Annotated in this window: 53 protein-coding genes, 4 tRNA genes and 1 pseudogene (2 of these 58 cut by a window edge); 48 read left to right on the top strand and 10 right to left on the bottom strand. The window is 35.1% G+C overall.

What is annotated here, in order from left to right:
- The 36 genes from tamL to A8B35_RS04800 form a co-directional block, all read left to right on the top strand.
- On the top strand, window positions 1-1,779 hold the 3' portion of the coding sequence (gene tamL, locus A8B35_RS04625) for a translocation and assembly module lipoprotein TamL (protein ID WP_083634315.1). It extends 534 nt beyond the left edge of the window; only the last 1,779 of its 2,313 coding nucleotides appear in the window; its start codon lies off the left edge, out of view; the stop codon is at window positions 1,777-1,779.
- A 255-nt stretch (window positions 1,780-2,034) separates the two neighbouring features.
- Window positions 2,035-3,111, top strand: coding sequence for a class II fructose-bisphosphate aldolase (fbaA, locus tag A8B35_RS04630; protein ID WP_075602216.1), 1,077 nt, complete (start codon window positions 2,035-2,037; stop codon window positions 3,109-3,111).
- A gap of 97 nt (window positions 3,112-3,208) precedes the next feature.
- On the top strand, window positions 3,209-4,525 hold the full coding sequence (locus A8B35_RS04635) for a sodium-dependent transporter (RefSeq protein ID WP_075602217.1): 1,317 nt from the start codon (window positions 3,209-3,211) through the stop codon (window positions 4,523-4,525).
- A gap of 173 nt (window positions 4,526-4,698) precedes the next feature.
- A complete protein-coding gene (locus A8B35_RS04640; RefSeq protein WP_075602218.1) occupies window positions 4,699-5,541 on the top strand; it encodes a helix-hairpin-helix domain-containing protein in 843 nt (280 codons plus the stop codon).
- Window positions 5,542-5,745: 204 nt separating this feature from the next.
- The gene (gene rpsU, locus A8B35_RS04645; protein WP_075602219.1) at window positions 5,746-5,937 is read left to right on the top strand and encodes a 30S ribosomal protein S21; all 192 of its coding nucleotides are present in this window, start codon (window positions 5,746-5,748) and stop codon (window positions 5,935-5,937) included.
- 71 nt (window positions 5,938-6,008) lie between these two features.
- Window positions 6,009-6,893, top strand: coding sequence for a tyrosine-type recombinase/integrase (locus A8B35_RS04650; protein WP_075602220.1), 885 nt, complete (start codon window positions 6,009-6,011; stop codon window positions 6,891-6,893).
- An 18-nt stretch (window positions 6,894-6,911) separates the two neighbouring features.
- The gene (gene hpf / locus A8B35_RS04655) at window positions 6,912-7,211 is read left to right on the top strand and encodes a ribosome hibernation-promoting factor, HPF/YfiA family (protein ID WP_075602221.1); all 300 of its coding nucleotides are present in this window, start codon (window positions 6,912-6,914) and stop codon (window positions 7,209-7,211) included.
- Between the two features lie 169 nt (window positions 7,212-7,380).
- Window positions 7,381-7,463: transfer RNA gene (locus A8B35_RS04660), tRNA-Tyr, on the top strand.
- An 84-nt stretch (window positions 7,464-7,547) separates the two neighbouring features.
- Window positions 7,548-7,620: transfer RNA gene (locus tag A8B35_RS04665), tRNA-Gly, on the top strand.
- A gap of 8 nt (window positions 7,621-7,628) precedes the next feature.
- Window positions 7,629-7,700: transfer RNA gene (locus A8B35_RS04670), tRNA-Thr, on the top strand.
- A gap of 66 nt (window positions 7,701-7,766) precedes the next feature.
- Window positions 7,767-8,954: an elongation factor Tu gene (tuf, locus tag A8B35_RS04675; RefSeq protein WP_075602222.1), complete on the top strand. Its 1,188-nt coding sequence runs from the start codon at window positions 7,767-7,769 to the stop codon at window positions 8,952-8,954.
- Between the two features lie 48 nt (window positions 8,955-9,002).
- Window positions 9,003-9,075: transfer RNA gene (locus A8B35_RS04680), tRNA-Trp, on the top strand.
- A 61-nt stretch (window positions 9,076-9,136) separates the two neighbouring features.
- Complete coding sequence (gene secE / locus A8B35_RS04685) at window positions 9,137-9,331, top strand: preprotein translocase subunit SecE (RefSeq protein WP_075602223.1); 195 nt, start codon at window positions 9,137-9,139, stop codon at window positions 9,329-9,331.
- A 13-nt stretch (window positions 9,332-9,344) separates the two neighbouring features.
- Complete coding sequence (gene nusG, locus A8B35_RS04690) at window positions 9,345-9,890, top strand: transcription termination/antitermination protein NusG (protein WP_075602224.1); 546 nt, start codon at window positions 9,345-9,347, stop codon at window positions 9,888-9,890.
- Window positions 9,891-10,004: 114 nt separating this feature from the next.
- Window positions 10,005-10,448: a 50S ribosomal protein L11 gene (rplK, locus tag A8B35_RS04695; RefSeq protein ID WP_075602225.1), complete on the top strand. Its 444-nt coding sequence runs from the start codon at window positions 10,005-10,007 to the stop codon at window positions 10,446-10,448.
- Between the two features lie 20 nt (window positions 10,449-10,468).
- The gene (rplA, locus tag A8B35_RS04700) at window positions 10,469-11,164 is read left to right on the top strand and encodes a 50S ribosomal protein L1 (RefSeq protein WP_075602226.1); all 696 of its coding nucleotides are present in this window, start codon (window positions 10,469-10,471) and stop codon (window positions 11,162-11,164) included.
- 25 nt (window positions 11,165-11,189) lie between these two features.
- Window positions 11,190-11,708, top strand: a complete 519-nt coding sequence (gene rplJ / locus A8B35_RS04705) for a 50S ribosomal protein L10 (protein WP_075602227.1) — start codon at window positions 11,190-11,192, stop codon at window positions 11,706-11,708.
- A gap of 40 nt (window positions 11,709-11,748) precedes the next feature.
- Entirely contained in the window at window positions 11,749-12,126 is a 378-nt protein-coding gene (rplL, locus tag A8B35_RS04710) for a 50S ribosomal protein L7/L12 (RefSeq protein WP_075602228.1), read from the top strand.
- 104 nt (window positions 12,127-12,230) lie between these two features.
- Window positions 12,231-16,043, top strand: a complete 3,813-nt coding sequence (gene rpoB / locus A8B35_RS04715; RefSeq protein WP_075602229.1) for a DNA-directed RNA polymerase subunit beta — start codon at window positions 12,231-12,233, stop codon at window positions 16,041-16,043.
- An 80-nt stretch (window positions 16,044-16,123) separates the two neighbouring features.
- Entirely contained in the window at window positions 16,124-20,395 is a 4,272-nt protein-coding gene (gene rpoC, locus A8B35_RS04720; protein ID WP_075602230.1) for a DNA-directed RNA polymerase subunit beta', read from the top strand.
- A 78-nt stretch (window positions 20,396-20,473) separates the two neighbouring features.
- The gene (locus tag A8B35_RS04725) at window positions 20,474-20,794 is read left to right on the top strand and encodes a DUF3467 domain-containing protein (RefSeq protein ID WP_075602231.1); all 321 of its coding nucleotides are present in this window, start codon (window positions 20,474-20,476) and stop codon (window positions 20,792-20,794) included.
- Window positions 20,795-20,852: 58 nt separating this feature from the next.
- The gene (locus A8B35_RS04730; protein WP_075602232.1) at window positions 20,853-22,013 is read left to right on the top strand and encodes an exo-beta-N-acetylmuramidase NamZ family protein; all 1,161 of its coding nucleotides are present in this window, start codon (window positions 20,853-20,855) and stop codon (window positions 22,011-22,013) included.
- A gap of 151 nt (window positions 22,014-22,164) precedes the next feature.
- Window positions 22,165-22,509 (top strand): DRTGG domain-containing protein, encoded by a 345-nt coding sequence (locus A8B35_RS04735; protein WP_075602233.1) that lies wholly within the window; start codon window positions 22,165-22,167, stop codon window positions 22,507-22,509.
- A 4-nt stretch (window positions 22,510-22,513) separates the two neighbouring features.
- On the top strand, window positions 22,514-22,933 hold the full coding sequence (locus A8B35_RS04740) for an ATP-binding protein (protein WP_245820769.1): 420 nt from the start codon (window positions 22,514-22,516) through the stop codon (window positions 22,931-22,933).
- 41 nt (window positions 22,934-22,974) lie between these two features.
- On the top strand, window positions 22,975-24,351 hold the full coding sequence (locus A8B35_RS04745) for a [Fe-Fe] hydrogenase large subunit C-terminal domain-containing protein (RefSeq protein WP_075602234.1): 1,377 nt from the start codon (window positions 22,975-22,977) through the stop codon (window positions 24,349-24,351).
- Window positions 24,338-24,673 (top strand): DRTGG domain-containing protein, encoded by a 336-nt coding sequence (locus A8B35_RS04750; protein WP_075602235.1) that lies wholly within the window; start codon window positions 24,338-24,340, stop codon window positions 24,671-24,673. The genes A8B35_RS04745 and A8B35_RS04750 overlap by 14 nt, the downstream gene beginning before the upstream one ends.
- 8 nt (window positions 24,674-24,681) lie before the next feature.
- Entirely contained in the window at window positions 24,682-25,401 is a 720-nt protein-coding gene (locus A8B35_RS04755) for a PHP domain-containing protein (protein WP_075602236.1), read from the top strand.
- Window positions 25,398-25,946 (top strand): ATP-binding protein, encoded by a 549-nt coding sequence (locus tag A8B35_RS04760; RefSeq protein WP_075602237.1) that lies wholly within the window; start codon window positions 25,398-25,400, stop codon window positions 25,944-25,946. Before A8B35_RS04755 ends, A8B35_RS04760 begins: the two co-directional genes overlap by 4 nt.
- Before the next feature lie 29 nt (window positions 25,947-25,975).
- Window positions 25,976-26,374: a (2Fe-2S) ferredoxin domain-containing protein gene (locus A8B35_RS04765; RefSeq protein WP_075602238.1), complete on the top strand. Its 399-nt coding sequence runs from the start codon at window positions 25,976-25,978 to the stop codon at window positions 26,372-26,374.
- 4 nt (window positions 26,375-26,378) lie between these two features.
- Complete coding sequence (locus A8B35_RS04770; protein WP_075602239.1) at window positions 26,379-28,172, top strand: NADH-quinone oxidoreductase subunit NuoF; 1,794 nt, start codon at window positions 26,379-26,381, stop codon at window positions 28,170-28,172.
- Window positions 28,173-28,268: 96 nt separating this feature from the next.
- The gene (locus A8B35_RS04775) at window positions 28,269-30,032 is read left to right on the top strand and encodes an NADH-dependent [FeFe] hydrogenase, group A6 (RefSeq protein ID WP_075602240.1); all 1,764 of its coding nucleotides are present in this window, start codon (window positions 28,269-28,271) and stop codon (window positions 30,030-30,032) included.
- A gap of 15 nt (window positions 30,033-30,047) precedes the next feature.
- Entirely contained in the window at window positions 30,048-30,524 is a 477-nt protein-coding gene (locus tag A8B35_RS04780; protein WP_075602241.1) for an NADH-quinone oxidoreductase subunit NuoE family protein, read from the top strand.
- Between the two features lie 893 nt (window positions 30,525-31,417).
- Complete coding sequence (locus A8B35_RS04785) at window positions 31,418-31,900, top strand: energy transducer TonB (RefSeq protein WP_075602242.1); 483 nt, start codon at window positions 31,418-31,420, stop codon at window positions 31,898-31,900.
- A gap of 84 nt (window positions 31,901-31,984) precedes the next feature.
- A complete protein-coding gene (locus A8B35_RS04790; protein WP_075602243.1) occupies window positions 31,985-32,554 on the top strand; it encodes an RNA polymerase sigma factor in 570 nt (189 codons plus the stop codon).
- 10 nt (window positions 32,555-32,564) lie between these two features.
- Window positions 32,565-34,214: a hypothetical protein gene (locus A8B35_RS04795; RefSeq protein WP_075602244.1), complete on the top strand. Its 1,650-nt coding sequence runs from the start codon at window positions 32,565-32,567 to the stop codon at window positions 34,212-34,214.
- A gap of 453 nt (window positions 34,215-34,667) precedes the next feature.
- Window positions 34,668-36,242 carry a hypothetical protein gene (locus tag A8B35_RS04800; RefSeq protein ID WP_075602245.1) on the top strand — a complete coding sequence of 525 codons (1,575 nt, stop codon included), beginning with the start codon at window positions 34,668-34,670 and terminating at the stop codon, window positions 36,240-36,242.
- Window positions 36,243-36,596: 354 nt separating this feature from the next.
- Here A8B35_RS04800 and ung read toward each other — a convergent pair whose 3' ends face one another.
- The 4 genes and pseudogenes from ung to A8B35_RS04815 form a co-directional block, all read right to left on the bottom strand.
- The gene (gene ung / locus A8B35_RS04805) at window positions 36,597-37,295 is read right to left on the bottom strand and encodes a uracil-DNA glycosylase (protein WP_075602246.1); all 699 of its coding nucleotides are present in this window, start codon (window positions 37,293-37,295) and stop codon (window positions 36,597-36,599) included.
- A gap of 51 nt (window positions 37,296-37,346) precedes the next feature.
- The gene (locus A8B35_RS22975; protein ID WP_083634316.1) at window positions 37,347-37,817 is read right to left on the bottom strand and encodes a hypothetical protein; all 471 of its coding nucleotides are present in this window, start codon (window positions 37,815-37,817) and stop codon (window positions 37,347-37,349) included.
- A gap of 56 nt (window positions 37,818-37,873) precedes the next feature.
- On the bottom strand, window positions 37,874-38,251 hold the full coding sequence (locus A8B35_RS22980) for a DUF4249 family protein (protein ID WP_083634317.1): 378 nt from the start codon (window positions 38,249-38,251) through the stop codon (window positions 37,874-37,876).
- Window positions 38,252-38,268: 17 nt separating this feature from the next.
- Window positions 38,269-39,558: pseudogene (locus tag A8B35_RS04815) on the bottom strand (TonB-dependent receptor plug domain-containing protein); the annotation flags it as partial.
- Window positions 39,559-39,680: 122 nt separating this feature from the next.
- On the opposite strand from A8B35_RS04815, the gene A8B35_RS04820 reads away from it, so the two are divergent.
- The 4 genes from A8B35_RS04820 (at window position 39,681) to A8B35_RS04835 (ending at window position 43,925) form a co-directional block, all read left to right on the top strand.
- Window positions 39,681-41,159 carry a CARDB domain-containing protein gene (locus A8B35_RS04820; protein ID WP_075602248.1) on the top strand — a complete coding sequence of 493 codons (1,479 nt, stop codon included), beginning with the start codon at window positions 39,681-39,683 and terminating at the stop codon, window positions 41,157-41,159.
- A 792-nt stretch (window positions 41,160-41,951) separates the two neighbouring features.
- Window positions 41,952-43,262: a Na+/H+ antiporter NhaC family protein gene (locus A8B35_RS04825; RefSeq protein ID WP_075602249.1), complete on the top strand. Its 1,311-nt coding sequence runs from the start codon at window positions 41,952-41,954 to the stop codon at window positions 43,260-43,262.
- Window positions 43,262-43,447: a cysteine-rich CWC family protein gene (locus tag A8B35_RS23835; protein WP_075602250.1), complete on the top strand. Its 186-nt coding sequence runs from the start codon at window positions 43,262-43,264 to the stop codon at window positions 43,445-43,447. Before A8B35_RS04825 ends, A8B35_RS23835 begins: the two co-directional genes overlap by 1 nt.
- A gap of 31 nt (window positions 43,448-43,478) precedes the next feature.
- A complete protein-coding gene (locus tag A8B35_RS04835; protein ID WP_083634318.1) occupies window positions 43,479-43,925 on the top strand; it encodes a DUF2059 domain-containing protein in 447 nt (148 codons plus the stop codon).
- Window positions 43,926-43,968: 43 nt separating this feature from the next.
- Here the strand turns inward: A8B35_RS04835 and A8B35_RS04840 are convergent, their stop codons facing one another.
- The 5 genes from A8B35_RS04840 to tgt all read right to left on the bottom strand — a co-directional run bounded on the left by A8B35_RS04840 (window position 43,969) and on the right by tgt (window position 49,018).
- The gene (locus tag A8B35_RS04840) at window positions 43,969-44,421 is read right to left on the bottom strand and encodes a Fur family transcriptional regulator (RefSeq protein ID WP_075602252.1); all 453 of its coding nucleotides are present in this window, start codon (window positions 44,419-44,421) and stop codon (window positions 43,969-43,971) included.
- A gap of 156 nt (window positions 44,422-44,577) precedes the next feature.
- The gene (locus A8B35_RS04845) at window positions 44,578-44,898 is read right to left on the bottom strand and encodes a biotin/lipoyl-containing protein (RefSeq protein WP_075602253.1); all 321 of its coding nucleotides are present in this window, start codon (window positions 44,896-44,898) and stop codon (window positions 44,578-44,580) included.
- Window positions 44,899-44,909: 11 nt separating this feature from the next.
- Window positions 44,910-46,454, bottom strand: coding sequence for an acyl-CoA carboxylase subunit beta (locus A8B35_RS04850; protein WP_075602254.1), 1,545 nt, complete (start codon window positions 46,452-46,454; stop codon window positions 44,910-44,912).
- A 285-nt stretch (window positions 46,455-46,739) separates the two neighbouring features.
- The gene (locus tag A8B35_RS04855) at window positions 46,740-47,831 is read right to left on the bottom strand and encodes an LptF/LptG family permease (protein WP_075602255.1); all 1,092 of its coding nucleotides are present in this window, start codon (window positions 47,829-47,831) and stop codon (window positions 46,740-46,742) included.
- Between the two features lie 56 nt (window positions 47,832-47,887).
- Window positions 47,888-49,018 (bottom strand): tRNA guanosine(34) transglycosylase Tgt, encoded by a 1,131-nt coding sequence (gene tgt / locus A8B35_RS04860; RefSeq protein ID WP_075602256.1) that lies wholly within the window; start codon window positions 49,016-49,018, stop codon window positions 47,888-47,890.
- A gap of 360 nt (window positions 49,019-49,378) precedes the next feature.
- Here tgt and A8B35_RS04865 point away from each other — a divergent pair, with 360 nt between their 5' ends.
- The 8 genes from A8B35_RS04865 to A8B35_RS04900 all read left to right on the top strand — a co-directional run bounded on the left by A8B35_RS04865 (window position 49,379) and on the right by A8B35_RS04900 (window position 55,997).
- Window positions 49,379-50,521, top strand: a complete 1,143-nt coding sequence (locus A8B35_RS04865) for a glycosyltransferase (RefSeq protein ID WP_075602257.1) — start codon at window positions 49,379-49,381, stop codon at window positions 50,519-50,521.
- The gene (locus A8B35_RS04870) at window positions 50,512-51,123 is read left to right on the top strand and encodes an RNA polymerase sigma factor (protein ID WP_075602258.1); all 612 of its coding nucleotides are present in this window, start codon (window positions 50,512-50,514) and stop codon (window positions 51,121-51,123) included. The genes A8B35_RS04865 and A8B35_RS04870 overlap by 10 nt, the downstream gene beginning before the upstream one ends.
- A gap of 24 nt (window positions 51,124-51,147) precedes the next feature.
- Window positions 51,148-51,762, top strand: a complete 615-nt coding sequence (gene rsmG / locus A8B35_RS04875) for a 16S rRNA (guanine(527)-N(7))-methyltransferase RsmG (RefSeq protein WP_075602259.1) — start codon at window positions 51,148-51,150, stop codon at window positions 51,760-51,762.
- Between the two features lie 207 nt (window positions 51,763-51,969).
- Entirely contained in the window at window positions 51,970-52,128 is a 159-nt protein-coding gene (gene rpmH / locus A8B35_RS04880) for a 50S ribosomal protein L34 (protein ID WP_075602260.1), read from the top strand.
- Window positions 52,129-52,328: 200 nt separating this feature from the next.
- Complete coding sequence (locus tag A8B35_RS04885; protein ID WP_075602261.1) at window positions 52,329-53,177, top strand: PASTA domain-containing protein; 849 nt, start codon at window positions 52,329-52,331, stop codon at window positions 53,175-53,177.
- A 38-nt stretch (window positions 53,178-53,215) separates the two neighbouring features.
- The gene (locus A8B35_RS04890; RefSeq protein WP_075602262.1) at window positions 53,216-54,268 is read left to right on the top strand and encodes an RluA family pseudouridine synthase; all 1,053 of its coding nucleotides are present in this window, start codon (window positions 53,216-53,218) and stop codon (window positions 54,266-54,268) included.
- 19 nt (window positions 54,269-54,287) lie between these two features.
- Window positions 54,288-55,268 (top strand): D-alanine--D-alanine ligase, encoded by a 981-nt coding sequence (locus tag A8B35_RS04895; protein ID WP_075602263.1) that lies wholly within the window; start codon window positions 54,288-54,290, stop codon window positions 55,266-55,268.
- Window positions 55,269-55,358: 90 nt separating this feature from the next.
- Window positions 55,359-55,997 carry a DUF2490 domain-containing protein gene (locus A8B35_RS04900; RefSeq protein ID WP_171973157.1) on the top strand — a complete coding sequence of 213 codons (639 nt, stop codon included), beginning with the start codon at window positions 55,359-55,361 and terminating at the stop codon, window positions 55,995-55,997.
- Window positions 55,998-56,090: 93 nt separating this feature from the next.
- On the opposite strand, the gene A8B35_RS04905 is transcribed toward A8B35_RS04900, so the two are convergent.
- Window positions 56,091-57,671, bottom strand: partial view of an alpha-amylase family glycosyl hydrolase gene (locus A8B35_RS04905; RefSeq protein ID WP_075602265.1) — the 3' portion only. Its footprint extends 1,206 nt past the window's final position; only the last 1,581 of its 2,787 coding nucleotides appear in the window; the start codon falls outside the window, past its right edge; the stop codon is at window positions 56,091-56,093.

Raw genomic sequence — 57,671 nt, forward strand, 5'->3', positions numbered from 1 at the left:
CCTTTTGATGTGACATTGCACGATGCTGAAAGGGATCGAATTACAAAATATTTGCAAGAGAATGGTTATTATGGTTTTTCTAAGGAAGCCATCCATTTTAAGGTAGATACAACTTTGGGTAACTATTTAGTAAACGATTCCTTAGTTATCAGTAAAGCGCGCTTAGAAATAACAAATGGTGAGGATTCTCTCTATAATCATCCAACCTATAATATAAAAGATGTTTATTTCAGACTAGGAGTTGATCCTAAGAAAGTAGTTAAAGATCAAAATGAATATTTTGCAGGCTTTGATACTCTACAATACAAAGGGCTTTACTTTCTGCATGATGGTGAAATGAATGTGAAACCTGAAGTTATTTACAATTCCAATTACATAATTCCAGGACAAACTTATCAAGCCAGCTTGGTAAAAAGAACCCATAGTTTACTATCAAGTCTACGTATTTATAGATTTATTAATGTGAGCTTTCAGGAGGTTCAGGCTCCGGATACTGCGAAAGGTGATGTTAAGTGGTTGCAATGTAATGTGCAATTAGTGCCAGCCAAGCCACAATCGTATGCTGTGGAAATAGAAGGAATAAATTCATCGGGTAACCTTGGAGCTGGGGGGAATATTAAGTATCAAAACAAAAATATTTTTAAGGGGGCTGAAGAGCTTAATGTTAATTTTGGTGCTTCAGCTCAAAATCAACAAACAAGGGAAAAAGAAGGGTTTAATACAGTTGAAGTACGTGCTGAAACGCGTATTATTTTCCCTAAATTTTGGATGCCATTTAAAGTTTCAAGTTTTAGGAAACGTTATAACCCTAAAACATCTCTTTCTGCCTCTTATAATTATCAGCGCAGACCAGATTATACTAGAACTATCGCCAATGCACGAATTGGTTACCTTTGGAAGGGAAATAAGTATGTTTCTCATTCGTTTACGCCATTCGGGCTTAATTATGTGGTAATTCCTCCAGAATCATTACATCCCGATTTTTGGGATCAAATTAAGGATACTTATTTGCAGTACTCTTATCAAGATCACTTAATAGGAGGATTATCTTATTCAATCGTTTATAATGAGCAACAAGTAGGTGTCCGTAAAAACTTTTTATACGCGAACTTTAATTTTAGCGAAGGTGGAAATATATTTGACTTAGTAGCGCATTCATTCTTAAATAAAGAAGAGGAGGGATATTACGAAGTCTTAGGAATTCGTTATGCTCAGTTCATTAAAGGAGATATCGATTTGCGCTACCATCAATACGTAAATTCTGTAAATAGTATAGCTTACCGAATGTTTATAGGTGTTGGTTTTCCATATGGTAATTTAAATGTATTGCCGTTTGAAGAGCGTTATTTTTCGGGAGGGGCAAATAGTATTAGAGCATGGCCTGTTCGCGGTTTAGGGCCTGGTTCATTTAGTTCTGATAGTTTGAGTTTTTACAATCAGGTTGGTGATATTAAAATAGAGTTTAATATTGAGCATCGTTTTAAATTAATTGGTGCTCTTGAAGGGGCTGTTTTTTTAGATGTGGGTAACGTTTATAACCTTCGAGAAGAAGAGAGTCAACCAGGAGGTAAGTTTGCATTTAACAGTTTTGTTGAAAAGTTAGCTGTTGGTACAGGGTTAGGAGCAAGATTTGATATGAAATATTTTGTTTTTCGTTTGGATATGGGAGTAAAATTAAAAGACCCTGTTTTACCCAAAGGCGAGAGATGGATTCCTGCTAATCGGGCCTTTGTTTGGGATGATTTAGCTTTTAATTTTGCAATAGGTTATCCTTTTTAAACTAAATATTGCTGCGTATTATGTTTTCTGCTATAAAGCATCGTGTATTTTAATTATAATTAATATACAGTTTCTTAATAATTTTGTACTTTTGCGCAACAAATATGATTTCTGTCAGTTTTGTCCGTTTATTAATTCATAAACAGAGTATTGCTTATCAGAAATTATAGGTAAGAAGAAAATAAGTTAATTAATATATGTTGCCTGTTGCATATTTAACAGGAAGGTCTCTAAATTATTATAAATAAAGACACGATGAAAAAAGTTTTAGATGTAGTAAAACCAGGTGTTGTTACTGGTGATGATGTACAAAAGTTATTTCAAGTAGCAAAAGAAAACGGTTTTGCAATTCCAGCAGTAAACGTTGTTGGTACTGATTCAATTAACGGTGTTTTAGAAGCTGCTAAAGTAGTTAACTCTCCAGTTATCATTCAGCTTTCAAACGGTGGTGCTGCTTTCTGTGCAGGTAAAGGTATTGGTCTTGCAGGTCAAGAAGCTCAAATTTTAGGTGCTGTAGCTGCTGCTAAGCATGTACATATTATGGCTGAAGCTTATGGTGTGCCAGTGATTCTTCATACTGACCACGCTGCTAAAAAATTATTACCTTGGATCGACGGATTATTAGATGCTGGTGAAAAGCATTTCGAAGAAACAGGTAAGCCATTATTTTCTTCTCATATGTTAGACCTTTCTGAGGAGCCTTTAGAAGAAAACTTAGCAACTTGTAAAGCTTATTTCGAAAGAATGAACAAAATCGGTATGACTATCGAGATTGAATTAGGTATTACAGGAGGTGAAGAAGATGGTGTTGATAACTCTGATGTTGACAACGCTTTACTTTATACTCAACCAGAAGAAGTAAACCAATCTTACGAAGTATTAAAAGAAGTTGGTCCTAACTTCACAATTGCGGCTTCTTTCGGTAATGTACACGGTGTATATAAGCCAGGTAACGTTGTTCTTACTCCAAAAATTCTTGATAACTCTCAAAAATTCATCGAGGAGAAGCATGGTTTATCTTCAAACCCAGTAAACTTTGTATTCCATGGTGGATCAGGTTCTACTTTAGAAGAAATCCGCGAAGCTATCGGTTATGGTGTTGTTAAAATGAACATCGATACAGATACACAATGGGCTACTTGGGATGGTATCCGCGTATTCGAAGCTGAAAACCGTGAGTACTTACAAGCTCAAATTGGTAACCCAGATGGTGACGATAAGCCAAACAAAAAATATTACGATCCACGTGTATGGTTAAGAAAAGGTCAAGTTTCTTTAGTTGAAAGATTAAAAGTTGCTTACAGCGATCTTAACTGTATTGACGTACTATAAGTTAAATAGTACAAAATAACTTTAAAGCCCTCACCATTTTTGGTGGGGGCTTTCTTTTTTCAATATATTTGCACTTTGTAAACATTATTAATTCATTATGGCTCATAGTAATAGAGATGGATTCTCAAGTAAGTTTGGTGTAATAGCAGCGGCGGCAGGTTCGGCAGTAGGTTTAGGTAATATTTGGCGTTTCCCATATGTTGTTGGAGAAAATGGCGGAGGGGCCTTTTTGTTATTGTATTTATTTTTTATTGTACTTATTGGAATTCCAGTAATGCTATCTGAGTTAATGATTGGGCGAAAAGCACAGGTGAATGCATTTAGGGCTTTTCCATCCTTAGCCCCCAAAGCTCCTTTTTTTAAAATTGTCGGTATTATGGGGGTTGCAGCAGCTTTCTTAATATTGTCATTTTATGGAGTGGTTGCTGGTTGGACTGTTGAGTATATATGGCTTGCAGTAACTAATCAATTAGCAGGGCAGAGTAATGCAGAGCTCAAAGTTTTATTCGATACATTCTCAGGGTCTACTATTCAGCCAATTTTTTACCTTGTTGTTTTCATGGCAATGACCGCATTTATTGTGCGTGGAGGTATTCAAAACGGAATTGAAAAATATACTAAGGTGCTAATGCCTTTGTTGTTTGTAATTATAGTTGTTCTTTGTTTAAGGGCTGTTACCTTAGATGGGGCAATGGTTGGTATTGAATTTTTATTTAAGCCCGATTTTAGTAAGATTACTGGTGATGTAATTCTAAGTGCACTTGGGCAAGCTTTCTTCTCGTTAAGTATTGGTATGGGTGTTATTGCAACTTACGGATCTTACATTTCAAAAAAAGAAAATTTATTGAATACTGCAGTGTCTGTTTCTTTTGCTGATACATTAATTGCAATCTTATCGGGGGTGGCTATTTTTCCAGCGGTGTTTGCTTTTGGTATTGAGCCGGGTGAAGGCCCAGGTTTGGTGTTTGTAGTTTTGCCACAAGTTTTTAGTCAAATGATGGGCGGATATGTTTTTGCTGTAGCCTTTTTTATATTGCTATTAATTGCTGCCTTAACTTCATCGGTTTCGTTACTTGAGGTAGTAGTTGCTTATTTTTCTGAGGAATTAAAGCTTGAGCGTAAAAAAGCAACAGTTTTAGCTGCTGTTTCTATTACGGTTTTAGGCGTGTTTTGTGTGGTGTCACCAAAGTTATTTGATCTTTTTGAATGGACATCCTCTAATTTGCTGTTGCCTTTCGGAGGTCTTTTAATAGCAATTTTTGTTGGTTGGGTTTTAGATAAGGAAGTTGTAAGAGCAGAGTTAGAGAGTCACGGTAAAAAGGTGGCTATATTTAAAGTTATAATGCTTATTGTAAAATACATTGCTCCAGTAGCAGTAGCTATTGTTTTATTGCAAAGCTTAGGTGTCTTTTAAAATACAAATTTGCTTTTTCTAGTAATGTTCTTATTTTTATAAGAGCTAATAAACTAGAAGTTTAATGGTGGCGTTATTGTTTTAATAATTGAAGTTCGCTTTATAAAAAAGGTGTCTTTGCTTATTAAAATGATAGCGCTTACTTTTTTTAAGCTCTCGTTAAAACCTAATCTATGTTTGATAAACTGCTTTTATATACCCGGTCGCAACAAAGGGGTATTATAGTTCTTGTGGGTCTTATTATTATACTATTGATAGTAAGGGGTCTTTTGCCATCATATTTCGAATTTATTTACAAAAAAGAAGTAACTGAATACGAAAGGTACTTCATTGCGCTTAATGATTCGCTTAATGATTCGCTTAAGGAACAGCGCGATCGACCTCTACAATTGTTTAGTTTTGATCCTAACCTTATTTCTAAGGAGGACTTAATGAAATTGGGTTTTAATTCATATCAAACCAAAAATCTTTTATCTTATCGTAAAGCAGGTGGTAGTTTCAAAAAAACAACTGACCTAAAAAAGATTTATGGTGTTGATAGTACTCTGTATAATAAAATTTCACCTTATGTTAGGATAGTGCAGGCCCCTAAAGTTGAGACTAAGTTTATACCTAATAAGAAAAGTAAGCTAAATATTAATAAGGCAACTTACAGTGATCTTGTTAAGGTAAATGACCTTGGTTCAAAATTGGCATCTCGTATAATTAATTTTCGTAAAGCCCTTGGTGGTTTTTATGATATGAAACAGATTGATGAGGTTTATGGAATTAATAAACAGCTTTGCGTGGCGATTAAAGTTGAGTTTTATGCTTCGCAGAAAGATATACGTAAAATAGACTTGTCTGAGTATAATATAACCATGTTAGCCAAGCATGCATATCTCAACAGAAAACAAGCAGAAAAAGTATTGAAATTGTACGAAAAATATAAGGATAGTGGCGAAATATCTGAATTTTATAAACAATTGACAGGAAGTGGGTTGGGTAAAATAATTCCTTATATAGTAGCTTGGTAGTATGTTGTGAATTAGTGCATTATGATTAGGTTTGTTAAGTTTAGATGTAAAAAGAATTCGTAAAGTTTGTTGACGTGAAAAAACTTTGCTTTCTTTGCACCTGCAAATAATCAACAAATGTACTGTTATGTACTCGGAAGTTTCTGATTATTTGAGATTTAAGTAATAAAATTTAGAGAAAATAAAAAATCAAAGGAGATAGTTATGATTGTTATTCCAATTAAAGAAGGCGAAAACATCGAGAGAGCATTAAAAAAATTCAAAAGAAAATTTGAGAAAACTGGAGCGATGAGATCTTTGCGTTCACGTCAAGCTTTCACTAAACCTTCTGTTAAAAGAAGAGAAGAGGTTAAAAAAGCTATTTACATACAGCAATTACAACAAAACGAGGATTAAATTAAATTCTTAAGGTCAATAGTGTAAAATTTGTTATATTCGTTTAAACGAATAGCTCCAATTGACCTTACATGATTTTAATAGAATCTTTTATAAAATATTTAGAGTTCGAGAAGCGCAGTTCTGAACATACAATTGCTTCATATAGCTGTGATCTCGAACAATTTATTCTTTTTGCTAAGCAGAAAGATGTAACTCATGTGTCTGATGTCAATCGCAAACTAGTTCGTAGTTGGGTTGTTTATTTGGTAGGTGAGGGTATGGCACCGAAAAGTGTAGGTCGTAAAATAACATCACTTAAATCATACTTCAATTATCTTATGCGTGAAGGATTTGTCGAAATTAATCCGGCAAAAGACATAAGTACTCCAAAAATTCCAAAAAAAATTCCAATATTTGTAAGAGAGTCCGAAATGGATCTTTTATTAGATGAATTCCCTTTTACAAGCGATTATGAAGGTGTCAGAGATAGGCTCATTCTTGAATTGTTGTATGGTGTGGGATTGCGACGTTCTGAATTGGTTGGTTTAAGAGATAATGACTTTGATTTTTCATTAAAAGAAATTAAAGTTACAGGTAAATATAAAAAACAGCGCTATATACCTCTTAATGCAAATCTTTTGTTATTAATTAAGAAATACTTGGTAGTAAGAAATCGGGAATTTGAAATTGGTGATAATGGATTTTTCTTTTTAACAAAGAAAGGAGATGCGGTATATGCTAAGTTAATTTACAGAGTTGTTAATAAATATTTGTCATCTGTTACTACCTTGCAAAAAAAGAGTCCGCACGTTTTAAGGCATTCTTTCGCAACATCGTTATTGAATGCTGGTGCTGATTTGAATGCTATAAAAGAATTGTTAGGTCACTCTAACTTAACTGCTACTGAAGTGTACACTCATAGTAGTTTTGAAAAAATAACTGATATATATAAACAGGCCCATCCGCGGTCTTAAATTTAAGGAGGATTACGTATGAATATTACAATTCAATCGGTGAAGTTTGACGCCGCTGATCATTTACAAGGTTTTATTGAGCAGAAGGTGAGTAAATTAGATGTGTTTTTTGACGGTATTATTGATGCTGAAGTTATATTGAAGCTTGATAAAGCTGAATCTAGTGAGAATAAGGTAGCTGAAATTAACTTGAAAGTTCCTGGAGGAGATTTATTTGCAAAGAAGCAGAATAAATCTTTTGAAGAAGCTGTAGATTCTTCTTGTGAAGCCATGAGAAAGCAACTTATTAAGTACAAAGAGAAGGTGAAAGCTAAATAATTAAAAAATAACTAATTATTTTTGCGCAGTGGAAAAATAATCCTACATTTGCACACCGTTTTAAAAAGGTAAAACTTTTAGGATAAAAAATAAATAAAATCACAGGCTGATTATAGTAATATAATCAGCCTGTGAAATGAAATAAAGTTTCTTTTAACGAAAAGAACTTGGGCAGATACCAAAGCGGCCAACTGGGACGGACTGTAACTCCGTTGTCTTTCGACTTCGCAGGTTCGAATCCTGCTCTGCCCACAAGAACCAGAAAATATTAAATTTTATTCGGGTTTGCGAAGTTTTTGATTAATAAATCATTACCTTTGTAGCCCCGAAGCAAAAGCGGGAGTAGCTCAGCTGATAGAGCATTAGCCTTCCAAGCTAAGGGTCGCGGGTTTGAATCCCGTCTCCCGCTCTTTTTCCGCCGATGTAGCTCAGGGGTAGAGCGTTTCCTTGGTAAGGAAGAGGTCATGGGTTCAATTCCCATCATTGGCTCTATTTCTGGTTCGGTTTTTTATAAAAATTAATAGTTAATATTTTAATTGTCTAATTATTCGAGTTATGGCTAAAGAACATTTTGACAGGTCAAAGCCTCACGTGAACATCGGTACTATCGGTCACGTAGACCACGGTAAAACCACTTTAACAGCTGCTATTACAAAAGTTTTGGCTGAAGCTGGGTTATCAGAAGCAAGAGATTTTGATCAAATTGATAACGCTCCTGAGGAGAAAGAAAGAGGTATTACAATTAATACTGCTCACGTTGAGTATCAAACTGCAAACCGTCACTATGCACACGTTGACTGTCCAGGTCACGCCGATTATGTGAAAAACATGGTAACTGGTGCTGCGCAGATGGATGGTGCTATTATTGTAGTTGCTGCTACTGATGGTCCTATGCCTCAAACTCGCGAGCACATTCTACTTGCACGTCAGGTAAACGTTCCTAAACTAGTTGTGTTTATGAACAAAGTTGACATGGTTGACGATGAAGAGCTTTTAGAGTTAGTAGAAATGGAAATTCGTGAGTTGTTAGACTTTTATGAGTTTGATGGTGACAACACTCCTGTAATCCAAGGTTCTGCTTTAGGTGGACTTAATGGAGATGCTAAGTGGTCTGAAAAGATTATGGAGCTTATGGAAGCTGTTGATACATGGATTCCTCTTCCTCCACGTGATATTGATAAGCCTTTCTTAATGCCTGTTGAGGATGTTTTCTCAATTACAGGTCGTGGTACTGTTGCAACAGGTCGTATTGAGTCTGGTGTAATCAACACTGGTGATGAAATGCAAATTATCGGTTTAGGTGCTGAAGGAAAGAAAACTGTATGTACAGGAGTAGAGATGTTCCGTAAGATTCTTGATAGAGGTGAAGCTGGTGATAACGTAGGTTTATTATTACGTGGTATCGATAAAACTGAAATCAAAAGAGGTATGGTTCTTGGTGCTCCAGGATTAATTACTCCTCACACTAAGTTTAAAGCTGAGATTTATGTATTGAAGAAAGAAGAAGGTGGTCGTCACACTCCTTTCCATAACAAATACCGTCCTCAGTTTTATTTACGTACTCTTGATGTAACTGGTGAGATTTCTCTTCCAGAAGGTACTGAAATGGTAATGCCAGGTGATAACGTAACAATCACTGTTGAGCTTATCTACCCAGTAGCTATCGATCAAGGTCTTCGTTTCGCTATCCGTGAGGGTGGTAGAACTGTAGGTGCAGGTCAGGTAACTGAAATTGTAGAGTAACAATATAGGTGATAATGGAAGGAGAAATCCTTCCATTATTCTTGTTATACGGGTTTAGCTCAGTTGGTAGAGCACTGGTCTCCAAAACCAGGTGTCAGGAGTTCGAGTCTCTTAACCCGTGCAGAGAAAGAAAGATTTAAGCATTTTTATGATGCTTTGTATTCAGATAAAATTATAATCCAGTGAGTAAGATTGTTAATTATTTCAAAGACGTTCAAGAGGAATTAGTTCACAAGACGTCGTGGCCAACTTGGCCTGAGCTTCAAAATAGTGCATTAATTGTAATGGTAGCTTCAACTATAATTGCACTTATTGTTTGGGGAATGGATGTTTCGTTCGATAATACACTAGATTGGTTATATAAACAACTTTACTAACAATTGGTAATAGATGGGTAGCGTCGATAAAAAATGGTATGTATTAAGAGCCATTGGAGGTAAAGAGAAAAAAGTTAAAGAATACGTTGAAAATGAAATTGAGCGTCTAAATCTTCAAGATTATATTGCTCAGGTTTTAATTCCAACTGAGAAAGTTTACCAAATTCGTAATGGTAAAAAAATCAGTAAAGAACGTAACTACTTCCCAGGATATGTAATGATTGAGGCTGCACTTGTTGGAGAGATTCCTCATATTCTTAAAAGTATTCCCAATGTTATCGGATTCTTAGGTGATAGAGATAATAGTGCGGTACCTTTACGTATGTCTGAAGTAAATAGGATTCTTGGTAAAGTTGATGAGTTATCAGATACTGAAGAGGATTTAGATATTCCATATTTTGTTGGAGAAACTGTTAAAGTTATAGACGGTCCATTCAATGGTTTTAATGGAATTATCGAAGAAGTAAATGAAGAAAAGAGAAAGCTTCAAGTAATGGTTAAAATTTTCGGAAGAAAAACACCATTGGAATTGAGTTTTCTACAGGTTGAGAAAGAGTAGTTGAATTATTCTAAATTGTACGTTAAGCTTCCATAAGGGATTTATCTCTTATCCACTGCAACGCAAGTTTAGTTCACACCTTTAATATATATAATAATTAATAAGAATTGCTACATGGCTAAAGAAGTAGAAACTTTTATCAAATTACAGATAAAAGGTGGAGCAGCAAACCCTTCACCACCTGTAGGTCCTGCATTAGGTGCCAAAGGTGTAAATATTATGGAGTTTTGTAAGCAATTCAACGCCAGAACTCAAGAAAAAGCAGGTAAAGTTTTACCAGTTGTTATTTCGGTGTATACAGACAAATCTTTTGATTTTGTTATTAAAACACCACCAGCAGCTGTTCAACTTTTAGATGCTGCAAAGCTTAAAGGAGGTTCTCCTGAGCCAAACCGTAAAAAGGTTGGATCAGTAAATTGGGATCAAGTTAAAGCAATTGCTGAGGATAAGATGGCTGATTTGAATTGTTTTACAGTAGAATCCGGTATGCGTATGGTTGCTGGAACTGCCAGAAGTATGGGTATCACCATTGATGGTGAATTCCCAGGTGATAATTAATTTAATACCATTTTGGAGTTATGACAAAACTAACAAAAAGTAAAAAGTTAGCGTTAGATAAAATCGAAGCGGGAAAACAATATTCTCTCGAAGAAGCAGCCAAATTGGTAAAGGAAATTACCACTACTAAATTTGATGCTTCGGTAGATATTGACGTACGTTTAGGTGTTGATCCAAGAAAAGCAAACCAAATGGTAAGAGGTATTTGTACGCTTCCTCATGGTACTGGTAAAGAAACTCGTGTTCTTGTACTTTGTACTCCTGATAAGGAAGAAGAAGCGAAAGCTGCAGGTGCTGATTACGTTGGATTGGATGAATACGTTGAAAAGATCAAAGGTGGCTGGACTGACATCGATGTGATTATTACTATGCCTAGTGTTATGGCTAAAGTTGGACAATTAGGACGTGTTTTAGGTCCTCGTGGTCTTATGCCAAACCCTAAGAGTGGTACTGTTACAATGGAAGTTGGTAAGGCTGTTCAAGAAGTAAAATCGGGTAAAATTGACTTTAAAGTTGATAAATTCGGAATAATTCACGCTTCAGTTGGAAAAGTATCCTTTGATGAGCAAAAGCTAGTTGAAAATGCGAAAGAGTTTATGAATGTTATTCTAAAACTTAAGCCAAGTTCAGCAAAAGGTACTTATGTGAAAAGTATTGGTCTTTCTAGTACTATGAGTCCCGGTGTTCGTATTGAACCCAAGTCGGTAGATGCTTAATGTTTAACTACAGAAAAAAGGAATCATGAATAAGGAAGATAAAAGCTTACTTGTAAAAGAACTAAAGCAGAATATTGCTGACTATAACCACTTTTATGTGGTTGATGCTGGCGGTATGGATGCAGGTAAAACAAGTGACCTTCGTAGATTATGTTTTAGTAAAGAGGTTAAAATGATGATGGTGAAAAACTCACTATTCGTTAAAGCTCTTGATCAAACAGAAGGTGACTATGAAGAACTTTATGGATCTCTAGTTGGATCTTCAGCTGTTTTCTTCACAAATGTAGGTAATGTACCAGCAAAATTAATTCAAGATTTTGCTAAGGCTAATAAAAAGCCGGTATTAAAAGGTGCTTACGTTGAAGAATCATTGTATATCGGAGCAGACCAATTAGGTGCTCTAGCTACAATTAAGTCTAAAGACGAGTTACTAGGCGATATCATCAGTCTATTACAATCACCAGCGAAGAATGTTATTTCGGCACTTCAATCAGGTGGTTCAACAATACATGGTGTCTTACAGACACTAGCCGAAAAAGAATAAGTAAAAAAAGTAAAGAATTAATATTTTAATATTTAGAGAAATGGCAGATTTAAAGAAGCTTGCAGAAGAATTAGTTAACTTAACAGTAAAAGACGTTAACGAGCTTGCAGAGATCCTTAAAGACGAATATGGTATTGAGCCTGCTGCTGCAGCTGTTGCTGTTGCTGGTCCTGCCGCTGGTGGTGATGCCGGTGCTGCTGAAGAGCAAACTGAATTTGACGTAATTTTAAAATCAGCTGGTTCTTCAAAACTAGCTATCGTAAAATTAGTTAAAGAAATGACTGGTGTAGGTCTTAAAGAAGCTAAAGAATTAGTTGACAAAGCACCTGCTCCATTAAAAGAAAAAGTTTCTAAAGAAGAAGCTGAAGCTTTAAAAACTCAATTAACTGAAGCTGGAGCTGAAGTTGAACTTAAGTAATTACTACTACCTATAATATAGGGTTGGTTTAGGGACTTATCATTGATAAGTTCCTATGCCTTTTTATGCATTTATGTTATTAAGTTCAATTAATTCGTTAATAAATGACTCCAATTAATACAAGCGAAAGAATTAGCTTTGCTTCTATAAAAAATCAATTAGAGTATCCAGATTTTTTAGAAGTACAATTAAAATCGTTCCGAGAATTCTTTCAATTCGGAACTACACAAGAGGAAAGACGTATCGAAGGACTTTACGAAGTCTTTGCTGAAAACTTTCCAATTACAGATACACGAAATAATTTCGTATTAGAGTTTCTTGATTTTGGTATTGATCCACCTCGTTATAGTATACAAGAATGTACTGAGCGTGGTTTAACTTTTAGTGTGCCTTTAAAAGCAAAACTAAAGTTATATTGTACTGATCCAGAACACGAAGATTTTGATACAGTTGTACAAGATGTTTATCTTGGAACTGTACCATATATGACAGACAAAGGTAGTTTCATTATTAATGGAGCAGAGCGTGTTGTTGTATCGCAGCTACATCGTTCACCAGGTGTGTTTTTTGGTCAAAGTACTCATGCTAATGGTACCAAATTATATTCTGCACGTATAATTCCTTTTAAAGGTTCGTGGATTGAATTTGCTACTGATATTAACAGTGTGATGTATGCCTATATTGATAGGAAAAAGAAATTACCTGTAACTACTTTATTACGTGCCATTGGTTACGAAAGTGATAAGGATATTCTTGAGATTTTCGACCTTGCAGATGAAATAAAAGTTTCTAAATCGGGTTTAAAGAAAGTTGTTGGTCGTAAACTAGCAGCACGTGTTCTTAAAACATGGATTGAGGATTTCGTTGATGAAGATACAGGTGAGGTTGTTTCAATCGAGCGTAACGAAGTTATAATCGATCGTGAAACAGTTATTGAAACTGAGCATATTGAAGAAATCGTAGACTCTGGTAGTAAAACAATTCTTTTACATAAAGAAAACCAGAATCTTTCAGATTTTGCAATCATATATAATACTTTACAGAAGGACCCATGTAACTCTGAGAAAGAGGCTGTTCTTCATATTTATCGTCAATTGAGAAACGCTGAGCCACCTGATGAGGCTACAGCTCGTGATGTAATTGACAAACTATTCTTTTCTGATAAACGCTATGACCTTGGAGAAGTTGGCCGTTACAGATTGAATAAGAAGTTGGGTATAGATACTGAAATGGATACTAAGGTATTGACAAAACCCGATATCATTCAGATCATCAAATATTTAATTGAACTTATTAACTCTAAAACTGAAGTAGATGATATTGACCACTTAAGTAATCGTCGTGTACGTACTGTAGGTGAGCAGTTGTCTAATCAGTTTGGTGTAGGTTTAGCTCGTATGGCTAGAACAATTCGTGAGCGTATGAATGTTCGAGACAATGAGGTATTTACACCTATTGAACTTATTAACAGTAAAACATTATCTTCTGTTATTAATAGTTTCTTTGGAACAAATGCTCTATCTCAGTTTATGGATCAAACAAATCCGTTGGCAGAGATAACTCATAAAAGACGTATGTCAGCCTTAGGGCCTGGAGGTCTTTCCCGTGAAAGAGCTGGTTTTGAGGTTCGTGATGTTCACTATACACACTATGGCCGTCTTTGTCCGATTGAAACACCAGAAGGTCCAAATATTGGTCTTATTTCATCTCTTTGTGTATTTGCAAAAATTAATGATTTAGGATTTATTGAAACACCATATCGTAAAGTTGATAATGGTCAAGTTGACCTTTCTGCTGATGGTGTTAAATATTTAAGTGCAGAAGAGGAGGAAACATTACTTATCGCGCAAGCAAATGCACCTCTTGATGAAGTTGGAAAATTTGTTAACTCTAGAGTTAAGGCTCGTGAGGAAGCTGATTATCCGGTTGTTGCACCTGAGGAAATTCAATTAATGGATGTTGCACCAAATCAGATTGCTTCGGTTGCCGCTTCATTAATTCCATTCCTTGAGCATGATGATGCAAACCGTGCTTTGATGGGATCTAACATGATGCGTCAGGCAGTTCCATTATTGCAACCAGACGCACCAATTGTTGGTACAGGATTAGAAGGAAAATTAATTAGCGATTCTCGTACTAACATCGTTGCAGAAAAAGATGGTGTTATTGATTTCGTTGATGCTGAGGAAATTGTTGTAAAGTATGATCTTACTGATGATGAAAGATTCGTTAGTTTTGATACGGATACCAAACGATATTCTATTCAGAAATTCCAAAAAACGAACCAGAACACTTGTATTGACTTAAAACCTATGGTTTTACCTGGTCAACGAGTTAAGGCTGGAGATATTTTAACACAAGGATATTCTACAGAAAAAGGAGAATTAGCACTAGGACGTAACCTTAAAGTGGCGTTTATGCCTTGGAAAGGTTATAACTTTGAGGATGCTATCGTAATCTCTGAAAAAGTTGTTCGTGATGATATTTTTACTTCTGTTCATATTGATGAATATTCTTTAGAAGTGCGTGACACTAAACGAGGTTTGGAAGAATTAACTTCAGATATTCCTAACGTAAGTGAAGAGGCTACTAAAGATCTTGATGAGAATGGATTAATTAGAGTTGGTGCCCATGTTAACCCGGGTGATATCTTAATAGGTAAGATTACTCCAAAGGGTGAAAGTGATCCAACTCCTGAAGAAAAATTACTACGTGCCATTTTCGGTGAGAAAGCTGGAGATGTAAAAGATGCTTCATTAAAAGCTTCTCCTTCATTGAAAGGAGTAGTTATTAATAAAAAACTTTTCTCTCGTATTATTAAAGATAGAAAAGCACGTTCTTCAGACAAGCCATTAATTGCTAAAATTGATGAAGAGTTTGATCGTTCAGTTTTAGATTTAAGAACTCGTTTGGTTGATAAATTATTTACCATAGTAAATGGTAAAACGTCTCAAGGTGTTAAAGATTATTTTGATGTAGATATCGTTTCTAAAGGAACTAAATTCACTCAAAAGATCCTTAATGATATTGACTACCATAATATCAACCCAAATAAATGGACAACTGATGCAGAGAAGAATGCATTAATTCAAAAAATGGTTCATAACTATTTATTGAAGTTCCAAGAGTTTGAGGCGAAGGAAAAACGTCAAAAATATAACTTGACAATTGGTGATGAGTTACCTGCAGGTATCGTACAATTAGCAAAAGTATATATTGCTAAAAAACGTAAGATAACAGTAGGTGATAAAATGGCCGGTCGACATGGAAATAAAGGTATCGTTTCTCGTATCGTTAGAGTTGAGGATATGCCTTTCCTAGAAGACGGAACACCGGTTGATATTGTACTGAATCCATTAGGTGTACCTTCAAGGATGAACCTTGGTCAGATATATGAAACTGTATTTGGATGGGCCGGAAAAGAGCTAGGTGTTAAGTTTGCTACACCAATTTTTGATGGTGCCAAAATGGCTGATATGGATTATTGGACTGATAAGGCAGGAATTCCACAATATGGTAAAACATATCTTCATGATGGAGGTACAGGTGCACGTTTCCACCAACCAGCAACAGTAGGTGTTATTTACATGCTGAAGCTTGGACACATGGTAGAAGATAAAATGCATGCTCGTTCTATCGGTCCTTACTCTTTAATTACGCAACAGCCTCTTGGAGGTAAAGCACAATTTGGTGGTCAGCGTTTTGGAGAGATGGAGGTTTGGGCACTCGAAGCATTTGGTGCTGCAAACATACTACAAGAGATTCTAACTGTTAAATCTGATGATGTAATGGGTCGTGCAAAAGCTTATGAAGCGATTGTTAAGGGTGATCCAATGCCGAAACCAGGTATTCCAGAATCGTTGAATGTATTGTTACATGAGCTTAGAGGTCTAGGTTTAAGTGTAAATCTTGATTAGAGCATTTTTTATCATTGAATAATGTGTATGCATTATTCAATGGTTGCCTTTTAGTATTAAATTAATTAAGAAGTCGTTATATGGCATTCAGAAGAGATCAGAAAGTAAAAAATAGTTTTACAAAAATCTCTATCGGCTTAGCTTCACCAGAGGAAATTCTAGAGAGATCTAGTGGTGAGGTTCTTAAACCGGAGACCATCAATTATAGAACTTATAAACCAGAGCGAGATGGATTATTCTGTGAAAGAATATTCGGTCCTGTAAAGGATTATGAGTGTCACTGTGGTAAATACAAGAGAATAAGATATCGTGGTATCGTATGTGATCGATGCGGTGTTGAGGTTACAGAAAAGAAAGTGCGTCGTGAAAGAATGGGACATATTTCTTTAGTTGTACCTGTTGCACATATCTGGTATTTTAAATCATTACCTAATAAAATTGGTTATTTATTAGGTTTACCAACAAAGAAATTAGATTCTATCATTTACTACGAAAGATATGTAGTAATTCAGGCAGGTATTAAGTCTGAAGATGGAATTAGCTATATGGATTTCTTAACAGAAGAGGAATATCTTGATATTTTAGATACTCTTCCAAGAGAAAACCAACATCTTGAAGATGATGATCCAAATAAATTTATTGCTAAGATGGGTGCTGATGCACTTCATATGATCTTATCAAGAATTGATTTAGATGGATTGTCTTATGATTTAAGACATAAAGCAAATACTGAAACTTCTCAACAACGTAAAAATGAGGCATTGAAACGTCTTCAAGTTGTTGAATCTTTCCGTGCATCAGTTGGTCGTAATCGTCCTGAGTGGATGATCGTAAAAGTAGTTCCGGTTATTCCACCAGAATTAAGACCTCTTGTGCCATTGGATGGTGGACGTTTTGCAACATCCGATTTAAATGATCTTTACCGTCGTGTAATTATCAGAAATAATCGTTTGAAAAGATTAATTGAAATCAAAGCTCCAGAAGTAATTTTACGTAATGAGAAACGTATGCTTCAAGAGTCTGTTGATTCATTATTCGATAACTCACGTAAGGCAAATGCAGTTAAAACTGATGCTAATAGACCTTTAAAATCATTATCAGATAGTTTAAAAGGTAAGCAAGGACGTTTCCGTCAAAACTTACTTGGAAAAAGGGTTGATTATTCTGCACGTTCTGTAATTGTTGTGGGACCAGAATTAAGAATGCATGAGTGTGGTATTCCAAAAAACATGGCTGCCGAGCTTTATAAGCCTTTCGTAATTCGTAAATTAATTGAAAGAGGAATTGTAAAAACAGTTAAGTCAGCTAAGAAGATCGTTGATAGAAAAGATCCTGTAGTTTGGGATATTCTTGAAAACGTAATTAAAGGTCATCCTGTGCTACTTAACCGTGCTCCAACTCTACACCGTTTAGGTATACAAGCATTCCAACCTAAACTTATTGAGGGTAAAGCGATCCAATTACATCCGTTAGCATGTTCTGCATTTAATGCCGATTTTGATGGTGACCAGATGGCGGTACACTTACCACTTGGTAATGCTGCTATATTGGAAGCGCAAATGTTAATGTTAGGATCTCAAAACATCTTGAACCCTGCGAATGGTGCTCCTATTACTGTACCATCTCAGGATATGGTTCTTGGTTTATACTATATGACTAAGAAACGTGAAGGTGCAAAAGGAGAAGGATTAAAATTCTACTCTCTTGAGGAAGTTAAAATTGCTTTTAACGAAGGTGGAGTAGATTTACATGCTGAAGTTGAAGTTAAAGGTTATGATTTGAATGAAGATGGCGTGCCTGAACTTCAAATGGTAAAATCAACTGTTGGTCGTATCTTATTTAATGAGTTTGCTCCGCGCGAAGCAGGTTTCATTAATGATGTATTGACTAAGAAAGCATTGCGTGATATTATTGGTCATGTTCAGAAAACATGTGGTACACCTCGTACAGCTGATTTCTTAGATGATATTAAGAATTTGGGATATACAATGGCATTTGAAGGTGGACTTTCGTTTAACCTTGGTGATGTTATTATTCCTGATGAAAAAGCAACCTTAGTAGAAGGCGGTTATAATGAAGTTGAGGAAGTGAAGAATAACTATAATATGGGATTCATCACTTACAATGAACGTTACAACCAAATTATTGATATCTGGACGCATGTAAATGCCAAGTTAACGAATACGGTGATGAACCAATTAAGTTCTGACCGTCAAGGTTTCAACTCGGTATATATGATGCTTGATTCTGGAGCGAGGGGTTCTAAAGAACAGATTCGTCAGCTTTCAGGTATGAGGGGGCTTATGGCTAAACCTCAAAAGTCTGGTGCTGCAGGAGGACAGATTATTGAGAATCCAATTCTTTCTAACTTTAAGGAAGGACTATCAGTACTTGAGTACTTTATTTCTACTCACGGTGCGCGTAAAGGTCTTGCAGATACGGCTCTTAAAACTGCCGATGCTGGATACTTAACACGTCGTTTAGTGGATGTATCACAAGATGTGATTATCCAAGAGAATGATTGTGGTACATTAAGAGGATTAATTGCTACTGATATTAAGAACAACGAAGATATCGTAGCTACATTATATGAGCGTATTCTTGGTCGTGTATCTGTTCATGATGTATACCATCCAAATACGGGTGATATTATCGTACAAGCAGGAGAAGAAATCGATGAAGATAAAGCAAAAGTTATAGATGAGTCTCCAATAGAGCGTGTAGAAATACGTTCGGTATTAACTTGTGAATCAAAAAAAGGAGTTTGTGCTAAGTGTTACGGTCGTAACCTTGCTACAGGTGCTTCTGTTCACATTGGTGAAGCTGTTGGTGTTATTGCAGCTCAGTCTATTGGTGAGCCGGGTACACAGCTTACTCTACGTACGTTCCACGTAGGGGGTACTGCAGGTAATATTTCTTCGGAGAATAGCATTGTAGCAAAATACGATGGTGTTCTTGAGTTTGAGGAGTTACGAACAGTAGCTAGTAAAGACGAAGAAGGTAGAAGTGTTGATATGGTAATTGGTCGTTTGGCTGAATTGCGTATTATTGATAAAAATACAGGTATTGCACTAGCTAATCACCCAATCGGATATGGTTCTAAATTATTCGTTAAGAATGGCCAAGAAGTTAAAGCTGGTGAGTTGATTAGTGAGTGGGATCCATATAATGCAGTAATTATTTCAGAGAAAGCAGGTTCTGTTAGCTTTGATAATTTACTTGATGGTGTTACTTATAAAGAGGAATCTGATGAACAAACAGGTTTCCGTGAGAAAGTAATTATTGAAACTCGTGATAAAACGAAAAACCCGGCATTAAAGATTGTTGATGAGTCTGGAGAGGTATTGAAAACATTCAACTTACCAGTAGGAGCTCACATTTCTGTTGATGAAGGTGCTAAAGTTAAAACGGGAGAGATTGTTGCTAAGATACCAAGAGCTGTTGGTAAAGCAGGTGATATTACAGGGGGGCTTCCTCGTGTTACCGAGTTATTTGAGGCTCGTAACCCTTCACATCCAGCAGTTGTTTCTGAGATTGATGGTGAGGTTACTTTTGGCAAAATCAAGCGTGGTAATCGCGAAATTATTGTTACCTCTAAGAATGGTCAAGTTAAGAAGTACTTAGTACCTCTTTCTAAACAAATCTTAGTTCAAGAGAACGATTACGTTCGTGCAGGTATTCCTTTATCGGATGGAGCCACAACTCCTTCAGATATTCTTCATATCATGGGACCTACAGCTGTACAAGAGTACATTGTAAATGAGGTTCAAGATGTATATCGTTTACAAGGTGTGAAAATTAATGATAAGCACTTTGAGATTATTGTACGTCAGATGATGCGTAAAGTGGATATTGTTGATCCAGGTGATACTAAATTCTTAGAGAAGCAGATTGTTGATAAGCTTGTATTTATGGAAGAGAATGATGGCATCTACGCTAAGAAAGTAGTAGTAGAGGCCGGAGATTCAGAAAACTTAAAAGCAGGTCAAATTGTAACAGCTCGTCGTTTAAGAGATGAAAATTCTCAATTAAAACGTAGAGATATGAAATTAGTTGAAGCTAGAGATGCAGTACCAGCAACATCAAGTCAGGTGTTACAAGGTATTACACGTGCTGCTCTTCAAACTAAGAGTTTCATGTCAGCTGCTTCCTTCCAGGAAACAACTAAAGTGCTTAATGAAGCTGCTATATCTGGTAAAGTCGACAAACTTGAAGGATTGAAGGAAAATGTGATCTGTGGTCACTTAATTCCAGCAGGTACAGGACAGCGTAGATTTAACAATCTAGTAGTTGGTTCTCAAGAGGAGTACGAAAAATTAACAAGTCGTGCTGAAGTTCAAGAAAATGAATAGATAAATATTTATTTACTATTATATTTGAGGGAAGTATTTTTATACTTCCCTTTTTTATTGATATAAACAGACATAAATATGGAAGATCAGAAAAAACAAAATCAATTGAATATCGAGTTAAACGATGAAGTAGCGCAAGGAACATATGCTAACCTTGCAGTTATTACGCACTCTACTTCAGAATTCGTTTTAGACTTTATACGAGTTATGCCTGGTATGCCTAAGGCACAGGTTAAATCAAGAGTGGTTGTAACACCAGAACATGCCAAAAGATTAATGCGTGCTTTGCAGGATAATATCAATAAATTTGAGTCGATGCATGGACCGATTAAAGATATTGATGGTGGAGGTCAGACAGGAAATATTCCAATGAACTTCGGAACACCGGGACAAGCATAAAATATTAATAACAGGTTACCTATGCGGGTAGCCTGTTTTCAGTTAATCACTCTTCAATATGCGTTTTATATTATTCTTTCTTTTGTTATTTACTATTGCCTGTACTGCCCAAAATATTGATCATTTAAAGGTTGGTGCAGAATGTACAAGTAGTTATTATTCTTTATTAGGGGATAAAAATATTGGCTTGGTAGTTAATCAATCTTCGCTTGTAAATAATAAGCATTTAGTAGATGTATTATTAGAGAATAATTTTAGTATTGAACGTATATTTTCTCCAGAGCATGGATTTAGAGGAAAGGCCGATGCTGGTGAAAAAGTAAATAGCTCTATCGATGAGCAAACAGGAATTCCAATTGTATCATTGTACGGGAGTAATAAAAAGCCAAAACCTGATCAACTTGCAGGTATTGATATAGTATTATTTGATTTGCAAGATGTGGGTGTTCGGTTTTACACTTATATAAGTACAATGCATTATGTAATGGAAGCTTGTGCTGATAAGAATATTCCATTTATTGTGTTGGATAGGCCAAATCCCAATGGTGATTATTTCGATGGCCCAGTTTTAGAACCGGATTACAAATCTTTTGTTGGAATGCATCCTATTCCAATAGTTCACGGTTTAACAGTTGGAGAATTAGCAATGATGATTAATGGAGAATCGTGGTTATCCGATAGCTTAACTTGTGATTTAAGTGTGGTAAAGATGAATGGATGGAATCATAGTACAAAATATAAATTACCCATTAAGCCTTCTCCAAATTTACCAAACTATAATTCCATACGTTTATATCCTTCTTTATGCTTATTTGAGCCAACTCAAATTAGTATAGGCAGAGGAACCTATTCTCCTTTTGAAATATTAGGCTTTCCAAATTCAAGTATTGGCAATTATACTTTCACTCCCCAGAGTATTGATGGGATGTCGAAATATCCTAAACATGAGAATGTAGAATGTAAAGGTCTTGATTTACGAAATAGTTCAAATCAGTCATCTTTCTCTTTAGATTACCTTCTTCAATTTTACAGAGCTTATCCTGATAAGAGTGAATTCTTCACTAACAAACGTTTCTTTAATTTATTAGTTGGTAATTCAAGTTTAATACAACAATTAAAAGAAGGTAAAAGCGAATTAGAGATACGAGCTTCTTGGCAGGATGACCTTTCAAAATATTCGAAGCTTCGCGATAAATATCTATTGTATCCGAAAGAATAACTTTTAGTACCACTTTAACGAACATTATTCCATCTATTTAGATTGGATATATATTGTTATATACTAACATTTGCTTTTTGTTTTCTTACTGATAGAATGTAAATTTATGAGTATTGAAGAAATAATTCTTTAATAAAGTTTACATCTATCTATGACTATAAAAGAAATTATAGAGGTAACTGGGGCTCAACTGATCTGTGGCGAATCTAATATTGATAATATTATAGAATTTGCCTTCTCAAGTGATCTGATGAGTGATGTACTTACGCAAGATTCGGATCAAGTATTACTTATTACAGGACTTTCAAATTTACAGACCATACGAACTGCAGAAATGGCTGATATCAATTATATTTTGATTGTTAGAGGTAAAGCTATTTCCAACGATATGATACGCCTAGCTGAAGAGAATCATATCTCATTATTACAATCAGATTTATCGATGTTTCATATATCGGGTTTATTATATGCACAAGATTTAAAACCAATATTTTAGCCTTATGATGCGCACAAATTACAACGTTGAAGGAGGAGATTTTACCAAAGCCGGTAATGTTGCTAGTTGTGTGAAAAAAACATTAAAGCAGTTAAACGTGAATGCCAAAATTATTAAACGAGTTGTTATTGCTTTATATGAGGCAGAGGTAAATATTGTGGCTCATGCTTATCAAGGTCATGTTACTATAGATATAGATGATCAATATATTACAATGTTGCTTAAGGATAAAGGACCAGGAATAGAAGATATTGATTTAGCAATGACTCAGGGATTCTCAACAGCTTCGGCCAAGGTTAGAGAAATGGGTTTTGGTGCAGGAATGGGGTTGCCAAATATTAAGAAGAACGTGGATGAACTTACTCTAGAGAGTGAAATTAATATAGGAATTACTCTTTGTTTAAAAGTTAAGTTGACAGAATAAAAAAGAAAACGATTAGAGTGCAAATTCATTAATTATAAGCTATGAATGAGCAATATACATATCATGCAATAAAGGTTGATCATAATGTATGTTACGGTTGTACCCATTGTATGCATGTATGTCCTACAAACTCAATTCGAGTTAATAATGGTAAAGCGCATATACTGATAGATAAGTGTATCGATTGCGGCGAATGCTTGAAAAATTGCCCAGTAAATGCCATTTATGTCGATCAAGATGACTTTAGTAATATCTACGAGTATAAGTATCGTGTAGCTCTCGTTCCAGCGGTTCTTACAGGTCAATTTCCAACCAATATTATCGAAGAAGAGATCTTTGGTGAAATGAATAAATTGGGCTTCACTCATGTATACCATGCGGAAGATATGGCTCCAGTAATTAAAGAGCTTATTAACTACCAAATTTCGGAGGACACAGATAAGCCACTTATTTCTACTTTTTGCCCTGCTGTAGTACGTCTTATTCAAGTAAAGTTTCCGCTTTTGTTACCACACTTAGTAGATACATTACCTCCAATTGATGCATCGGCTATTTATTATCGAAAATTATTGGTTGAAGAAGGGATACCCGAAAACGAAATCGGGATATTTTATATAACACCATGTGCAGCTAAAATAGCATCTATTAAGAATAATTTGTCATCGAGTAATTCAAATATTAATGGTGTTATTAATATGAGTTTCTTGTACAACCGTATTTATGGTGCCATTAAAAATAGTAATTCGTGCACTACAAAAAATCCTTTATTGTCTGAGCTCACTCAGGATAGCATTAAATGGAGTTTGTCGCGCGGCGAACTTAGTCAGATTGATGGGACAGGTTTAGCCGTTGATGAAATTAATAATGTGATTGAATTTCTGGAGTTGCTTGAGAATGGAGAGGTACCTGAACTGGACTTCCTAGAGTTGAGAACTTGTGACCAAGGTTGCGCTGGTGGTGCTCTTTTGCAAGGGAATCGTTTTTTAACGGTAGAGCGAATTAAAACACGAGCTAAAAAGCTAAAGATAAATTCTTTCCAAGAGTCATATTGGGATAAATGTAAAGACGTATTTAATAATAAAGCCTGTTTGAAATATGAGGTTAAGGAGGCAAAACCGGCAGTTTTAGATAAAGATTTTTCTAAAGCTCTTAAAAAGATGGAGCGCATCAGAGATCTTATGTGCTTTTTACCCGGAATAGATTGTGGTGCCTGTGGGTCGCCGAGTTGTCAAACTCTGGCTGAAGATATAGTGCAAGGGGATTCAAACCTATCAAATTGCGTGTTTTTGCAACGGATGATGGAAAAGAAAAGGAAACTTCACAGCAATCATGCCATTCGTATAATTGAAGGAACATGGGGTAAAGATAGATTAGATAAGGACTGTAAAAAGAAAGGAGCAAAAAATGAAGATATCTGAAGTGGTAGATCAGTTGAATTTGAAAGTTTTTTCGGGATATAAAGGCCTACATAAAGAAATATTAGGAGCATATACCTCAGATCTGTTAAGTGATGTAATGGGAAACTTAAACGAAGGTTATATATGGATAACACTACAAACCCATCAGAATATAATGGCGGTATCCTCATTAAAAGATGCATCTGCTATACTTATGGTGAAGGGATTAAGTCCGGAGGCAAGCACAATTAAAATGAGTGAAGAGGAAGGTATCCCGATTTTAGGAACAGAATTAGAGACTTTTGAAATATCGGGTAAATTATTCATGCTACTTAATCAATAACAATTGAAATGAAGAATTATCGGGCCGATTTACATATTCATACAGTGCTATCTCCTTGTGCTAGTTTAGATATGAGTCCTGATAACATTATAAAAGAAGCAATAAAAAAGAAGCTTGATATAATTGGAATAACAGATCATAATTCAACCAAACAATGCAAAGTAGTTGATGTACTAGGAAAGAAAAATGGTATAAAAGTTCTTTTAGGAGTTGAAGTTAGCAGTAAAGAGGAGGTACACTGCTTGGCTTATTTTGAGAGTTACACAGAATTGGCTTTATTTCAAGAATATATAGATCAACATTTGCCCTACATAAAAAATCAATCCAAAAAGTTTGGTGATCAGGTATGGGTAAATCAGTTTAATGAGATAATTGGCATTGAAGAACGCTTACTAATAGTTGGTTTAAAGCAAACCATTGACGAGATAGCAATTAAGGTAAAAGAGCTTAGCGGTATTTTTATTCCGGCTCATATTAATAAGGCTCGTAATAGCTTAATCAGTCAATTGGGATTTATGCCAACAAATTTGTCAGTAAACGCTATCGAGGTTTTTAAAGGTACTGATATAGATGCTTTATGTAAGCTGCACAAATGGGCAGCTCAGTATAGCATACTTACAAACTCAGATGCGCATGAATTGCAACAGATAGGACAAAATTGTAATAACATACAGCTTGAAGCTCCAACGTTTCAAGCCATAAAAGAAGCTTTAAAGAAAGGTTTATGAGAGATTTATCTATGCATATTTTAGATATTGTTGGTAACTCAGTAAGAGCAAAATCTACAGAAGTTAAAATCATATTGATGGAGGATATGGATTATGATATTCTCAGCTTGAGAATTGAAGACAATGGGTGTGGAATGAGTGAAGCTACCATTAAAAAGGCAATGGATCCCTTCTTTACTTCCCGAAAAACCCGTAAAGTAGGTCTTGGTATTCCTTTGTTGCAGCAAAATGCAGAGTTAACAAATGGTGGGATAACTATTGAATCTGAAATAGGTAAAGGAACTCAACTAACTGCTGTGTTTGTACGCTCGCATATCGACAGGCCGCCATTAGGCGATATTGCAGATACCATCGCTTTGATAATCTCCGGTAATCCGAATGTAAATATTATTTATTCTCATTCCTTTAATGATGAAAAGTACATTTTAACTACAAAGGAAATTATTAACTCTTTAGAGAATGTGTCAATTTCTCATCCTAAAATAAACCAATTTATAAAGCAAATGATTGAAGAGAACCTTGAATTGATAGGTGTTGAATTATAAAAAAAATCTACATTAAATACCCAAAGGATATGGCAAAAGTTAAAACACTAGAAGATTTGAAAAGGATGCGAGAATCCTTGCAATCGGAGCTAAGTCTGAGAGAGAACAGTGATACCCCCGAAAAGCTGGTGCAAATTAAAGTATCCATGGCTACATGTGGTATTGCTTCAGGAGCCAAAGAAACCATGAGCTTTATAATGGAGGAGCTATATAGGCGAAAGATAGATGCCGTGGTAACACAAACCGGATGTATGGGCTATTGCCACTCCGAACCTACCATTGAGGTACAACTTCCGGGAGCTGATCCGGTGGTATACGGAAATGTAAAAAAAGAGCGAGCCCAATTAATCATCGATCAACATATTATTGCAGGTAAATTGGTCGATGGTATTATTCCAGGCATTTATTCTACACCAGATAACAAATAATCTTATGGCTAAATTCAAAAATCATATATTGGTTTGTGCGGGAACGGGCTGTAGAGCTTCTGAAGGAGAAGAGATTGTGCAGGAATTAAAAACGGCCGTAAGTCAAAATCAATTAGAAAATGAAGTTCAGGTAGTGCGTACAGGGTGTTTCGGCTTTTGCGAAAAGGGGCCTATTGTAAAAATGATACCCGACAATACTTTCTATACGCAAGTTAAAACCGCAGATGCAAAAGAAATAGTAGAAGAGCATATTATAAAAGGGCGACAAGTTCAGCGTTTGTTGTATGAGAATCCCGAAGATGCTACGCGCATTTCCGACTCTAAGCATATGAACTTCTATAAAAAGCAAATCAGAATAGCACTTCGCAACTGTGGCTTTATCAATCCGGAGAATATTAACGAGTATGTAGCCCGTGATGGCTACACAGCATTGGGTAAGGTAATTACTGAGATGACACCCGAGGACTGTATTGATATTATTAAGCAATCGGGTTTGCGAGGTCGTGGAGGGGGAGGTTTCCCAACGGGTTTAAAATGGGAAATCACTAATAAGGTTGAAAGTGCAGAAAAGTATGTGGTATGTAATGCCGATGAGGGAGACCCAGGAGCATTCATGGATCGTTCTATACTTGAAGGCGATCCACATTCAGTGCTCGAAGCCATGGCTATTTGTGGCTATTGTATTGAAGCATCTGTTGGTCTTATTTATATCAGAGCCGAATATCCATTGGCCATTCAGCGATTAAAAATAGCCATTGAGCAAGCACGAGACCTTGGAGTAATAGGAGATAATATTTTCGGAACAGAATTTAGTTTCGATGTAGAAATACGTTACGGAGCTGGTGCTTTTGTTTGCGGCGAAGAAACATCTCTGATACAATCTATGGAAGGCCTACGCGGTGAACCAACAGTAAAGCCACCCTTTCCATCGGTTAAGGGTTATATGGGTAAGCCCACCAATGTAAATAATGTAGAAACCTTTGCCAACGTTCCGGTAATTATTAATAAAGGTGCTGCTTGGTTTGCATCCATTGGAACAGAAAAGAGTAAAGGAACCAAGGTTTTTGCCTTGGCCGGGAAAATTAATAATGTTGGTTTAATCGAGGTACCTATGGGTACCACTTTGCGTGAGGTAATATTCGATATTGGTGGAGGTATAAAAGATGGTAGAAAGTTTAAGTCAGTTCAAACTGGTGGGCCATCAGGCGGATGCCTTACAGAGAAACACTTAGATGTACCCATTGATTACGATAATCTATTAGAGTCGGGTTCAATGATGGGATCGGGCGGTATGATTGTAATGGATGAGGACGACTGTATGGTATCCGTAGCTAAGTTCTATCTCGATTTTACAGTAGAAGAATCCTGCGGCAAATGTGCGCCTTGCCGTATAGGCAATAAGCGTTTGTATGAAATTCTCGACAAAATTACCAAGGGAAAAGCTCAGTTTGAGGATCTGGATAATCTACGTAACCTAGCTAATGTAATTAAGGATACCTCCTTATGTGGACTAGGGCAAACTTCGCCAAATCCGGTATTGTCAACAATGGATAACTTCCCCGAAGAATATCTAGCTCATGTTCATCAAGGGAAATGCCCCGCCAAGCAATGTAAAGCTTTAAAAGAATATGTAATAAATGCCGAAACATGTGTAGGATGTACCTTGTGTTCTCGTGTTTGTCCGGTTAATGCAATTACGGGCGATAAAAAACAGCCTCACCTAATCAATGCCCAATTGTGTATAAAGTGCGGTGCATGTTTTGCCAAATGTAAGTTTGGAGCCATCAGTATTCAGTAATGATTGAGTTCTATTAACTGGACAGCCTTGAATTTTTGCGATGAGCTCAACAATATTGGGTAGTAACTAAGAGCTAATAACTAACAACTAAAAGTTATGAGTCAAATAAAATTAACTATAGATAATAAAACAGTGCAAGTAGCCCAAGGTACAAGCATTGTTGATGCAGCCAAGCAGATAGGCGTTAATATACCCACGCTTTGCCACATGAAACTTGAGCATGTAGGTTATGAGAATAAACCTGGCGGATGCCGTATATGTGTAGTTGAGTTAGAAGGTCGTAAAAACCTAGCCCCAGCCTGCAAAACCATATGTACCGAAGGTATGCAAGTAAGCACACATACATTGCGTGTAATAAATGCACGCCGTACAGTAATGGAACTCATCTTGTCCGATCATCCTGCCGAGTGCCTCACCTGTGTTAAAAGCGGGAAGTGCGATTTACAAACACGAGCTCAAGAACTGGGCATACGCGAAATCCCTTATCAGGGCGAGCAATCAAAATATAAAGAAGATAAGTCGCCAGCCATTATACGCGATATGGACAAGTGTATTATGTGCCGTCGTTGCGAAATGATGTGCAAACAAGTACAAACCGTGGGCTGCCTATCGGCCATTAATCGAGGCTTCGAGTCGGTGGTAGCACCCGCCTTCGAAATGGATCTAGAGAAATCCACCTGCACCTACTGCGGGCAGTGTGTGGCCGTTTGTCCAACCGGAGCACTATCCGAAATCGACAATACCCGCAAGGTAATTGCCGCCTTGGTAAACCCCAATAAAACAGTAATAGTACAAACCGCTCCGGCAGTTCGTGCTGCCTTGGGCGAAGAGTTCGGACTAGAACCCGGCACCCTAGTAACTGGTAAAATGGTTTCGGCACTTAAAAAAATAGGCTTCGATAAAGTGTTCGATACCGACTTTGCCGCCGACCTCACCATAATGGAAGAAGGAACCGAGCTATTAAACCGCCTACAAAAACATTTGGCAGGCGATAAAAATGTAAAACTGCCCATATTAACATCGTGCTGCCCGGGCTGGGTTAACTTTTTTGAGACCAACTACCCTGATATGCTCGATGTGCCATCCACCGCCAAATCGCCACAGCAAATGTTTGGTGCCATTGCCAAAACCTATTTAGCTGAGCAAATGAAGCTAAAACGCGAAGATCTTGTGGTGGTTTCAGTAATGCCCTGCTTGGCTAAAAAGTACGAGTCGCAGCGCAAGGAGTTTCAAGTAAATGGTAATCCCGATGTTGATTTATCCATCACCACACGCGAGCTGTCGCAAATGATAAAAGGAGCCAATCTAAATTTTAACGAACTACATAACGAAGAATTTGATAATCCAATGGGCGAATCTACCGGAGCAGGTGTTATATTTGCCAACACTGGTGGCGTAATTGAAGCAGCCGTGCGCACCGCCTACGAGTTACATACCCAAAAGACCCTTGAGAAAGTCGACTTTCACGAACTCCGCGGTTTCGAAGGTATTCGTTCGGCAACGGTCGATTTCGATGGATTTCCTCTAAAAATAGGTATCGCCCACGGCTTAGGACATGCACGTCAGTTGCTCAATGAGGTAAAAGCAGGCACATCCACCTTTCACGCCATCGAAATAATGGCCTGTCCAGGTGGATGCATCGGTGGGGCAGGGCAGCCTTACCACCATGGAGATACTAATATTTTAAAGCAAAGGGCAGCAGCAATTTATCGCGAAGATGCAGGAAAAGCCATACGCAAATCGCATCAAAACCCTTTTATCATCAAGTTGTACGATGAGTTTTTAGGAGAGCCATGTGGCGAAAAGGCGCATAAATTATTGCACACACATTACTTTGATAAAAAGCCTAAAGTGAAATAGAGTAAAGACTAAGAGATGACAAAAATAAAATTAGCAGATAGTAAAGTAACAGAACTCAAACAAGTTTGTGCTAAATTCGATAATCAGAAAAACGAACTCATCAACATCCTACACGGAGCACAAGAATTGTTTGGTTACCTACCCGCCGAAGTGCAAGAAATAATAGCACAGCAACTCAGCGTTGATGTGGCTCACGTATATGGCGTAGTCACCTTTTACTCCTTCTTTAGCATGTCGCCCAAGGGCGAGCACCCCATTTCAGTATGTATGGGAACCGCGTGCTACGTGCGTGGTGCCGAAAAAGTCCTCGATGAGTTTAAGCGCATCCTAAACGTAAAAATAGGCGAAACCACACCCGATGGCAAATTCTCCGTCAGTAGCCTTCGTTGTGTAGGCGCCTGCGGTTTGGCACCCGTAGTAACCGTTGGCAGTAAAGTATATGGCCGTGTCACCATCGAAGAAGTGCAACAAATAATCAACGAATATCAATAGTTTCTAATGTGATTTGTTCGCACTCTTATTTAAAAGAGTAATTGTGTATTAGAATTTATTTAGCTAGATGTTATTTATAATTATTTTAAATAATAGTAATGGTTTGTGTTTAACAATAAAGTATATTATATTCGAATATTAATTTGGAGCTATAAAGTTTTTAAGCTTATAATGTTGGGACTGATTCAAAAGTGATAATAAAAGTTATCAGCCAAGTACGTCTGTTAAAAAAGAAATTTAATACGTAGAGTATATTAAAGTAATTTAGTTTGGTGGGTTAAGGTTAGGTAAAAGTCATTCCGAAAGGAATGGCTTTTTTTGTGCAAAAAAAGTTGGAGTTAACTTACGAATAATAAGAAGTTGTTTAAGGTTGTAGGGGAATTGCGAGAGTGACAATTTGATTATCAGTGGCAAAGCTCCATTTTTTATTGCATAGCCGTAGCTACGGAATAAAAATTAGCTGAAGCCAATTAAATCAAGGTGTTACTCGCAGATTTTCGATACAACTTTAAACAACTTCAAATAAAAAAAGGGATTTCAACCGTTGTTGAATCCCTTTCTTTTAACCTAAACCCTAATCTATGAAAAAAAACTTCTTATGTCTTACTTTGAGGTGAGTTTTAAAGAGGGAATGTTTTAGAAACATTCCCATCTTATAACCTAAACCCTAACCTAATCTATGAAAAACTCTCTTGCTCTTCGGTATGGAATATTGCAAAGTGTGTGCCAAAAAAGCATATGGTAATTTGTTTAACCTTTATTAATGAAACTAGTTTTTATTGAAGGGGAAAGTTTGAAATAGTTAATTGAAAAAAACTTAGTTATCCTTGTATCTTTTATGGCTCCTTTCAGTTATGAGAGTAATATAAAGTAGCTCACTTAAAAACTATTAAATGAAAAATATAATAATTGTCCTTTTAATATTAAGTCCGTTTCTGCTTCATGCTCAGGATAAATCAAAAACCCTCACTCTTAAAGTTAGGAAACCTATAGTAGAAGAGGATATTATAATTGAGTTTGATGTGCAACCATCTGATGATAGACCAGTTTTTTTTGTAGTTGAAGAAATGCCCAAATTTCCTGGTGGAGATGAGGCATTGCGTAAGTATATTTCAGATAATATAACAGTGCCCTCTGATATACCTGAAAGTGAAAGCATGGGCACAGTGTATGTTCAATTTATAATAAGTAAATCAGGTAAAGTAGAGAGGGTTAGGCTAGGGAGAGGGGTGAACAATATATTAGATAAAATAGCTATGGATATAGTTAGTAATATGCCCAAGTGGGAACCTGGTAGGCAAAGAGGAAAGGCTGTTGAGGTGAGCTATACTGTGCCAGTTAATTTCTTAGGAAACCAAACAAAGAGCACTGAGTAATTTGAAAATATACACAATTAACTTGTTGTGTAATTGTTTGTGACTAAATCCTTACCAGCTATTATCATTAAACCTAAATAGTAAATGACCATATCACAAATTCATCATAAGTCGCCTAAAACAATTGACCAAGAGTATCAATTAGTAAAGGCAGCTCAAAACGATACCGCAAAGTTTGAGGTATTATACGATAGGTATTACGAGGCCATATTCCGATTTGTTTATCAGAGATTAGATTCAAAAGAGTTGGCTTTTGATATTACGCAGCAAGTTTTTGTAAAAGCACTGCAGGGCATCAAAAAATACAAATTCAAAGGAGTTCCTTTCTCGGCATGGTTATATCGTATTGCAAGTAACGAACTCAATACTTCTTTTAAACAAAACAAACTAATCAGAACCATAAATATCGAATCTGTTACCCCGCATACTCTAAAAGAAGATATTGATGAGGAGAGCTTGGATGATTTGTGGAATATATTGATAGAACAAATTGGCACTTTGGCAGCAAGTGAAATTACATTAATAGAAATGCGCTATATGGAGAATAGACCATTTAAAGAGATTGCCGATATACTTGATATTACCGAGAATAATGCCAAGGTTAAGGTTTATCGGATTTTAGATAAACTAAAAGCTAAATGTAAAACTCTTTAAGCTGCCAATTATGAATAAGTATAAAATTAACATTGATAGAGATATTATTAGTTCTGAGAGTATTGCCCAAGAACGCAATTTTGCCGCAGTACAAACAGAGGCTCGTATAAAAGATCCGCTTTACACAAAAACTAAAATATTTTTAAATAGTGTGGCTATACTGATTACAGTAGCCGTTGTGGGTTATTTATTGTACAGTCCAACAAACCAAGATATTGATGATGTAACATCATTTATTGTACCTCCTATAAATGATATCAACATTTCTTTTCAGGAGTTTCAGCTTGAGGCTTGTATAGCCGATACCATTATTAGTGAGCGAGGTAGTAGAGTAATAATCCCCGCTAATGCCTTTGCAGATACAACTAATCAAATAGCTAAGGGAGCGATAATATTTAAAGTGCGTGAGTTTCATAATCAGGCCGATATATTTTTATCAGGTATTCCAATGGGATACGATTCTTTAGCCAATAACTATACATTAGAATCAGCTGGTATGATTGAACTACGTGCATTTCAGAATGGAAAGGAATTGCAGCTAGTTCCCGAAAAGGAGCTTGAAGTTGAATTGGTATCCGACTATAGCGATAATGATTACAATGTTTATTATTTAGATGAGAATCTTGAAAACTGGCAGTATGTAGGTAAAGATTCTTTAATACTTCCCAATAAAACACTTCCTGTCGATGAACCTCTAGAGGTAGCAATAAATAACAAGGATATTTTAGAACTTCAAAGAAGATTAGATTCTATTATAACAAATAATCAACAGTTTAGATTAACAGAACCAATCAAACCACAAAAGGCTTTGGCCGATAAATGGAAAATTGAATTAGATGTAATTGCCGAAGATTTCCCTGAACTATCTGTTTACGAAGGTACTAATTGGCAATTTGCCGATGATGCGCTAGTTCCGGATATTCAGGATGCAGATATTACTTGGGATGATATTATTATTAGCAAAGCAGGAGGGAGCAATAATTATTTACTTACTGTAAAAAAAGGAAGTAAAGAAAAGCAATATACAGTAAATCCTGTCTATACAGGAATTGCGTATGCAGATGCAATCAACAATTACGAAAACAAGTTTAATACTTATAAAGCGGCTCGTGCAAGCAGAAGGCAAGAAGAAGCGAACCTGTTAGCCGCAATTGAGGCTGATAAAGAAAAGTGGCGCTTAAGTCAACAAAGAGCAATGAGCTTGCGCACAAATATAAATAACAATAAAGGAAAACTCGACCGTGATATTTTTAGGCGCTTCTCGGTAAGTACATTAGGAGTATGGAATTGTGATAGAATTATTAACACTAATAGGGTAAAAACTGTAAATGCTTTGTGTGCAGATAAAAATGGGGACGCAATGGTTTTTAAAAGCTTATATGTAATAAATAAGAATAGAAATACAGTACTGCAGTCTACTTCCCAAGTTAGTATTGATGATGTATTGTATTATAGAGTTATGCTTAATAAATTGGGTGGTGATATTATTATTGGTATTAACATTGAAGATAAAATAATAGTATTGTCTGAAAGGGAATTAAACTATGCAGTTAAAAGCGCTAAAGAGGAAGTTGTTTTCAACTTTAGTGTAATTGATAAAGAGGTTTCCTCAAAAATGGATTTTAAAAAGCTATATGAAAATAGTTTTAATGCGAATTAGGAAATACTTTATAGCTTAGGAGTGAATCATAAAAAAAGGGATTTCAACCGTTGTTGAATCCCTTTCTTTTAACCTAAACCCTAATCTATGAAAAAAAACATCTTATGTCTCATTTGAGGTGAGTTTTAAAGAGGGAATGTTTTAGAAACATTCCCATCTTATAACCTAAACCCTAACCTAATCTATGAAAAACTCTCTTGCTCTTCGGTGAGGAATATTGCAAAGTGTGTGCCAAATTTTTCAATAATTGAAAAAATTTATCTTAAACCAACTTTTTTTCTAAAAATTAATGTGGCGCATAATAAAGTATCAGTCAATTGTTAAAAACAGATCGTGTGTAATGCTTGCCTGTAGGTTAAAATAGTTAATTCCGTTATTAGTTATATTGTGTACTTAGATTAATATATTTGCGCAAAATTATAGAAGCAATTTTAACTAACACATTAAACTACAATGCGTAAATTACTATTAATTGTATTTGTATTACTAACGCAATTACAACTTGAAGCAAAAAAAACAGAGAACCGACTTTTACTGAATACACCGAGCGATAGTCTTGTTTTTATGTTTTATATGAATGCCTCAGAAATACAATCCGACTCATTATATCAGGCCTTTAGTAAAGAGATTGGAGAAGAACAGCAAAAGCTGCTTGAGCAGTTTAGCGAATTAAATATCTATGCACAGATGTACGAGGCTCACATGGCTCTTACAGTAAACTTTAAAGCATCTAAGGAATTTGATTTAGAGTTCATGAAATCTAGCTTATCCGATCTGGATTTATCAATAACAGGCATGCAAGGTAACTTTATCACACTTCAAGGAGATGGGGAAAACAAGCGATATGCTTATTTATATACAGGAAATCAATATGCTACCTTAAAGATCTTCACACCATATTCTTATATCAGTCAAGATATAAGAACTCAAGTAACTGAACTCTATGGTTTACTAGATAAGCCTAACATGGATTATGAAGATAGAAATGTTATTTATGATAAGATAGATTCATTAAAAGTGTTGGATGATGCATATGTTGAACCATTCTTCACCGCTTTGATTCAATCCGATAAAACGCGTTTATCCAATGGTGAAGATATACAATCGGTGAAGCGACCAATAAAGTTTAAACAAGAGATTCAAAATAATCCAATTGTTTCTTATGTGAAGAATGATGAAATATGGAGAATTACTTATTTCGGTGGAATAGCTTTGGCTGGTAAAGATATGTTTGGAAGTTTTTCATCAAATTATGATGATTTTAAAAGGGCAATGGCCATCTATAATATATTTGATGAAACATGGTATACTGCTAAGTCAACAAATGATGGGGTAGAGCTAGCACAAATTTCTGGCAATAAAAATCGTAAGCAAAATTTATATACAAATATTGATAGTAAGATGTTACAATATATTCCGTCTTCAGATTCAGCTAATCTGGCAACCTATAGTATAGATGCTTTAAATCTGAGAGAGATTTTGTACGATTATTATGTAACTGATTATGACAAAGAATTAAAATTGGGCAAATTAGCAATGCTGGCATTAGATGATGACGTAGTTAAAATGTTAAATAACTTTTTAATATCGGGAAATTTTGTAAAGACTAGTTATTACGGAAAAGAACTACATTTTAAGGCAGTGTTAAAAATGCCAAATCAGCAAAAAGGGAGGCGCCTATTAGATCTTTTATGTAAAGAATTTGAAATATTGCAAAAACTAGAGGAGGATACCTATGTTTTCGTAGAACAAAGTCTTACAGAAAAACCTCTTTATTTAGTTATTGATAACGAATATTGGATTGCAGGAACTCATTCTGCAGATGAGCTAAAGCAAAAGAATAAGAATTATAAAACTAGTTTTCCTGATTTGTTAAATAAAAAACTTTCAAGCTATATTTTGCTTAGGCAAGATATCCTAGGTGTTAAAGAGGGAATTGATAACGTGAAAATACAATTAGAGCTAGTGGATAGTAAAACAGTGAAAACAACTTATAAACTCAAATTTAGCGATCAATTAAGTAATTAACCATCTTGGTTGTAATCAAAATTAATTATTTCTCAGAAGACTTATTTTTATACTCAGGTATGGATGTAAGTCTTCTTTGTTTTAGATTAAAATAGAATCACATTTTTAAGCATAAAAAAAGGGATTTCAACCGTTGTTGAATCCCTTTCTTTTAACCTAAACCCTAATCTATGAAAAAAAACTTCTTATATCTTATTTGAGGTGAGCTTTTAAAAGAGGGAATGTTTTAGAAACATTCCCATCTTATAACCTAAACCCTAACCTAATCTATGAAAAACTCTCTTGCTCTTCGATGAGGAATATTGCAAAGTGTATGCCAAGAATATTATTATATATTAGCTTAACTTTTATTAACTAAAACAAAGTTTTTTGTACTTGGGGTAAATCCCAGATAATAGGCGCGTAACCTTTACTTTGCAAGTAATTATTAGTTTTGCTAAAGTGTTTATTACCAAAAAAACCCCGATGCGCTGAGAGAGGAGAAGGATGAGGTGATTCTAAAATAGAATGCTTATTGGTATCGATAAGACTTACTTTTTTACGCGCATATGCACCCCAGAGTATAAAAACAATGTTTTCTTTTTCCTTAGCAAGCTTTTCTATTACTGCATCAGTAAATGTTTCCCAGCCTTGTTTTTGGTGCGAACCCGCTTTGTGGGCCTCTACCGTTAAAGTAGCGTTGAGTAAAAGTACCCCTTGTTTGGCCCACTGCTCAAGGTTTCCATTTTCAGGCATTCTAAAATCTACCTCTTCATCGCTATCTAATTCTTTAAAGATATTTCGCAACGATGGCGGGAATTTAATACCATTATTCACCGAAAAGCAAAGACCGTGTGCTTGGTTTACATCATGGTAAGGGTCTTGGCCTAAAATGACCACTTTGGTTTTATCAAGCGGACAAAGATTAAATGCTTCGAATATTAATTCGCGTGGGGGGAATATCTCTGTTGTTTGATAAGCATCATTCACAAATGAATTTAATTGTTTAAAATAATCGGTTTCAAGTTCACTTTGTAATAGCTTCTTCCAGCCTGATTCTATATTAATATCCATATTAAATGCACTCTTAAATTAGTTTTAATTCTGAGTGCAAATATATTGGCTTTATTTAATATACATGTAATATGAGCGCGATGCCTTGCCTGTCCATCTCCCAATTCCACCAACTATATTGGTTTCAGTTTTCTGATTTACTAAAGCAAAGGGGTTGCCATTGTTAAAGTTATCAACATAAATAGCATTTAGTACCTTGTAAGAAGTTTCATCAATACACGATATTTTTACTTTTATGCTATCTGTATAATGGTATTCCTTTCTTGGTAAATCTCGCTTGTCATCAATATTAAATAAGTTAAGAGGATCGGGCTGATTAGACCGATGTACTGAATGTTTTAAATCCTCTCCATTGGTGCGAGCATTTGAAAATAGAGGATTCTGACTAGGGTGGTATTGTGTATCAAAGTTTTGGGTAAATATTTCAGAGTAGTAGTAAATAGAGTTTTCTGTATTACCATTTATAAATGCATTTATAGTTGTTGTGGTATCCGATACAAATTCAATTTCCATTTTATCCATATCGGGTTTTGATGGAATTGTTGTTTCTGCAGTTATTTTCTCACCATTTGTTTCTATTATATTTGGTAACTTTTGTTTTCTTCGCCTATAATTTCAACTGATTTATATACAAAAGGAGGGAAGAATTCATCTTGTTTGAATAGTGTAAGAATTTCGGAATTTCCATCACTACAAATAAGGCTTACTTTTGCGGTGTTAATAAATAAATTACGAATGCTGGCAGAATCGTAATCTGAAAAATAAGGTGAGCTGTTTGTAAGAAATATATGAGCTGGCTGATTGGTTTCTATCCACCCATCTACAACAACCTTTGTTTCATAATCAGGTAAATCTATTTCAATAACTTTTGTACAACTAATGCAAAACAAGTTACATGCTATAAACACGTAAAGTATTTTAAGGTTGTGGAATGTATTTTTATTGATGAGGTGCATATGCTACATTAATTTAGTTAAAATTTATAGCGCCAACTAATGGAAGGAACTATAGGAAAAAAACTACTCTGTTTGGCATTAATGCTCATATCGTAGTTTTGGTCTCCTTTTTGGGTTTCAAAATAGATAAAGTATGGGTTGCTTCTGTTATATATGTTGATGATTGAAAAGTTAAGAACTGATTCATGAAAAATGTTGGATTCAATGTAATAATTCATTGAAAGATCGAGTCTATGGTATGCCGGCATTCTGTAATTATTGATGCTTGAATAGTCATTTGCAATGTTTCCCATCATAAAGTATCTGCCCGTGGGTAATGTTGCCGTATTTCCGGTGGCATACATAAAAACAAGTCCGTAATCAAAACGTTTATTGGGTTTGTGAGTAAGTACAATATTCACATCGTGGCGGCGATCGTATTTGGCATTAAACCACTCTCCACTATTCATGTTTGGGAACTGCTGCTTCATTTGCCCCAAAGTATAACTGAGGGTAGCTCTTGTTTTTCCTCTATTCTTTTTAAATAAAAACTCGGCTCCATAACCAAGGCCTTTACCTATAAAGAAATTGTCTTCAAAATGTAAACTCTCATCACCATTAATATTCGGGTTCAGTAATAGTTGATTTTCAATAGACTTTCCGTAAAATTCAATGCCAAACTCATATTTCGATTGCGCTAAATCCTTGAAAATACCAATTGTTGCCTGGTGCCCTTTTTCATGAGGAAGTCTTTCGGTAGCAGGCATCCAAACATCTGTAGGTAAGGGAATGGAAGCCATGGAAGCCAAATGGATATTTTGTGCAGTGTAGGCGTGAGATGCTTTTATGGATGTCTGTTTGTTTATAAAATAGCTTAACGTGATTACCGAGTTAATATGATTACTTTGTTCTTTTAATAAAGATGAGGAATTGTTGTCGATTAGTCCATAATGCTCATAACGTAAGCCAAAATAAGCATCCCATTTTTCCGATATTGAATAATGATTGCTAAAATATATTTGAGTACTTAAATTATTATAATTATCAGTTTGAGAGATAGGTACACTTTGTATGTTGTACTTTATATCTTGTGGTGTATATTCTCCGTACTTTATTCTTGAACCAATGCGAAACAAATGTTTATAGGCTTGTTTGTAATAGTCGAATTTATGTTGTAGTTGATTTAGCCTTGTTTTAAAGTACATTAACTCATTATTCATTGTAGTTGAAAAATAGGAGTAGTACGATGTATAATCAAAACCAGTATTGAAGCCACTGGTATCTGATAATTTTCTGTTCCACAATAAGGATGCTCCAGCATTACTCCAATTCGAATCGCCATTGAGGTTTTGGCCTTAAGTACTTTCTTTAATTAAATTTATGTATTTAAACTGTATCTTATGTTTATTTTACATATACTTGTACTATTATTAACTTTTTTTTAAAAAATATGAATAGAATTAAATTTAGCCTACTACCCCTACTAATAGCACTTATGTGTTGTTATGTTGAAGGCCAGGAATTGAGAACACCAATAGAATTAAATGGTGAGTCGAATAAAGCAGGATATGTAGATTTCACTTGGAAAGACAATTCTGTAGGACATAATGGTTATGAAATCCAGCAAAGAAGACAATTGGTGGGATATAAGACGGTGGGTATATTAAGGCCGAATGCAAAATCGGTTAAATCTTTGAAATGTACCGCAAAATCAACTAGAAATGTCGAAAAATTTAGAATTTTTAGTTTTATAGGTCCTAAGGTCAAGAAAAATACGTTTTCAAAACCAGATTGGAAAAAAAAATCTGGGAATAGATATTGTGATGTACAGATGGTATGGCCTAATTTGATAGTGCCGAAGTGTAACCTTAATAAAACAGTTGTTCAACAGGAAGATTATGTAACATGTACATTTTCAATACAAAATATTGGAAATTATAGTTCTGAGAAATCTGAAATTTTCATTTATTTATCAAAGGGTTCTTATAATCATGAAGGTTGTGTTAAATTAAAGAGTATAAAGATTGATGCATTATCTCCTGGCCAAAGCTTTAGTAGTAGCACATCGTGTTATATTCCGTCAAACAGTTCCTTAGGGAATTGTAATTTTGTACTGACAGTAAATAAGCTAAGTGCATCTACAAGTCCAAAATTTCCAGAACTTATGACTTCAGATAATATTGCTACACGCAGTATAAATATTAAGAAGGCTCCACCAAAACCAAAGTGTGACCTGAATGTTCTTGATTTGAAACTTCCTTGGGCTGATATATCGGGTGATACGCCTAAAGTACCATCTGATGGGAATCAAAGAATAGAATTAGAATGTCAAAATTTAGGATCGGTTAATTCTCCAAAAACGTCTATTAACTTATTTTTAACTAAAAAGACTACGCCAGTTATTAGCGAACAACTTGGAACAATTGAGGTTCCAAGTTTAAGTAAAGGGCAGAAGAAGAAGTTTTACTTAGATTCAAATATTGGTAATTATTCGGGGGTCTATTATATCCTTGCATATGTGGATAAGAGTGTAGGATGGGATGGAAATATATCTGAAGAAGATGAAGATAATAATACGGTAAAATTAAAAATTTACATTGAGAACTCTGTGGTAGCTAGTTCATTGGAGCTAAAAGGGGCTTCTTTGGATGATTCAAAAAGCACTAGCATTAAGAGCAAGTCATTAAAAGGAGTTGAGATTTACGTTGCGCCAAATCCTAATAGAGGAGTTTTTAAAATAATTGGATTGTCACGTGAATTTATGAGAGTAGATATATTTAACTTAGAAGGTTCAAAAGTATTCACATATGACTTGTCAGAATATTATGATGATGAAATTGATGTTTCTTTTTTAAGTGATGGAGTATATATGATTAAAGTAATAGGCGAAGGCAAAGTCGTTAGTAAAAAATTTTTACTTAAGCATTAATTCTAACTACATATTACGTTGAAACTTTCCAACTTTGTATTTATACTGTTATGTAAATCTGAAGAGGTTTGTATTTATGAGAGATTATATAACGAGGGTGTCCAATAATGGGCACCCTCTTTTTGTCTGACGTAAAACACTATTAGTTACTCTTTAGCAATTTCAGTAACGTATACTTGTGCCGTAATATGGACCATACTAAGTAAAAGCATTCATTATATGTGTCTTTGAGGTAAGCCGTTTCTCAAGTAATGTTGTATTAATAATTAAAGGAGCTTATCAATAAACTATTTACATAAGTTGTATTAATGTTAGTTGAGTTGGGTTATTTAAGTTTGGATGTGCAAAATATCGATGTGACAATAATAGAACGTGCAGCTAATCGTTACTTTTTTGTTTGGGTAAATTGATAGAACGCTACAAGTCAAAGTTCGAAATCAAGATTAAGAATATCCTTGTCCAAATAAACGTAGGTATTCGGGAAGATAATAAACCGTCAGAAGGAGTTATTGAGTTTATAAACTCGCATACCGTGTAGGGAAAACAGCTGTCTGAATCAACAGAACAAGGCGTAGACAAAGGAAAATAAAAATCAATGAAGAGCGCTAGTGCCACAACACCTTTACAAATTAGAAGAGTACGAACAAAAGCTAGAAGATATCGAAGAAAGCCGTAACTTAAGTTCTAAAACGGAAACAAGAAAAACAATAATAATACATAGTGACTGAACGATATAAGAATAGCTTCTATCTTTTTATTAGCTTTGTGTTTATAAATTATAAAGATTATATAATGGATCAAACAAAACTATTAAAAAGGAAGTGGCTAGCACTTCTTCCCATTGTAATATTCCTACTTCTATATCTAGTTTCCTCCATTGTATCTGGCGATTTTTATAAAATGCCAGTAACCGTATCCTTCTTTGTAGCCTCGCTAATTGCATTGGCCATGAATAGGAAGAGAGTTTTCTCAGATAGGGTTGAAACTTACCTTAAAGGAATGGGCGATTCTGGTATTATGATGATGTGTTTAATTTTCATATTAGCAGGAGTGTTTGCCACATTAGCAAAAAATATGGGGGCGGTATCCGCTACTGTGAATCTTGGCATTACTTATTTACCACCTAATATTTTGGTAGCAGGCTTATTTCTTATCGGATGTTTTATATCCCTTTCAGTAGGTACCTCATTGGGGACAGTTGTGGCTTTAACGCCTGTTGGAATGGAGATTGCCGATCAAACAGGAGTTAGTTTAGGTTTAACCCTTGGAGCCGTTTTAGGAGGTGCCATGTTTGGCGATAATTTATCGTTTATATCGGATACCACTATTGCGGCAGCACGCACACAAGGGGCCAAAATGAAAGATAAATTCAGGGTCAACTTCTTTATTGTACTCCCGGCAGCAGTAATCACTTTTTTATTGTATTTGTTTTTAACTAAAGGTACCCCTATTGATGTGGCTAGTAAAGAAATTGAGTATCAATATCTGAAAATTGTCCCATACTTATTTGTTTTGATAGCCGCTTTGGCAGGAATGAATGTTTTTATAGTATTAGTTATTGGCTCAATTTTATCCGCAATAATCGGATTTGGTATTGGTGCGTTCGACTTTTGGGGTATTGTAAATAGCATAGGCGATGGTATTGATGGTATGAGCGAGATCATCATTATTTCCATTTTAGTTGGAGGTATGGTTGCCTTAATACGCTACAATGGTGGTATTGATTGGATTATTAAAATAATATCGCGCAATACCAAAGGACGCAGAAGTGCAGAGTTTAGCATTGCAGCCTTAACTTCTGTTGTGAACGTATTTACAGCTAACAATACAATTACCATACTCATTGTAGGACCAATAGCTAAGGATATTGCGCAAAAATTTGGAATCAAGCCAAGAAGAGCTGCGAGTATCCTTGATACATTCTCCTGTTTTATGCAAGGTTTATTACCTTATGGAGCACAAATTCTTGCCATTATAGGATTAACACATGAGCTTGTTTCTCCATTTGAAATAATGAACTATTTATTTTATCCCTATTTGATGGGTATATCATCAATCTTAGCCATTACTTTTGGCTTACCAAAATTAAAAGAAGAACAATAATGGAGAAGAAATGTGCCAATTGTGGAACTCAGTTTACGTGTAGAGAAGATAGCATTATTCAATGCCATTGTGCGACTGTTAAATTAAATGATTCGGCTAGAGATTATTTAAAAACTAAATTTACAGGATGCTTGTGCCACAAGTGTTTACTCGAAGTTAAGCAACGTTTTGTAATCAATAAATAAACACTAACTATTAATTAATATAAATATTAAAATGAGAAAACTATTACTTACGTTTAGTCTTGCAGTATTATTTATAACTGCTACTCAGGCACAAACAAATGATGCCTATTCTAAGGAATTGAAAAAAATGTTTGAATTATCAGGATCAGAAGAGACTTATAAGGCAGTAATTACTCAAATGATGGGAATGATCAAGATGCAATATTCTCAAGTTCCAGCCGCAGTAATGAATGAATTAGAGAAAGAATTCTTAAATACTTCGATGTCTGATTTAGCTGTAGAGTTAACGCCTGTATATAAAAAACATTTAAGCTTAGAAGATTTAAAAGGCTTAATAGTTTTTTATGAAACACCACTAGGTAAGAAATATGCAAAGAAAACCCCAGCAATTATGCAAGAATCAATGGCAGTTGGACAAAAGTGGGGGATGAGTATAGGAACTAAGTTTGCTGAAACTTTAAAGGCAAAGGGATATTAAATAAAGTATTACTTAATTATGATGAGGGTGTGATATGAAAATATCAACCCTTATCCTGACATTCTTTACAAACCCCGTATATATACAATGATTGGTGCGTTACTTTAAAGTTCATTGTATCCTGAGCATTGTTTAAAACAACTTGAATTCCAGGATCACAGAATTCAATAACCTTACCACATGTAGTGCAAATCAAGTGGTCATGCTGTTTTGATTCAAAAGCTTTTTCAAACTGAGCAATATTTTTACCGAATTGGTGTTTAATAACAAGCTTACACTCCAGTAATAAATCTATAGTGTTATATAAGGTAGCTCTACTTACTCTATAATTTTTATTTTTCATAAAAATATAAAGTGACTCGATATCGAAATGACCTTCGCGAGAATATATTTCCTCTAATATCGCAAAACGTTCTGGTGTTTTTCGATGCCCATTATTCTGCAAAAATTCAGTAAAGATTTGCTTAACCACTTCCTTGGTCTTTACCTTATCCATAACTAATCTAATTAAAAAGAACGGGCTAAAGATATATATTTTATGTAGATTAAAAAACGATTGTTTAGACTAAATTAAGATAAGGATTGTTAATGAATTGATTAAAAACAAAAAGGCCGAATCAACTGATTCGGCCTTTTTGTTTGTTTATTATGTCTACTCTTCCAGTAGTATCATTAGTTCATTCTTAGGGACTCTATCTCCCTCTTTAATGTGAATCTCTTTTACTTTGGCATCAAATGGCATAGTAATTTGATTTAACATCTTCATTGCTTGAAGTACAAGTACGTTATCTCCTTCTTTTAATACCTGTCCTACTTCTACCTGAATATCAATAATGGTTCCAGGGATGTAAGAACGTATTTCTAAAGGATTGGGTTCTTTCCAAGCTTGTCTGTTTGCAAATTTCTTTGTCAACTTGGTTTGATACTCCAAACTTTGTACTCGAAAGCCTACTAGGTCTTTATCTTTACTCATTATCCAATGATTTAAAATGGAGGAATACCGTGTTTCTTCTCTGGATGATGTACATCTTTTCCTACTGAAACTTCTAATGCATGTAATAAAATATTACGTGTATCATTAGGTTCAATAACAGAGTCAATGTAACCTTTTGCAGCAGCAACATACGGATTAGCAAATTTCTCTTTGTACTCTTGTACTTTAAGTTTGCGCATTTCATCCGGATCATCAGCACCATCAATCTCTTTCTTAAAGATGATGTTAGCAGCTCCTTCTGGTCCCATAACAGCAATTTCAGCAGTTGGCCAAGCAAACATAAAGTCAGCACCTAAGTGACGAGAGTTCATGGCAATATAACCCCCACCATAAGCTTTACGTAAGATTACTGTAATTTTTGGTACAGTAGCTTCTGAATAAGCGTAAAGAACTTTCGCACCATGACGAATTACACCAGCATGTTCTTGGTCTACACCTGGTAGGTAACCTGGCATATCCTCTAAAGTTACGATTGGAATATTAAACGAATCACAGTAACGGATAAAACGAGCTGCTTTATCAGAACTATCACAATCTAATACACCCGCAAGAACAAGAGGTTGATTAGCAACAAAACCAATTGTTTGACCATTTAAACGACCAAAACCGATGACGATATTTGCTGCAAATAATTCTTGAATTTCGAAGAAATCACCTTCATCAACAATGCTCCTAATAACATCACGAACATCATAAGGCTGACGTGGATCAGATGGAATCAAATCTTCGATATTTCCTTTAAAGGTAGGTGCCTTAGGAGGAAACTCTTTTGCTTTCTTATTATTATTCCAAGGAATAAACGTAATTAGCTTTTTAATTTGATCGAAACATTCTTGCTCACTTTCTGCAAAGAAATGTGCATTTCCTGTAATTTCAGCATGTACGCGTGCACCACCTAGCTCTTCCATAGAGATCTCTTCTCCAAGAACAGTTTTGATTACACCTGGGCCTGTAATAAACATTTTTGAAATGTTATCAACCACAAATACAAAATCAGTTAACGCAGGAGAATATACTGCACCACCAGCACAAGGTCCTAAGATTACTGAAATTTGAGGAATTACACCAGAAGCGATAGTGTTTCTATAGAATATTTCTCCGTATCCTGCCAAAGAGTTCACTCCTTCTTGGATACGTGCACCACCAGAATCGTTAATACCGATCAAAGGTACGCGCATTTTTAAAGCATGATCCATGATTTTAGTGATCTTACGTGCGTGCATAAGACCTAAAGACCCACCAGCTACAGTAAAATCCTGCGCGAAGATACATATTGGAGCACCATAAATAGTACCTGTTCCAATAATAACTCCATCTCCATGCAGTTGTTTTTTATCCATTCCAAAGTCTTTAGCTTCATGCTCAACAAAAAGATCATACTCTGTAAATGAATTTTGATCGAGAAGGGCGAGAATACGCTCACGGGCAGTCATTTTACCCATTGCCACTTGTTTCTCTATGGCTTTTTCGCCACCTCCCATTTCCACTTGTTCCTTTCTTTTGCGAAGATCAAGAATGTGTTTTTTTAATGACATAATTAAATAATTTCATTTAACTTCATACATATCAGTACATTAATACAATGTAGCCTCATGTAAATTTAAGGGTGCATAATTACTAAAATTATTCTGCACAAAACTGATAAATTAAGATATTTTTACACTCCAATCAAGTAACTAACATACAATCACTTATTGAGAGGGACTTTTCAATTCTTTTTTATAATGATTCTAGATAAGAATTTGAGAAACATTAATTGTAATGAATATATATTCATATTAAAAGCCTTAAATAATTAGGTAATCAATAATCATATATAATTATTTAGGTGCTTTTTGGTATAAATATACACCGATTAAAGAGAATACGATATTTGGTATCCATACAGCTAAAAGTGGGTTCATACTACCATTAACAGCAAATGTTGTGGATATGGTCATAAATAAGATGTATGTAAAGCTTAAAGCGAGTCCAACTCCAATATGGAGCCCCATTCCTCCTCTAACTTTACGCGATGCTAAGGAAACACCAATTAGGCTTAATATAAATGCAGAAAAAGGATTAGCCCACCTTTTATAATATTCAATCTTAAATGGCTGAATGGCTCCAACACCTTTTTTAGTCTGTGCATCAATATATTCTATTAGTTCGCTATTATTCATGGTTTCATGCCAATTGTGCTCTTCAGTAAAGTCTTTTGGCGTCATATTAAATACGGTATCTAATTTTGAACCTTCAATAATTTCGATAGTATGATCATCAGAGAAGTTTTGAATTACGTAGTCAGAAATTGTCCAATTATCAGCTTCCTCATTAAATACAATTGACTGAGCAGATAACTTAGATTTTAAAGTTTTACCTTCAAAACGTTCTGACCCAAAGTAAGTTCCTCTGTTTCTTAATGCATAATAGCGCCCCATGTATACAAATAAACCAGGTTCAAGTTGTAAGTGAATATCTTGTAAACCTCTGTCTTTTTGTTTTTTAATATATACTGTTTCAAAAGCCAGACGAGTTTTGTTTGCTGGAGGAATCACATAAGCACCTAACCAAAAGGAGAATACGGCTATTACCAATGAGCCCACTAAGTAAGGGAACATCAGTCGTTTAAAACTTACACCGCTTGATAGAATGGCAATAATCTCTGTTTGATAAGCCATTTTAGAGGTGAAAAATATTACGGCAATAAACACAAATAGAGGCGTAAATAGATTGGCAAAGTATGGAATGAAGTTGGCGTAATAGTCAACAACAATCGCATTTAAAGGAGCTCCTTTTTCAATAAAATCATCAATCTTCTCGGTGATATCAAAAACAACGGCAATACTTACTATTAGTAAAATTGCGAAAAAATAGGTTCCTAAAAACTTAAATATGATATATCTATCTAACTTTTGCAGTATTCCTCTCATAGGTGCTTTACCTTATTATAATAATAAACTGTACTTTGGTTAAGTAATATACTACGTTATAAACGTACTGACATTTGTTTTACCATTTGATCTTTCCAGGTAGCAAAGTCGCCAGCAATAATATGTTTGCGCGCTTCTTTAACAAGCCATAGATAAAATGCTAGGTTATGAAGACTCCCAATTTGTCCCGCTAACAATTCTTTAGATACATATAAATGACGCAAATAAGCTTTTGTATAGGTATGATCAACAAATGATGTGCCCTCTGGGTCAATTGGAGAGAAATCATCCTTCCACTTTACGTTCTTCATGTTAAGGATTCCACGCGAAGTAAAAAGCATTCCATTTCTACCATTACGAGTTGGCATAACACAATCAAACATATCCACGCCAAGTGAGATTGCTTCTAAAATATTTACAGGAGTTCCTACGCCCATTAGGTAACGCGGTTTATCTTCAGGTAAAACTTCGTTAACTACTTCAATCATTTCGTACATAACTTCAGCAGGCTCTCCAACTGCTAATCCGCCAATGGCATTTCCCTCTCTTTCAAAGGATGCAATATATTCGGCTGATTGTTTTCTCAAATCTCTAAAACCTGCACCCTGTACAATCGGAAAAAATGTTTGACTATGCCCGTATTTAGGTTCTGTAGCATCAAAATGCGATATGCCACGTTGTAGCCAACGATGTGTGAGTTCCATTGAGTTTTTGGCGTACTTGTGGTCAGCATCACCTGGGGCACACTCATCAAAAGCCATTATAATATCAGCTCCAATAATTCGTTGGATGTCTACCACGTTTTCAGGAGTAAATAAATGCTTCGATCCATCAATGTGTGATCTGAAAATTGCCCCTTCTTCCTTTAATTTTCTATTGGCACTTAGCGAAAAAACCTGATAACCACCACTATCTGTTAGTAAGGGTTTATCCCAACCATTAAACTTATGCAGTCCACCTGCTTTTTCAATAATATCTAAACCCGGACGTAAATATAAATGATATGTATTTCCTAAAATTATTTGTGCTTCAATGTCATTCTTTAAATCGTTAAAGTGTACTCCCTTAACACTTCCAACAGTTCCAACTGGCATGAAAATAGGTGTTTCTATTTCTCCATGATCGGTTGTTATTTTCCCAACGCGTGCTTTACTTTTTGTATCTGTATGCTGTAATTCAAAATCCATTTCTCAAAACCTTATTATAAAGTATAGTGCCTCACTATTATGTACTAAGTAATATTATTACATTATAATTCGGCTTGCAAATATAAAGATAAGGATTTGGATATTTCGCTTTTGCTACTTCTTATTATAAAGAGAAAAGATAAAGAAACAGATATGCGAAGTAAAAGTCCCTTATTAAAATGCTTGTCACACTATTTTTCCTTAGTCAAGGGATGGTTTTTATACATAAGCTTAGTTATCATTTATAATACTGCGTAATGTAAAAGGTGGAAAGTGAGAAAATAAATAAAAAGCTATTTGTATTGACTATTATTATTGGATTGAATCACAAAAATGTTCATTTTTGGGGAAACTTTTTGAATGAATTATTCTATTGATTTTTTTCTCGATCACCAAACTGAAAGTATACTATTAGGTATTTGTATTATAGCCTTCTTAATACAAATCATATACTATTTAAGATATTATTTAGCATTAGCTAAATATAAAGATCCCGAGGTTTCAAAAGATCTCCCACCAGTTTCAGTTATTATTTGTGCTCGTAATGAATCAAAAAATCTAGAGAATAATTTACATAAAATACTTTCTCAAGAATATCCCTCTGATTTTGAAGTGGTAGTAGTTAATGATGCATCAGAAGATGACTCAGAATTAGTGCTTGCAAAATTGAAACGTGAGCATACAAATTTATATTATACCACTATACCTCACGACAGGCAATTTTCTCACGGTAAGAAATTGGCATTAACATTAGGGGTTAAGGCAGCAAAAAACGAACATCTTATATTTACAGATGCAGATTGTGTGCCTCAATCAAATAAATGGTTAAGTCATATGGCAAATGGATTGCTGCAAAAGGATATTGCATTAGGGGTTGGTTTATATAAAAAAAGAAAAGGCTTATCGAATCTGCTCCTTCGGTATGATACTTTTATGATAGCGGTTCAATATTTATCTTTTGCGATAAAGAAAAAACCATACATGGGAGTGGGGCGTAATATGGCATATACAAAAAAAACATTTTACGATACGGGAGGTTTTAAAAGTCATAGTCATATTTTATCAGGTGATGATGATTTATTTATCCAAGAAGCGGCTACAAAAAATAATGTTGCCATCGTTACTAACTCGGATTCATACACACTTTCAGAATCTCCGAATAATTTTAGTGAATGGTGTAATCAGAAAAAAAGACACTTAACTACTTCAAAACACTATAAGAACAAATCAAAGAGATTAATTGGTATTGAAATATTTAGCCGACAACTTTTTTGGGCAAGTGCAATAATTTCTATGTTTTTTTCTACTTTTGCAAATGCAATTCTTATTGTGTTTTTTTTAAAATTATTAGTACAATTCTTAGTTTTAGGGAAAATATCAAGAAATATGGGGCAGAAGAATATAATCTGGATAGGTATCCTATTGGATTTCGTATTGCCGATTATTACGGGTGTTTTACTAATGGGGAGTAAACGAAAAGTTAAAAGTAATAGATGGACTTAAATCCAAATTTGTCAGATAAAGCCAAGCACGACCTTACTTTGGTCGATTTAGCTATAAGTGGTGACCAGAAGGCATTTGCTGAACTTATGGGTAGGTATAGAGATGCAATTTACTTTATGCTATTAAAGATGGTTAATAATAAAAGCGATGCTGAAGATTTAACCATTGAAGCTTTTGGTAAAGCGTTTAAGAATATACATCAGTATTCTCCGAACTATGCATTTAGTACTTGGTTGTTCAAAATAGCATCAAATAATTGTATCGATTATTTGCGAAAGAAAAAAAACAATGTTGTTTCTTTAGATGGGTCTCATCAAACTGAAGAGAAAGAAATAGAGCAAACTTTCCATTTAAAAGATGAGACACCTGATCCTGAAGAAAATCTCATAAAGCAACAGAAAGCGATTTTAATGCGTACTGTTGTTAAAAAGCTTAAGCCAAGATATAGAACACTTATCGAGCTAAGGTATTTTAATGAGTTTTCTTACGAAGAAATAGCACAGGAATTGGGGCTGCCATTGGGTACTGTAAAAGCACAATTGTTCAGAGCTCGTGAGCTGCTTTTCAATACACTAAAAAACACCGACATAAAAACAAATTAACTAAGGTTATTCAAATTATACTTCGTGATAAATAAGTACTTTCCGAATTTAAATAGCAAACAAGTTGAGCTTTTTAATAAACTAGAAGCTCTATATCCTGAATGGAACGAAAGAATTAATGTAATATCCCGTAAGGATATTGATGAGCTAGCTGTGCGACATATTCTACATTCGCTAGCCATTGCTAAATATACCAACTTTACTCCAGGAACCAGAATTATAGATGTTGGAACAGGGGGCGGATTTCCAGGAATTCCTTTGGCAATAATGTTTCCTGAATGTGAATTTCATTTGGTGGATTCTATAGGGAAGAAGATAAAAGTGGTAAGCACAATAGCTGAAGAACTTGGACTTAGCAATGTAAAGGCTCAACAAATCAGATCTGAGAATGTGAAAGATAAATACGATTTTATCGTAAGTAGAGCCGTAACCGCATTTCCTCGTTTTGTGTCTTTAACCCGTCATTTGATCGACAAAAAACAAATTAATGCCATTGGTAATGGGATACTATATCTTAAAGGTGGTGATTTTGAAGAAGAGGTAAAGCCTTTTATAAAAAACATTAGTACTACAGATCTTACTTCTTATTACGAAGAAGATTTTTTTGAGACTAAAAAACTGATTCATCTAACTTTGTAAGACAAGGCCATTTTTTTTAATTAGAAACATTAAAAAATACTTGGTTTGTTTTGTAAGAATAAAATAATGTGTATTTTTGCACTCCGAAATTAAGAGAGTAAATAACAACAGCCGTTGCAGATTATCAAAAATTGTAACAATTCAAGTTTGAAAGTTCATTTTGCTTCAAAAGTTTGTTAACGGTTATCATAAATAAAATATAAGCATATGAAAAGGACATTTCAACCTTCGAACAGAAAGAGAAGAAATAAGCACGGGTTCAGAGCAAGAATGGCTAGTGCTAACGGGCGTAAAGTTTTAGCTTCAAGAAGAGCTAAAGGAAGAGCTAAACTAAGCGTTTCAAGCGAAAAAAGACATAAAGCATAATTAATTGCTTACAGTATAAAGAAAAGGATTCTGAGAAGAATCCTTTTTTTTTGCTTTAAAAACAAGCTTTTATCGCATATCTAAATTGGGATTTTAGTAATAGGTAGCACTACTTATTAAATTCTTAGCAGATAGCATATATATATTTCATACGTTAAGTTATTTGTATTATTTTTGACACTCTGAAAATCTTAAATTATATGGCATTCTTAAAGTTTTTAATCAGCAAGCGTTTCTTATTACACGCAGCAGCTGCAATTGGTTTAATAGTTTTACTTCTTATCTCTACGTTTATAGGTTTAAGTATCTATACACATCATAGAGAAAGTAAAGCAACACCTGACTTTACAGGATTAAAAGAGAATCAATTAATTGATTTGGTGCAAAGTAATAACTTGCGATATAAAATAATAGATTCAGTTCATATTAATGGTAAAACACCTGGTGTTGTGGTGGATCAGACCCCAAATGCTGGTGCACTTGTTAAAGAGGATAGAACCATATTTTTTACAATTAATGCCTATAGCTCAGAGCAGGTGCCTATGCCGCGTTTAATTGATGCTTCTTTAAGAAATGCTGAAGCAACTTTAGAATCCTATGGCTTAAAAATTGGCGAGTTGATTTATATTCCTTCGGAATACTCGCAGTTGATTTTAGGTCAGCACTATAAGGGCAAACCAATTGAGCCAGGAACTCTTTTAAGTAAAGATTCAGAAATTGATTTATTGATAGGTAAGGGCTTGAGTAATAAGAAAACAAATATACCTGAGCTTATTGGATTAGGTTTTGAGGAGGCAAACTCAATATGCCAAAGTAATATGTTAAGTATTGGGGCATCAGTCTACGATAAATCGATTGAAACAGAGGAAGACTCATTGAGTGCCTTTATCTGGAAGCAATCGCCTCAGAATAATGAGTTATCAAATCGTAAAGTACGATTAGGGTCGTCAATTAATATATGGCTTACCAACGATTCTACAAAAGTGGAAGCTTTTAGAATTGAGTTAGAAGAAGCAATTGAAGAAGCTGAGCAAGATCAACAACAATAGCATTTATATTTACATACAGGAAGTTAATAAAACAAAGGATGAGTACTGATATTACTGGATACGAGGAGGAAGATTTTAATGATTCTAACAATGAATTGTTTGAGCATCATCGCTTTGAGGCAGATCCTGGCCAAGCCATGATTCGCATCGATAAATTTATTGTAAATCGTATGGAAAATGCATCGCGTAATAAAATACAGGATGCAGCCAGTAATGGACACATAAGAGTAAATGATGTTGTTGTAAAATCTAATTATAAGGTTAAACCTAATGATGTTGTTACTATAGTAATGGAATTTCCCAAAAGGGAGTTAACCATTATTCCAGAAGATATTCCTTTAAATATTCATTATGAAGATGAGCATTTAATAGTCATCAATAAGGAGCCTGGTATGGTTGTGCATCCTGGTCATGGTAATTATACGGGTACCTTAGTGAATGCACTTGCTTATCATTTAAAAGGAGTGCCTATTTTCGAGTCTGAGGATCCCCGCCCAGGATTAGTTCATCGTATTGATAAAGACACCTCAGGTTTATTAGTGGTTGCCAAAACGGAACAGGCTAAAATTCATTTGGCAAAACAATTCTTTGATAAAACCACAGAAAGAAGCTATGTAGCTATTGTGTGGGGGCAAGTTAAAGAAGAAGAAGGAACCATAGAAGGACACATTGGTAGAAGCTTAAAAAATAGGATGGAAATGACCGTATTCCCTGATGGAGAATTCGGAAAGCATGCCGTAACTCATTATAAAGTATTACAAAGAATGGGCTATGTAACCTTGGTTCAATGTGTGCTCGAAACGGGAAGAACGCATCAGATTAGGGCGCATATGAAATATATTGGTCATACCTTATTTAATGATACGCGTTATGGAGGTAATGAAATATTAAAAGGTACTACATTTAGTAAATACAAACAGTTTGTAAACAACTGTTTTAAAATATTACCGCGACAGGCTCTTCATGCTAAATCGCTAGGTTTCATTCATCCACATACTGGAGAGAAAATGACTTTTGATACAGAAATACCTACAGATATGACAGAAGCTATTGAAAAATGGAGCTCTTACATAGCTGGTAGAGACGAATAAACTAGACCTTTACAATAAAATGAATTCAAAAAAAATAATAGCAATAATATACGGTGGTGATTCTTCTGAAATAGTGGTATCTCGTAAGAGTGCTGAAGGAATTCAATCGTTTATTGATACAGATAAATATGATATCGTATCGGTATGCATGGAAGGTAAAAGTTGGAATGCAATTATCGATAATAATGAATATTGCATTGATAAAAATGACTTTAGCTATACCATCAACAACATAAAGTATTGTATTGATTTCGCTTATATAACCATTCATGGCACACCAGGTGAAGATGGTAAATTACAAGGCTATTTTGAATTGTTAGATATTCCATATTCAAGTTGTGGTGTGTTAGCATCATCTCTTACCTTTAATAAATTTGCTTGTAACAATTACCTTAAAGGTTTCGGATTAAAGGTAGCTGATTCCTTAATGATAAGAAAAGGAATTAATTACGATGCAAATGCCATTGTTGAAAAATTAGGTTTGCCTTGTTTTGTTAAGCCTAATGCTGGCGGTTCGAGTTTTGGAATTACTAAGGTGAAGAAAGCTGAAGAAATGGAGGAAGCGTTGAAGAATGCTTTTGGTGAGAGTGATGAAGTAATTATTGAGCAGTTTATAAAAGGACTCGAAGTAACTTGTGGTTTATACAAAACCCACAATAATACCAGTATATTTCCGTTAACAGAAGTAATCCCTGCCAATGAGTTTTTTGATTTTGAAGCCAAATATAATGCTGATAAGGTTCAAGAAATAACGCCAGCCCGAGTCCCTGAAGAAACTACAAATAGAATACAACAAATCAGTTCAATGATTTATGATTTACTAGCTTGTAAAGGAATTGTTAGGGTTGATTATATTATTAGCGAAAATCAAATATATTTGCTAGAAGTTAATACAACACCAGGAATGACAAAAACTAGTTTTATTCCACAACAAATAGCAGCAGCTAAGTTAGATATAAAGGATGTATTCACCGAAATTATAGAAAGTAACATCGCATAAATAGAAATAATTATAGTGTTATTAAAAAGATTATTAGTTCTCATTCCTTTATTACTATTTTGTATAGTAGGCAATGCTCAGCAAAATGAGTTGAGAACACTATTCTTGGCTAAATTTGATTTTAATAGTGACTGGCGAGGAAGTCTTGACGGAGGTTATTATAGAGGATTAAATGGAAGTGGATGGGATCGATACGGCATTCGTGCAATTGCCCAGCGACGACTCAATTCTAAGGTTCAATTTGATGCGGGTTTTATGTTTAACCATGTAAATAATCATGATGGAACCCATACTAATGAATACAGGCCACACCAAACTGTAAAATTAGCTTATCCTAGGTTTTCGAGGATGACGATTAATCATCGATTTAGACTAGAAGAACAAATCATATATAGGAGTTCTACTGAAAAAACGCAGATGACTTCGCGTTTTAGGTATGAATTAAAAACCAAACGCGCTTTTAATCTTGAAAAGTTTATTCAACCCAAAACCTTTTATTGGATTGCTTCTAGTGAAATTACATTCAACTTCACTGGGCATATAAAAGGAGAATATAATTTCTTTGAAAGAGGAAGGCATGGTCTTGGAGTGGGGTATAGAGTCAATACAAATACCTCAGTTGAATCAACTGCTTATTTTCAGCATACCCATAAGGGTATTGATTTCCATGATCATAGTGATTTGTTCATCTTTAACTTCTGTATAATACAAAGTATCTTTGTTAATTAATGATGGTTTTATAAGCGCCATAAAATAAGAGTTGATGTACAAAAAAAGGCTACCTAAAACGATAGCCTTTCTAAATTTATACCCTATAAAGGTTTATCGCTTTATAAATTTCTTCACAACAGAATTACTATCCCCACCTTCAAATTTAATAAGGTAAATGCCCGATGGTAATTCACTTAAGTTTTCGGTGTGTATATTATTGTCGATTATAAACTGTTTAATTACACTACCCGATAAGTTATAAATAAGTGCCTTATTGGCTGGTTGATTACTGAAATTTATAGTCAGAGAACTTTCAACTAGTGTTGGACTTATGCTTACATTCTGAATGGGCTCTAATTCATCAGTACTGGTGTCAATACCAAATCCGATTAGCTTTTTCTCAGTAAACATGATGAATTTCCCTGGAGATAATTCAAACTCTTGGTTAAGATCAGTAATTTCTATTTCATCACCTCTAAAGTGACGGTACCAAATACCAGTACTACTAAAGCTAGGAGATACAGAGGCTGTTGTTGTTCCAAAATTACCCACTAAGCGTACGTCTGAACCATTATAGTTTAACTCAATTTGTTTAATAGCATCACTAACATCCAAACTGTAATCATCAGTTGAAAATACAGGCTCTTCTTTTTTTAACGTAGCCATTTGAGCATATACTTTATAAAGATTCATTCGATCTGTATCTTCGGCATAATCCCACTTAATGGGTTTACGGCCAGTTCTACACCCTTCATCTATACTGCCATCAGTACAAGTATTAATGCTATAATCATATCCGAGCTCACCAAATTGCCAAATCATATTAGGACCAGGTACTGAGAATATAAATGCCGCAGCAGCTTTTGAGCGTTCTAGTCCGGTTGACAGATCTTTAACATTATAATCACCTGAAGAAGCGCCATACTCTTGCGCCTTATACATAATACGTTCTTCATCATGACTCTCAATGTAATTGATAATATGTGGACTATCCCAACCTCTTTTTTGGTAAGATGCCCATGAGAAATCTGATTTTCCATTTTCATTATAGCCCATTACTGCCTCAGCCATGTTGTGGTTATGATTTCCCCACATTAAGATCCCGTAATCGGCGAGCTCTTTTTCTTCATCATTGTCAGATAAGTGTTCAAAGGAAATAATAGCATCGCTTTTTCGCTTTCTAATCTCATCAGTCATTCGCTTTAAAATGGCAATACGAGAAGCGTCGTATGCACTTGCCCAATCACCAACAGGATAGCTCGTATTAGTAAAACCTTTTGTAAAATCGAAACGATAACCATCAATCTTAAATTCGCTAATCCAGTAGGAACAGATACTATCTACCAATTCTTTAGTATCTACACTTTCGTGATTAAAATCGTAACCCCATTGTGCGGCAGGTTCTGCCATATTGTGTTCTGTATTATACCAAGGGTTATTAGCAGAAGGCTTGTTCTCATCATTTAAGTACATACGCGCAAATGGCGATTGACCAAAGGAGTGATTGAGTACATGATCCATGATTACTGAAATGCCATTCTCGTGGCAGGCATCAATAAATGCTTTATAATCGTTGGCTGTGCCGTAGGCCTTATCTGTAGCAAAATAGAAGGATGGATTATATCCCCAGCTATCGTTACCTTCAAACTCATTAAAAGGCATTAACTCAATGGCGTTAATCCCTAAATCAAC

Source organism: Saccharicrinis aurantiacus, assembly GCF_001660705.2.
Lineage (GTDB): Bacteria > Bacteroidota > Bacteroidia > Bacteroidales > Marinilabiliaceae > Saccharicrinis > Saccharicrinis aurantiacus.

Excerpts from the sequence above, each read along its gene's own strand:
- fbaA (WP_075602216.1), top strand. The coding sequence starts at position 2,035 with ATGAAAAAAGTTTTAGATGTAGTAAAACCAGGTGTTGTTACTGGTGAT.
- A8B35_RS04635 (WP_075602217.1), top strand. The coding sequence starts at position 3,209 with ATGGCTCATAGTAATAGAGATGGATTCTCAAGTAAGTTTGGTGTAATA.
- A8B35_RS04640 (WP_075602218.1), top strand. The coding sequence starts at position 4,699 with ATGTTTGATAAACTGCTTTTATATACCCGGTCGCAACAAAGGGGTATT.
- rpsU (WP_075602219.1), top strand. The coding sequence starts at position 5,746 with ATGATTGTTATTCCAATTAAAGAAGGCGAAAACATCGAGAGAGCATTA.
- A8B35_RS04650 (WP_075602220.1), top strand. The coding sequence starts at position 6,009 with ATGATTTTAATAGAATCTTTTATAAAATATTTAGAGTTCGAGAAGCGC.
- hpf (WP_075602221.1), top strand. The coding sequence starts at position 6,912 with ATGAATATTACAATTCAATCGGTGAAGTTTGACGCCGCTGATCATTTA.
- tuf (WP_075602222.1), top strand. The coding sequence starts at position 7,767 with ATGGCTAAAGAACATTTTGACAGGTCAAAGCCTCACGTGAACATCGGT.
- nusG (WP_075602224.1), top strand. The coding sequence starts at position 9,345 with ATGGGTAGCGTCGATAAAAAATGGTATGTATTAAGAGCCATTGGAGGT.
- rplK (WP_075602225.1), top strand. The coding sequence starts at position 10,005 with ATGGCTAAAGAAGTAGAAACTTTTATCAAATTACAGATAAAAGGTGGA.
- rplA (WP_075602226.1), top strand. The coding sequence starts at position 10,469 with ATGACAAAACTAACAAAAAGTAAAAAGTTAGCGTTAGATAAAATCGAA.
- rplJ (WP_075602227.1), top strand. The coding sequence starts at position 11,190 with ATGAATAAGGAAGATAAAAGCTTACTTGTAAAAGAACTAAAGCAGAAT.
- rplL (WP_075602228.1), top strand. The coding sequence starts at position 11,749 with ATGGCAGATTTAAAGAAGCTTGCAGAAGAATTAGTTAACTTAACAGTA.
- rpoB (WP_075602229.1), top strand. The coding sequence starts at position 12,231 with ATGACTCCAATTAATACAAGCGAAAGAATTAGCTTTGCTTCTATAAAA.
- rpoC (WP_075602230.1), top strand. The coding sequence starts at position 16,124 with ATGGCATTCAGAAGAGATCAGAAAGTAAAAAATAGTTTTACAAAAATC.
- A8B35_RS04725 (WP_075602231.1), top strand. The coding sequence starts at position 20,474 with ATGGAAGATCAGAAAAAACAAAATCAATTGAATATCGAGTTAAACGAT.
- A8B35_RS04730 (WP_075602232.1), top strand. The coding sequence starts at position 20,853 with ATGCGTTTTATATTATTCTTTCTTTTGTTATTTACTATTGCCTGTACT.
- A8B35_RS04735 (WP_075602233.1), top strand. The coding sequence starts at position 22,165 with ATGACTATAAAAGAAATTATAGAGGTAACTGGGGCTCAACTGATCTGT.
- A8B35_RS04740 (WP_245820769.1), top strand. The coding sequence starts at position 22,514 with ATGATGCGCACAAATTACAACGTTGAAGGAGGAGATTTTACCAAAGCC.
- A8B35_RS04745 (WP_075602234.1), top strand. The coding sequence starts at position 22,975 with ATGAATGAGCAATATACATATCATGCAATAAAGGTTGATCATAATGTA.
- A8B35_RS04750 (WP_075602235.1), top strand. The coding sequence starts at position 24,338 with ATGAAGATATCTGAAGTGGTAGATCAGTTGAATTTGAAAGTTTTTTCG.
- A8B35_RS04755 (WP_075602236.1), top strand. The coding sequence starts at position 24,682 with ATGAAGAATTATCGGGCCGATTTACATATTCATACAGTGCTATCTCCT.
- A8B35_RS04760 (WP_075602237.1), top strand. The coding sequence starts at position 25,398 with ATGAGAGATTTATCTATGCATATTTTAGATATTGTTGGTAACTCAGTA.
- A8B35_RS04765 (WP_075602238.1), top strand. The coding sequence starts at position 25,976 with ATGGCAAAAGTTAAAACACTAGAAGATTTGAAAAGGATGCGAGAATCC.
- A8B35_RS04770 (WP_075602239.1), top strand. The coding sequence starts at position 26,379 with ATGGCTAAATTCAAAAATCATATATTGGTTTGTGCGGGAACGGGCTGT.
- A8B35_RS04775 (WP_075602240.1), top strand. The coding sequence starts at position 28,269 with ATGAGTCAAATAAAATTAACTATAGATAATAAAACAGTGCAAGTAGCC.
- A8B35_RS04780 (WP_075602241.1), top strand. The coding sequence starts at position 30,048 with ATGACAAAAATAAAATTAGCAGATAGTAAAGTAACAGAACTCAAACAA.
- A8B35_RS04785 (WP_075602242.1), top strand. The coding sequence starts at position 31,418 with ATGAAAAATATAATAATTGTCCTTTTAATATTAAGTCCGTTTCTGCTT.
- A8B35_RS04790 (WP_075602243.1), top strand. The coding sequence starts at position 31,985 with ATGACCATATCACAAATTCATCATAAGTCGCCTAAAACAATTGACCAA.
- A8B35_RS04795 (WP_075602244.1), top strand. The coding sequence starts at position 32,565 with ATGAATAAGTATAAAATTAACATTGATAGAGATATTATTAGTTCTGAG.
- A8B35_RS04800 (WP_075602245.1), top strand. The coding sequence starts at position 34,668 with ATGCGTAAATTACTATTAATTGTATTTGTATTACTAACGCAATTACAA.
- ung (WP_075602246.1), bottom strand. The coding sequence starts at position 37,295 with ATGGATATTAATATAGAATCAGGCTGGAAGAAGCTATTACAAAGTGAA.
- A8B35_RS22975 (WP_083634316.1), bottom strand. The coding sequence starts at position 37,817 with ATGGATAAAATGGAAATTGAATTTGTATCGGATACCACAACAACTATA.
- A8B35_RS22980 (WP_083634317.1), bottom strand. The coding sequence starts at position 38,251 with ATGCACCTCATCAATAAAAATACATTCCACAACCTTAAAATACTTTAC.
- A8B35_RS04820 (WP_075602248.1), top strand. The coding sequence starts at position 39,681 with ATGAATAGAATTAAATTTAGCCTACTACCCCTACTAATAGCACTTATG.
- A8B35_RS04825 (WP_075602249.1), top strand. The coding sequence starts at position 41,952 with ATGGATCAAACAAAACTATTAAAAAGGAAGTGGCTAGCACTTCTTCCC.
- A8B35_RS23835 (WP_075602250.1), top strand. The coding sequence starts at position 43,262 with ATGGAGAAGAAATGTGCCAATTGTGGAACTCAGTTTACGTGTAGAGAA.
- A8B35_RS04835 (WP_083634318.1), top strand. The coding sequence starts at position 43,479 with ATGAGAAAACTATTACTTACGTTTAGTCTTGCAGTATTATTTATAACT.
- A8B35_RS04840 (WP_075602252.1), bottom strand. The coding sequence starts at position 44,421 with ATGGATAAGGTAAAGACCAAGGAAGTGGTTAAGCAAATCTTTACTGAA.
- A8B35_RS04845 (WP_075602253.1), bottom strand. The coding sequence starts at position 44,898 with ATGAGTAAAGATAAAGACCTAGTAGGCTTTCGAGTACAAAGTTTGGAG.
- A8B35_RS04850 (WP_075602254.1), bottom strand. The coding sequence starts at position 46,454 with ATGTCATTAAAAAAACACATTCTTGATCTTCGCAAAAGAAAGGAACAA.
- A8B35_RS04855 (WP_075602255.1), bottom strand. The coding sequence starts at position 47,831 with ATGAGAGGAATACTGCAAAAGTTAGATAGATATATCATATTTAAGTTT.
- tgt (WP_075602256.1), bottom strand. The coding sequence starts at position 49,018 with ATGGATTTTGAATTACAGCATACAGATACAAAAAGTAAAGCACGCGTT.
- A8B35_RS04865 (WP_075602257.1), top strand. The coding sequence starts at position 49,379 with ATGAATTATTCTATTGATTTTTTTCTCGATCACCAAACTGAAAGTATA.
- A8B35_RS04870 (WP_075602258.1), top strand. The coding sequence starts at position 50,512 with ATGGACTTAAATCCAAATTTGTCAGATAAAGCCAAGCACGACCTTACT.
- rpmH (WP_075602260.1), top strand. The coding sequence starts at position 51,970 with ATGAAAAGGACATTTCAACCTTCGAACAGAAAGAGAAGAAATAAGCAC.
- A8B35_RS04885 (WP_075602261.1), top strand. The coding sequence starts at position 52,329 with ATGGCATTCTTAAAGTTTTTAATCAGCAAGCGTTTCTTATTACACGCA.
- A8B35_RS04890 (WP_075602262.1), top strand. The coding sequence starts at position 53,216 with ATGAGTACTGATATTACTGGATACGAGGAGGAAGATTTTAATGATTCT.
- A8B35_RS04895 (WP_075602263.1), top strand. The coding sequence starts at position 54,288 with ATGAATTCAAAAAAAATAATAGCAATAATATACGGTGGTGATTCTTCT.